Source organism: Ralstonia mannitolilytica (genome assembly GCF_905397375.1).
Classification (GTDB): Bacteria; Pseudomonadota; Gammaproteobacteria; order Burkholderiales; family Burkholderiaceae; genus Ralstonia; species Ralstonia mannitolilytica.
The window spans coordinates 1-55,319 of the sequence record NZ_CAJPVG010000014.1 but is presented as its reverse complement, the minus strand read 5'-3'; the positions used below and the strand labels follow the sequence as shown (position 1 = coordinate 55,319).

Sequence of the window (55,319 nt, the reverse complement as noted above, 5' to 3'; positions counted from 1 at the left end):
CGTCAAAGGCCGCCATGTTGCAGGAATGCACGCATTCACAGCGTCCACGTGCATGCGGGCTAACCCGCGGGTTGTTTGCGCATACAGCGCCTTCGCATCACTTTCACGTTTGGCGTTTGCGCAAATCGAAAGTGCGTAACCGTTTGCTATATCGCATCGCGCACAAAGCGCGCCCGGTGCCCGGGGAAACAAGGCGCGCCGCTTCGTCGCGTCCCCGCCCTTACCCGCGTCCCTACCCTTTGAAAATCAAGGACTTGGCTGCAATGGCACGCTCGTCGCTCTGTGGCTTCCGCCGCCATAGCGCGGCCCTGTTTAGGAACAAAAGAGCATAAGCGCCATACACCTTGGGGGGGTGCGATGTGAAAACCAGGGACGCACACATCAAGCACTGCCAGACCGGCGCGGCCACTGTGGAGTACGCGCTACTGATGGTGATGGCGGCGTTGGTGCTGGTCAGCGTCATGGCGAGCGTCGAAACCAGCGTGGGCGATTTCTGGAGCAACGCGGTATCGGTGTTGATGACACCTGGTGGGTTCGGATCATCGGGCTCGCAGGGCGGTGGTCCGGGTGGTTGATATTCCAAGGCCTGGGTAGCACGCAATCGCCGCACGGGCCAGTCGCACACAGCGCATGCCGGACGAGCAGCGCAGCGAACAGAACAGAACAGAACAGAACAGAACAGAAGACGTACGGGGAAGTTGTCAACGCGCTGGCACAAAGAGGCCAGCCGGCTGCAGGGACCGGCAACCCGCCGGGAGCGCCTGTGGCGAACACCGAAGTTGTTGCACTTTCAGGCGTGAGCCGGTCCCTGGAGGAATGGTGGACCAGCCCACGGCGCCCAGTGGGCACCTGCTGCGATTTGCGGCGATGTCCGGGCGAGCGACCACCAGCGGCCACGCCGGTGCGAGCCCTGAGAACTGGTGAAGTCGGGGGAGCCTCTTGGTGTTGTCGTGCTCCGGAACATGCTGGCCTTCGCGCCGGTGTGGCACCGGTGTGCGCACACGATCTCCGGAACCCCTGGTTTGGCCTTGGCCGGCTTGTCTGGCCAGAACCCAGCGCCCGATCTTCAGCGGTGCGCCTTTCCTTGAACCATGACGTGAGGAGATTGAAATGAAAGCCATGATCAAGCGTTTCGTGCGCGAAGAAGACGGTGCAGCCGGCGTGGAATACGCACTGCTGCTGGCCTTTGTGGCTCTGGTGATGGTGACCTACGGCACCACCGTCAAGACCGCGGTCGGCGCCATCTGGAATTCGATCGCAACCCAGCTGTCGACGGCCGCCGCCTGAGCAGTGCCAGTGCGCCCAGGTCAGGTCCGGCAGCCCCGGGCCTGATCCGGCCGAATACACGCTGGCCCGCGGCACCCGCTGCCGCGCGGACAGCCAGAACAATCGCCCGAGAGGAACCCGAGATGACCACCCTGACAAGCCTGAGCGCCCTGGCGAACCTCAGCCTGATCGTGCTCATCGTGATGGCCGCGGCGAGCGACGTGCGCTCGCGCCGCATCCCGAACTGGCTGGTGGCATCGGGCCTCGTGGCAGCGCTTCTCGCGCAATGCCTCACACAGGGCTTCACCGCTGGCGCGCTCGCCTGGCTCGGTGGCGCAGCGGTGGGCATGGGCCTGTGCATCGGCGTCTATCTGCTCGGTGGCATGGGCGCCGGCGACGTGAAGCTGATGGGCGCGATCGGTGCCTTCATGGGGCCCTTCGGCGCCTTCCACATTGCCTTCGTGAGTTTTCTGGCAGGCGGGGTGCTCGCGCTTGCCATGGTGTTGCTGCGCCGTGACGCGCAACGCTCGTTGGCAGGAGTTTCAACGCTGCTGATGTCGCTGCCGTTCGGTGGCAAGGCCGTGCCTTCGCCGGACAGCGGGGGCAAGCGCAGCGGAACGATCCAGTTGCCGTACGCGGTGGCGTTTGCCGCGGGCACGTTGCTGGTGAAGTGGGGAGTGTTGTAGCCGAGGGGGGAACCCCTGACGCGTGCCGATGCGGTGCAAGACAAGCACACGGCGTCGCCGCAGCCAGCCTGACGGAATGAACGCCACCAGGCACGCGCCAGACACACAAGGCATCAAGGACCACGCAAGAACGGTCCGGGACCGGGGAGAAGTGACATGCGTCAATCCAGTCGCACCATCGGGCAAGCCAGGACCTGCGCGGCGCCCCATCGCCACGCCTGTGGACCTCGCCCATCCTGGCACGCACCGCCCGCCTCCCCCTCTTCTTCGGCTGACCGGTGCCTTGGCCGGCCGTGCATGCCCGCTACGTGTCTTCGGACCAGGTGGCGGTGGGATTGAGAACCATCTGAGTGGGGTTGGGAAATGAAAAACCTGCGCATTCTCTCCATGTTGCTGATCGCCACGATCGCCGGCCTTGCGGCGGTGGTCTTCGCCTCGCGCTGGCTCACGCAGCAAAGCAGCAGCGGCATCACCAAGGTGGCCGTAGCCGCCGCCGACATTGACCTCGGCCAGCGCCTGTCGCCAGACTTCATCAAGGTGGTGGACTGGCCGACCGCCAGCCTGCCGCCCGGCGCCATCTCCGACGCGCAAGCGCTCAGCGGCCGCGTCGTGCGCGCCAGCCTGACGCGCGGCGAGCCGGTACTGGAATCGAAGCTCACGCCGCAGGGCACGGCAGGCGGCTTGTCGGCCGTCATTGCCGAAGGCAAGCGCGCCATCACCGTACGGGTGAATGACGTGGTGGGCGTGGCGGGCTTCGCGCTGCCGGGCAGCTACGTCGACATCATCGTCAACACGCTGCAAGACAACAAAGACGGCAAGGCAGCGGCGAGCGATCGGTCCGATCAGTCGATCTCGAAGATCGTGCTGGAAAAGATCCTGGTGCTGGCCGTCGCGCAAGAGGTCAACCGCGACGACACCAAGCCCAAGGTCGTGAACGCCGTCACGCTGGAAGTCACACCGGAACAAGCCGAGAAGCTCGACCTCGCACGCAGCGTGGGCACGCTCTCGCTGGTGCTGCGCAACCAGATCGACCCGCAACCCGCCGACACCACCGGCGCGACCAAGAGCACGCTGCTCAAGGAGCCCAAGATCACGGCGGCCGTGGCAGTGCCGGTGGTCAAGACGGTGCAGGTGGTACGCCGCGTGGCTGCTGCGCAGCGCGCGCCCGGCAACTGCATCGGCGTGATTGCCGGCGTGGATCGCGGCGCCGAGTGCTTCTGAAGCGAAGCGCATCACCCAAAAGTCACGGGCAACGATCAACAACACTACAGGAAGAACAGACCAAAGGCCCCAGGAAGAGGGCTCGGGCACGGTCTCAGGCAACACATAACCGGCCTTGTCTTGCAGAACAACCAATCTGGGGGATCACCATGAACCGACTCATCACGCAACGCGGCGAGACACGCTGCATGGGGACGTACATGAAGGCGACTGCAACCGCAGTGGCCATGTTGGCGGGGCTTTGGGCAGGTTCGGCGCACGCGCAGGTCGGTGTGGAATCCGCCATCCTGACCAACAACGCGGCGGCGCCAGCCAAGCCGATGCACATGTCGGCCAGCGGGCCGATCCAGCTGACCATCGGCAGCGCAAGCAACGCAGAAGCCAGCCGCGATTCGGCACCCAAGGGGCCGAACTGCACCGGCGCCATGCGCGAACACAGCGAGGTGACCGTCCCCATCGGCAAATCGACGATGGTGCAGCTGCCGGAAGCCGTACGCAGCCGCACCGTCGGCAACCCGCGCGTGGTGCAGGCGATGCTGGTGTCGCCGCAGACGCTGTACGTGCTGGGGCTGGAAGTCGGCTCCACGAACATGATCGTGCAGGGCCGCAGCGGATCGTGCACGGTCATTGATGTGTCGGTGGGCGCAGACCCGGCCGGCCTGCAAGCCGCGCTGCGCCGCCTGGTGCCGGGCGCGAAGAACGTTGAAGTCTCTGCCGCCGCCGACAGCATCGTGCTGGGCGGCACGGTGAGCGATTCGGTGCAGGCGCAGAAGATCGTCGACATCGCCAATGCGTTTGTCACGCGTCAGGCGCGCGGCCCCGTGCGAGAAGAAGGCGGCGGTGGTCAACAAGCCACCGGCCAGATGAATGCAGGCGGGCAGAATGGCGCGCCGCTGCGCAGCCCACGCATCATCAACATGATGGCGGTCGAAGCCCCGCAACAAGTGATGCTGGAAGTGAAGGTGGCGGAAGTCTCCAAGACCCTGATCGACCAGATGGGCTCGGCACTCAATGTGGCCGGTGCCTTCGGCAGCTGGTCGGTCGGCGCGCTCGCCAACTTCCTCTCGGGCTCCAACGACATCGTCAACTTCAGCAAGAACAACCGCCTGCCGCTGAAGTTCGCCCTGGATGCGCAGAAGGGCGACGGGCTCGTCAAGGTGCTGGCAGAGCCGAGCCTGATGGCGATCAGCGGTCAGGAAGCGAGCTTCCTTGCCGGCGGCAAGATCTTCATTCCTGTCGCGCAAGGGGCTGCGGTGGGCGGTGTCTCCACCATCGTGCTGCAGGAAGAAACGTTCGGCGTGGGCCTGCGTTTTACGCCCACGGTGATGGAAAACGGCCGCATCAACCTGAAGGTTTCACCGGAAGTTTCGGAGCTCTCTCCGACCGGTGTATCGGTGACCTCACCCAACACCAACAACACGCAGATCCTGCCGCTGATCACCACGCGGCGCGCTTCCACCACGCTGCAGGTGCATGACGGCCAGAGCTTTGCCATCGGCGGGCTGATCAAGAACAACATCACGGGCAGCCTGAAGGCCATCCCCGGTGTCGGCGAGTTGCCGGTAATCGGTGCGCTGGCGCGCAGCACAAGCTTCCAGCAGGACCAGACGGAGCTGGTGTTCGTGGTCACGCCGCGCCTGGTCAAGCCGCTGCCCGCCGATTACCCGCTGCCGACGGATACGTTCGGTCAGGTCAACACGGGCGAGATCCTGCTCAACGGCAACATGGAAGGGCACAAGGCCAAGCCGGTCAAGGCACCGGCCGCGATGGCCGCCCCGGCTTCCTCACTGCCGGCACCGAAGGCTGCCGAAGCTGCACCTGCAGCGCCCGCAGCCCAACCTGTTCAAGCGCCAGCCCCCACCGCGAGCGCTTCGGCTGCAGCCGACACCGCAGCCGAACCGCAAGCCCCCGCAGCCGCCACGGTACCTGCTGCACCGGCCCACAACGGCACACCGCCCGCGCCGGCTCCCATCGCGCCGGCACCGAAGGCACGCCGCTTCGTGTCGATGGGCGAACAGCCCTTCCACGATTGACCCGATCGCAACCTTCAAGGAGACGATCATGAACATCACCTCGAAGCTGGCGCGGGCCGGACGCTGCAGCGCAATCGCCCTCACCCTGGCTGGCTGCATGACGACCACCCCGGAGTACGACAAACACTTCGGTGAGGCCGTCCGCTCGGTGCGGGCCATGCAGACGCTCAACCCGAGTGCATCGGCCAACACCAACCCGGTCACGGGCGTGGACGGACGTGCCGCCACCGCCGCCATGGACCGCTACAACACCCAGTTCGTCAAGCCGTCGGCCGATGTCAGCGCCTTCACGGTGGGTGTGGGATCGGGCAGGAGCCTGAGTTCGGAAGACCGGTAGATCGCACCACGCAAGAACGCTGAAAGAGGAAAACGCGCCGCCACCCGCGGCGCGTCACCAGACGCTCACAGGAGCCCGGCCATGGCCAAGATCGCTCTCGTATCCGCCGACGAATCGCACCTGCAATACCTCGCGGGGCTGATCGCACAGGCCACCAGCCACGTCGTTCACCGCACGTGCGCCGCGCCCGCCCAGGCACTCGGTAAGCCAGGGCTTGCGCAGGGCGCGGATCTGCTGATCCTGGAGGCTGCCACCTTCAGCGCCGACGACATCCAGCAGCTGCGCCGCCTGACGACGGACCGCCCCGACACGCTCTGCATGCTGCTGACGGAAAACCCGTCCGCCGACCTGCTGATGCGGGCCATGCGCGCGGGTGTGCAGTGCGTGCTGCCGTGGCCGCCCGACGCGCACGAGTTTCGCGACGAGCTGCAACGCTGCACGAGCCACGCGCTGTCCGGCTCGCGCAACGAGGGCCAGGTGCTGTCGTTCCTGTCGTGCAAGGGCGGCAGCGGTACCACCTTCACCGCCGCCAACTTTGCGCATGTGCTCAGCGCACGGCACGGCAAGCATGTGCTGCTCGTCGATCTCTGCCAGCAATACGGCGACGCCGCCTTCCTGGTGACGGACCAGACCCCGCCGGCAACGCTGGCCAATGTCTGCAACCAGATCGACCGGCTCGATGCCGCCCTGCTCGATACCTGTGTCACGCATGTCGGCCCCGACTTCGACGTGCTGGCCGGCGCGGGTGACCCGATCAAGGCCGGCGAGATCAAGGCGATGCATCTGGAACGCCTGCTGACGCTCGCCGCATCGATGTACGACGTGGTCGTGTTCGACCTCGGGCAGGACATCAACCCGGCGTCGATCCTGGTGCTGGACCACAGCAGCGCGATTTACGCCGTGCTGCAACTGAATCTCGCCTACCTGCGTGCCGGCCGCCGGCTGATGGAGATCTGCCACTCGCTCGGTTATCGCGCAGAACGGCTGAAACTCATCGTCAATCAGTACGAGAAGCGCGTGCCCTTCACGCAGAACACCCTGGAAAGCGCCTTCGGGATGCCGGTCTCGCATGTGCTGCCGTATGACCCGGCCACCGTGCGCGACTCTGTCAACGAGGGCCGCCCAGTCCTGGACGTGGCCGAGAACAGCCCGATCAGCCGCGCGCTGACGGACATGGCGCGGCAGCTCTTCCCTGCCACGCAGCCGCAGCGCGACGGCCTGCTGCGCAAGCTGTTCGGCCATGCCAACCATGTACCGGCGCCGGTGCGGGCCTGACAGGCGCCCGACACGTCTCTAACCCTCGATCGCGTGGAGCCCATCATGTCACTGCGAGAACAACTCTTTCAGCAAGCCGGCGAGGCGCTACCGCAACGCGTGACGAACGCGAACGGCTCGAATGGCCACACCAGCGCGGCCTATCAGCAAGTGGCGCAGGACGTGCACCAGATCATCATCGACCGCGTGGAACTGAGCCGCCTGCAGCAGCTCACGCCCGAGCAGATCAAGCGCGAGCTGGCGCAACTGGTCGAGCGCATCGTCGATGAAGGCAAGCACCAGCTCAATGAGAGCGAACGCCGCCGCCTCGTCTCCGACGTGCAGGACGAGATGCTCGGCTACGGGCCGCTCGAACCGCTGCTGGCCGACCCGACCATCTCCGACATCCTCGTCAACACGCACAAGTATGTGTACGTCGAACGCCGCGGCAAGCTCGAGCTGACCAGCGTGACGTTCCACGACGACGCGCACCTGATGCGCGTGATTGAAAAGATGGTGTCGCGCGTTGGCCGCCGCATCGATGAATCGAGCCCGATGGTCGATGCGCGGCTGCCCGATGGCTCCCGGATCAACGCGATCATTCCGCCGTCGGCGATCGATGGGCCGCTGCTGTCGATCCGGCGCTTTTCCGTCAACCCGCTGACGATCGAGGACCTGGTCAACTTCCGCACGATGACACCGGAAATGGCGCAGCTGCTCGATGCGATGGTCAAGGCCAAGCTGAACATCCTGATCTCGGGCGGCACGGGCAGCGGCAAGACCACGCTGCTGAACATCCTGTCGGGCTACATCCCGGCAAACGAACGCATCGTCACCATTGAAGATGCGGCCGAACTGCAACTGCGCCAGAACCATGTGCTGCGCCTGGAAACGCGCCCCGCCAACATCGAAGGCCGCGGCGAGATCACGCAACGCTCGCTGGTGAAGAACGCCCTGCGGATGCGGCCCGATCGCATCATCCTCGGCGAAGTGCGCGGTGCCGAAGCGCTCGACATGCTGCATGCGATGAACACGGGCCACGAAGGGTCGCTCGCCACCATTCACGCGAACACACCGCGGGACGCACTCACGCGTCTCGAGAACATGGTCAGCATGGCGGGCCTGCAACTGCCGCCCAGGACGATGCGCCAGCAGATCACCTCGGCATTGACGGTGGTCGTTCAGGTGACGCGCCTGACCGACGGCAATCGCAAGCTGGTGAGCGTGCAGGAGATCACCGGCATGGAAGGCGAAGTCGTGAACATGCAGGAGATCTTCACCTTCCGCCGCAAGGGCATCGACGCGGACGGCCGCATCAAGGGCCACTTCTGCGCGACGGGCGTGCGGCCCAAGTTCTCGGAACGTCTGCAGGCCTTCGGCATCCATCTGCCCGAGACGCTGTACGACCCCTCGGTGCAATACGAGGTCTAAAGGAGAACCGACATGGACACCATGGTGATCGGTTTCACGCTCTCGGTTTTCGTGGCCATTGTGCTGGGCGTATCCGCTGCGTATCTGTGGTGGGACAGCCGCCACAGCCAGACCGCCAAGCGCCTGAGCCAGCGGCTGAAGATGGCGCTTCTCAGCAGCGCACGGCACGGCGCCGACGAGAGCATCCTCAAGCAGCGCGTGCTGGCGGAATCGCCCGAAGTGGCGGCACTGCTCGGCCGGCTGCCACGCGTCAATCGGCTCGACCTGCTGTTGCTGCAATCGGGGCTGGACTGGTCCGTCGCCCGGTTTCTGGCGCTGACGCTTGCGGTGCCCGTGGTGGTGTTCATCGGCATCTCGCCGCTCAATCCGCCGTGGGTCGCCTCGCTCGCATTGGCCGCTGCGGGCGCCTCGCTGCCGCTGTTCTACGTGCTGCATCGACGCACGCGCCGGCTGATGAAGCTCGAAGCGCAACTGCCGGAAGCCACCGACCTGATCAGCCGCGCGCTGCGTGCCGGCCACTCGCTGCCGAGCGCGCTGGAGATGGCGGGCGATGAACTGCCGCAGCCGATCGGCGCCGAGCTGGCGATGGTGTTCAGCCAGATCAACTACGGCGTCTCGTTGAACGACGCACTCGCCGGCCTGATCGACCGCGTGCCGGTGGACGACCTGCGCTACCTGGTGATCGCCATCCTCATCCAGCGCGAATCCGGCGGCAACCTGGCCGAGATCCTGGACAACGTGGGCTCCCTCATTCGCAAGCGCCTGCAATTGCTCGACAAGGTGCGCGTGCTGTCGGCAGAGGGCCGCCTCGGCGGCTGGATCCTGACCGCGCTGCCGCCGGGCATGGCACTGGTGGTCTACCAGTTGAACCCGGAATTGATGTCCACGCTGTGGAAAGACCCAACGGGCATTCAGATGATGTGGTCGGCCATTGTGATGACCTGCGTGGGCGTGCTGTGGATCCGCCAGATCGTACGCATCCACATCTGACACGACACGGCGCCATAGAGCACAGAACAGAATTCGGAGGCGGGGGCAACCCCGGACGGACATGCACATCGCACAGACAGTCTTGCTTGGCGGCACGTTCATCATCGTCTTTGGCGCGGTGCTGGTGGCGCTCAATGTGCTGCGGCCGAGTGCGCTGCAGCGGCGTCTCGGACAGATCGACCGTGAAGCGCCCAGCCTCGTGCCGCAGGACACTTCCAACGACTGGCTGCACAAGATCAGCCAGATCGCCAAGCCGCTGGCCAAGGCGTCGCTACCCAAGGATGGCTGGGAATCTTCCGACCTGCGCACGCGCTTCGTGCATGCCGGCTGGCGCTCGCCGGATGCACCCGCCATCTACTTCGGCATCAAGACGCTGCTGGCGATCGGGCTGCCGCTGCTGCTGTCGGTGGTGCTGCTGGGCCGCTTTGACGCCAACCATCAGAACGAATTCCTGAGCGTGCTGTTCGGTGCCGCGCTGCTGGGCTTCTACCTGCCGAACATCGTGCTGCGCGCAAAGATCCGCCGCCGCCAGCGCGACATCTTCGAAGCGTTTCCCGACAGCCTGGACCTCATCATGGTGTGCGTGGAAGCGGGCCTCGGCCTGGATGCCGCCGTGCTGCGCGTGGTGGAAGAAATGCGGACCGCGCGCCCCGCGCTGGCCGAAGAGTACGAACTGCTGACACTCGAACTGCGGGCCGGCCTCGCACGTGAAAAAGCGCTGCGCAACCTGGCCGCCCGCACCGGCGTGGAAGACGTCAGCATGCTGGTGGCCATGCTGATCCAGGCCGACCGCTTCGGCACCAGCGTGGCCGAATCGCTGCGCGTGCATTCGGACATGCTGCGCACCAAGCGCCACATGCTGGCCGAAGAACGCGCCGCCAAGATCGGCACCAAGATCCTCTTCCCGCTGATCTTCTGCATCTTCCCGTCGCTGTTTGTCGTGCTGCTGGGCCCCGCCGCCATCCAGGTGATCGGCGCACTGCGCTCGGTCGCGGCCCAACAGTAAATCGAATTGAAAGAGCCGACCGGCCATCGCTTCAAGGAGACCATCATGCGCTCCCGTGCCTCCCAACGTACCGCGCACCGCCCTGCCCGCACGCGCAAGATGCGCGGCGCGGCCGGCGTCGAGTTCGCCCTGGTCTTTCCGATCCTGCTGCTGGTGGTGTTCGGCATCGTCGAATTTGGCGCGGCGTGGTACGACAAGGCGGTCATCACCAACGCCAGCCGCGAGGCCGCGCGCGCGGGCGTGGTGTTCAGCAACCCTGTGCCCACGAGCACGAAGATCCAGAGCGTGGCGACCAACTACTGCCAGAACCGACTGGTGACGTTCGGTGCCGCAGCCAACTGCACGGTGGGCGCGGTGACGACCTGCTCGGCCTCCGGCAATCCACTCACGGTGACGGTGTCGTACACGTTCACGGGCCTCGTGCTCGGCAAGCTGGCGCCATTTACAGGATCGCTGGCGATGAGCGCCCAGACCACCATGCTCTGCGAATAGCCCGCAGCTCCTGCACTGTGCGAGGTATGCCATGACCCAGCAAGCCCTCTCTCTACGGCAACGCGGCGCGGTCGGAATGATTGCCCCGATGCTGCTGGTTGTCTTCCTGTCGATGGGTGCGATCGCCGTCGACGTGGCGCACCTGTATGTGGTGCGCAATGAGCTGCAGAACGCGGCGGACGCGGCGGCGCTGGCAGGCGCGGCGGGGCTCAACCCGATCAGCCCCACGCCGCAGTGGAGCAACGCCGTCACCAAGGGCACCAACGCCGTCACGCTCAATGCTTCCGATGGCACAAAGCTCGCCACCGGCACGGTCACGGCCGGCTACTGGAATCTGACCGGCACCCCGGCCGGCATGCAAGCGCAGAGCATCACACCGGGGAAGAACGACGTGCCAGGCGTGCAAGTGACCATTACGCGCGCATCGGGCGTCAACGGTGGCGCCGTCAAAGGCTGGTTGACGTGGGTGTTTGGCGGCGGCACGGCGGACATCCGCGCCACGGCGGTCGCTGTCATTGCCGCGCCGGGCACGGCCAACCCGGGGGCGCTGTTTCCGGTGGCACTCAACAAGTGCCTGTTCGATCTGTATTGGAACTCCACCACCAACCAGCCCATCAACGACCCGGCGACCGGCCAGCCAAAGGTCCTTCAGATCAACACCAGTTATGGATCGGGCAGTGGCACTTGCGCCAGTGGCGAGTGGACGGGTTTCAACGGCCCTACCGATGCGAACACCGAGAAGGGACTGGTTAGCAGCGGCAACCCGACAACGATCAACGTTGGCGACAGCATCAACATCTCAACCGGGGTGAAGACCAGCGTCTACAACGCAATCCCGTCGCTTCCGTACACCGTGACGATGCCCGTGGTGGCCAACGTTGTGCCCGGCTCAAGTTCGCCTGTGGTGGCGTTTGCCGGCTTCACGATCACAAAGGTCGTCACCAACGGATCGCATTCCTACATCGAGGGCAACTTCACTACCAACACGAAAGTCAGTGGCGGCGGTTCCGGCACGAACTACGGCGCCTATGTGCCGCCGCGCCTCGCAAACTAGGCTCACAGACCATTCACGGAGAAGGCGCCATGGTCCAGTCGAATCAACAGCAACACACGCAGCCGGTGGCCGATCGTCATTGGATCAACGCCGGCACCGTGCGCAAAGGCAGCAAGCTGGCGCTCGCTGTCTTCCTGCTGATCTTCACGCTGGGTGCGTGGGTGACGAACGGCTTCACGGATACGCGCATTACCGGGCCAGGGTCGGACTTCTCGGTGTTCTGGGGCGCGTCGCACATCGCCCTCCATGGTCACCCGCTCGACGCCTACGACATCGACAAGATCATGGTGGTGATCAACCAGTTCGGCACGCTGGAAGCGGGCAGCGAGCGCATCCTGCCGTGGCTCTATCCGCCGACCTTCCTGCTGGTGGTGCTGCCGTTGTCGCTGTTGCCGCTGTGGCCGAGCTATCTGCTGTTCATGCTCGCCACCAGCGGCCTGTATGTAAAGGCCACAACCCGGCTGCTTGGTGACAAGGTGGATGCGCGCCAGCACGCGTGGATGTCGGTGGTCAGCTCGCCGGCCGTGTTCGTGACGGTGCTGATGGGGCAGAACTCCATGCTCACCGCGGGGCTGGCCGCTACGGCCGTGGCATGGCTCGACAAGCGGCCCGTGCTGGCCGGCATCGCCATGGGCCTGCTCGCCATCAAGCCGCAACTGGCGCTGCTGTTTCCAGTGGTGCTGCTCGTCACCCGCGCATGGAAGACGATGGCCAGCGCGGCAGTCACCGCGGTTCTGTTCGCCGCCATCAGCGTTGCCGTCTGCGGCTGGGACACCGTGCCCGCCTTCATCCGGAGCGCGCACTGGGCCGAGACCAACCTCGTCGAACACGGCGGCACCGCGTGGTATGTCATGCCGACTTTCCTCGCGGCGGCGCGCGCAGCCGGCATCGGTATCAAGCTGGCCTATGCGATTCAAATGTCGGTGGCCGTACTGGCAGCGCTTGCCGCCGCCATCGTGTGGCGCCGCACGAGCGATACCGGGCTGCGTGTTGCTGCGCTGGCAACCGCCACGCTGCTCATCTCGCCTTATGTGCGGGCGTATGAACTCACGTGGCTCGTCGTGGCGATCGCGGGCTACGTCAGCCATGGCATTCGCTTCGGCCTGTCGGGCATGGAGCGCGGGCTGCTGGTTGCGGCATGGCTGTTGCCGGTATTCGAATTCACCAATCCGTTGTTCCAGCTACCGCAGGTCGGGCCGTTTTTCCTGGTGGCGATGATGGCGATGACCGTGCACCGAACGCTCACGCACGCACGCGTGCACACCGCCACCAGCGCCAGCTCCGGCCTGCCGGCTGCGACAGCCATGCCGGCAGCGGCGAACGCACGCACCACCGCATAAGCGTCGACAGACCCGTCATAGGTCTGCATATCGTCATCAGAGTTCTGGGGGAAGTCATGCAACCGAATCATCAAGACCCACACGACGCGCCTCTGCTTTCCCTCGTCGTACCGTTCTACAACGAAGGCGATGCGCTGCACCTCTTCTTCGCCCGCGTGGTGCCGATCCTGGAATCGATCAGCACCGTACAGTTCGAGATCGTGTGCGTGAACGACGGCAGTACCGACGATACACTCGCCAAGCTCGTCACCGTCTCGCATGCCGACCCACGCGTGCGCGTGGTCGACCTGACACGCAACTTCGGCAAGGAAGCCGCGCTCACCGCCGGGCTCGACGAAGCGCAGGGCGATGCCGTCGTTCCCATCGATGCTGACCTGCAGGATCCACCCGAGTTGATCCCGGCGCTGGTCGCACACTGGCGCAACGGCGCAGAAGTCGTGCTCGCACAGCGCGCCAATCGCGCATGCGACTCCTTCCTCAAGCGCGTGACGGCGGCCGCGTACTACCGCATCCACAACCGCCTCTCCGACCTGAAGCTGCCGGAGAACGTCGGCGACTTCCGCCTGATGGACCGCGCCGTGGTGAATGCCCTCAAGCAGTTGCCCGAGCGGCATCGCTTCATGAAAGGCCTGTTCGCCTGGGTGGGCTTCAGCACCGTGATCGTCCAGTACGAACGTGAGAAACGCAGCGCGGGGACGTCAAAGTTTTCCGGCTGGCGCCTGTGGAATTTCGCGCTTGAAGGCATCACGAGCTTCAGCACGCTGCCGCTGCGCAGCTGGACGTACCTTGGCGCACTCGTGGCCGCGCTGGCGTTCTGCTACGGCGCCTTCATCATCGTGCGCACGATGCTCTTCGGTGTGGTGGTCCCAGGTTACGCCTCGGAGCTGTCGCTGATGCTGTTCTTCGGCGGCCTGCAGATGATCGGCCTGGGCATGATCGGCGAATACGTCGGCCGCATTTACGATGAAGCGAAGGGCCGACCGATCTATCTCGTCAAACGCCGCTACCAGGAGCGCCGGCCGCGCAGCCGCGTCCCCGGCAATGGCAGCCGGCAGGTCATCCCGATTGCCAGCGCGCGCACACGCCAGCCGCAAGGCGAACGCCAACGCAGCCACGCCACGCGCCGCTGAAGCAACGGAGCCACATCATGCGACAAACCGAATCCTGCGTCATGGCCGCATTGGCTGGCAGGCTGCCGCCGCCTCTGGCGCATTGGCTGCCGGATCCGGCCATGCTGATGCGCATCTTCCGTTTTGGGGTGTCGGGCGTGGTGGCCACCGGCGTGCACGTGGCGATCGCCACCGCGCTCATCAACGGAGTGTCGGCGTCTCAGGTGACAGCCAATGGCGTGGCATTTGTGTGCGCCAATGTGTGCTCCTACCTGCTCAATGCGCTGTGGAGCTTTTCGGCCAAGCCGGGCGGCGCCAATTTCCTGCGCTTCTACGCCGTTTCGCTGCTGGGCCTCGCGTTGACGCTGGCGATCTCTTGGACGGCCCAGACGCTGGGCCAAAGCTACTGGATCGGGCTGACGGCCATCCTGGCGACAGTGCCGCCGTTGACCTTCGTGCTGCACCGGTGCTGGACGTTCCGCTGAAGGCACGCCGGTGCGTCAGTCGGCCTCGCCGTCGCTGGCACCATGCGTCCGATCAAAACGCTGCAGCGTCTCGATGCGCTCGCGCGTGAGCGGATGCGACGAGAAGAACGCCGAGGCGTCGTCATCGCGGGCCGCATCGCGCTTGTTGTTGGCATCCGCCTTGCGCGTGCCGGTGTGCTTGTCTTCGAGTGCCTGCAGCACGTCGGCAAACGCACCGACGGACAGGCCGTTCTCCTGCAGCATCCTGGCGGCGTAGCGATCGGCGTCACGCTCGTAGTCGCGGGAGTAGCGCAGGGTGAGCATCGCCGCCGGCACGCCGGCCAGAATGCTGGACACATCGCCAAACAGCAGCGCCGCCGTGGCGCCGATCGCCGATGACTGGATCAGCTGACGCAGCCCGTGGCGGTACTCCACGTGGCCCGCCTCATGCGCCAGCACACCGGTGAGACCATCGCCCTCGCCCACCAGCGTCACCAGGGCGTCGGTCAAGATGATGTCGCCGCCGGGCAGCGCGAAGGCGTTCGCGCCCAGCTTGCCCGCGTCGCGGAACACGATGTTGTAGGTGTGCGTGGCCTCGTGCGGCGTGCGCAGTGCGGCAAAGCGCGCGCGGATGCGCTGCTGCTGCGCTGCCGGCAGCTTGCTCGGCTCGAGCCAGCGCTCGTCCAGCGCCCGCAGCGTGCCGTGCCCGAGCTGCGTCTCCACACGTTGCGGCACGAGGTTCGCCACCACCTTGGCGCCCCACGGCAGGCCGTACCGGTAGCCCAGCACGAGCACCAGAATCATCGCCACGAGCGCACCCAGAGCAAGCTTCCAGCTGTTCTGCGCCAGCACCACCCAGCCTTCGTGATATCCCGTGCGATGCAGCAGCGCATTGAGCGCCGCCTGTTCGGCCGCGTCGCCGATCTCGCAGAAGGCCCCGTCGGCAAACGTGATCAGGCGCGGCGCATGCTTGACGCGCTCCGACACCCGCAGCGTGGAAAGCGGCGCACGGCGCAATGGCGTGCCCTCGGGGTCGAACAGCACCGCCTCGCCCGCCTCGACGGCGAGGCGCACTGGTTGCGCGCGCGAGGTGCGGCCGTCAAAGTAGGTGGCGAGAATCACGGGCGGGGCCTTGCGCGGTTACAGGGCGATGTCGATGTCGTACCAATCCACGGCGGCGTCGCCCAGCGCGCCGACCTTGGCGGTCTCGCCGGCGACAAAGGTATCGAGCGAACCGGCCGCCAGCATCGTCACCGAATCGAGCTTGTAGCGCAGCGTGCGTACGCGTGCAAACGGCGTGAACAGCCCGACGGTGATCACGGTCAGCACGGCGTTCGAGATGAAAATCCAGAACAGCTTCGCTGCGCCCACCTGGCTCTGGAAACGGTGCGCACCGAGCGTCGTGTGGTTCCACACCACGTTCTGCAGGCGCGACATGAAGTACGGGGTGAGAAACAGCATCGCCGCGTAGGTCAGCACGACCGTCAGCCCGATGGCGAGGATACGGCCGGCGCTGCCATGCCCCTTGCCGACCGAGACACCCAGCAGCAGCAGGACGCCAAATGCCACCACAAGTGCGAGCACCGCCAGGCCGAACGTGCGCAGGTACACGCCGTAGAAGTTGCCCGGCGTGCCGGAAAAATCAAACGGCGTGGTGCCGAAGCGCGTGTTCTTGTGCTGATAGCGCTTGAAGCGCTGATGCGCCAGCGGCGCCAGCAGATACAGCGAGAACACACTCAGGATCGGCCACACCAGGAATACCATGTAGCCCTCGGCATCCTTGCCCGCAAAGGCAAAGCGCAGGCCGCGATAGCTGGAGTTGGCCATGCGGAACCGCAGCGAGCGCACCAGCAGCCACGGGAACACCGCCGCCAGCAAGACGAGGAACACCAAGCCCAGCACCGGCGACGAATGGCTCAGCACATTGAACGCCAACGCCAGCACGAAGATGATCGCCCGGCCCTTGAGAATGGCGATCGGGCTGCCGTGGTAATCAAAGCTCGACCCTGCCAGTTGCGTGTTGCGATAGAAATACTGCAGCGTGCGTACCTTGGCCCAGGCCGAGTAGATGCCCAGCGTGACGATGGTCAGCAGCAGGTTGACGATCCAGATGCGGAAGTATTCCGAACCGCTGCCGATAAAGCGCAGGCGCAGCGGCCGCGGGACTGCCGGAGCGGGCGCGCTGCCCAGGACGGACTCGCTGGCGATGTCGTTCATCTTGTTCCCTTCCCTGAGTTGTTGTGATGTCCCGCTTGGCCACGGGTGGGCCGATTGTAGCGAACCGGCCGCCCGGCACCGTTAACAGCGCCTTAACAAAGCGCCGGCGCGCGGGCAACAAAAAACCCCGCGGGCTCGCACCCACGGGGTTCTTGTCTGGAACGACCACCGGAAGATCCAGCGGTCGGGCCGGTCTGCCGGACAGGCAAATTACATCATGCCGTCCATGCCGCCCATGCCACCCATGCCACCCGGCATTGCCGGAGCTGCATCGTCCTTCGGCAGTTCGGACACGGCGCAGTCCGTCGTCAGCATCAGCGATGCAACCGAAGCGGCGTTCTGCAGCGCGGTGCGGGTCACCTTGGTCGGGTCCAGCACGCCCATTTCGACCAGGTCGCCGTACTCGCCGGTGGCGGCGTTGTAGCCGTAGTTGCCCTTGCCTTCGATGACCTTCGCCACCACGACCGACGCTTCTTCGCCAGCGTTGGTGACGATCTGGCGCAGCGGCTCTTCCATCGCGCGCAGCACGATCTTGATGCCGGCGTTCTGGTCAGCGTTGTCGCCTTGCAGGTTCGAGATGGCAGCGCGGGCACGCAGCAGCGCAACACCGCCGCCAGCCACGATGCCTTCTTCCACGGCAGCGCGCGTAGCGTGCAGCGCGTCTTCCACGCGGGCCTTCTTTTCCTTCATTTCGACTTCGGTGGCAGCGCCAACCTTGATCACGGCAACACCGCCAGCCAGCTTGGCCACGCGCTCTTGCAGCTTCTCACGGTCGTAGTCCGAGGTCGCCTCTTCGATCTGGGCACGCACTTGCTTGACGCGCGCTTCGATGTTCTTGGCATCGCCGGCACCGTCGATGATCGTGGTGTTTTCCTTGCCGATTTCGACGCGCTTGGCTTGGCCCAGGTCGTTCAGGGTTGCCTTTTCCAGCGTCAGGCCGACTTCTTCAGCGATGACCTGGCCGCCCGTCAGGATGGCGATGTCTTCCAGCATGGCCTTGCGGCGGTCGCCGAAGCCCGGAGCCTTGACGGCAGCGGTCTTCAGGATGCCACGGATGTTGTTCACCACCAGCGTTGCCAGGGCTTCGCCTTCGACGTCTTCAGCGATGATCAGCAGCGGACGGCCGGCCTTGGCCACTTGCTCGAGCACCGGCAGCAGGTCGCGGATGTTGCTGATCTTCTTGTCGAACAGCAGCACGAACGGGTTGTCCAGCTGGACAACCTGCTTTTCCGGGTTGTTGATGAAGTACGGCGACAGGTAGCCGCGGTCGAACTGCATGCCTTCCACGACGTCCAGCTCGTCGGCCAGCGACTTGCCGTCTTCCACGGTGATCACGCCTTCCTTGCCGACCTTGTCCATGGCTTCAGCGATGCGCTGGCCGATGGATTCGTCGCTGTTAGCCGAGATGGCACCAACCTGGGCGATTTCCTTGCTGGTCGTCGTCGGCTTGCTGATCTTCTTCAGCTCTTCGACGGCGGCTGCCACGGCCTTGTCGATGCCGCGCTTCAGGTCCATCGGGTTCATGCCGGCGGCAACGTACTTCATGCCTTCGCGCACGATCGACTGGGCCAGCACCGTTGCGGTGGTGGTGCCGTCACCGGCGTTGTCGCTGGTCTTGGAAGCGACTTCCTTGACCATTTGCGCGCCCATGTTCTGCAGCTTGTCCTTCAGCTCGATTTCCTTGGCGACCGACACACCGTCCTTGGTCACGGTCGGGCCACCGAAGCTGCGCTCCAGCACCACGTTGCGGCCCTTCGGGCCCAGGGTCACCTTCACGGCGTTGGCGAGAATGTTCACGCCTTCGACCATCTTGGCACGTGCGGCATCGCCGAACACTACGTCTTTAGCTGCCATCTTGAGAATCTCCGAAATCTTGGGTGTTGCCCGCACCGTTGTGCGAGCAAGGAAAACCGTTTACTGGTAAGCCGTTGCGACCGAGCGCACGCTTACTTTGCCACCACGGCCATGATGTCTTCTTCACGCATGACCAGCACTTCCTGGCCATCCACCTTGACGGTCTGGCCGGCGTACTTGCCGAACAGCACGCGGTCGCCGACCTTCACATCCAGCGCGATCGCATTGCCCTTGTCGTCTTTCTTGCCCGGGCCGACGGCCAGCACTTCGCCTTGATCCGGCTTTTCTGCGGCGGCGTCGGGGATGACGATGCCGGAAGCGGTCTTCGTCTCGTTGTCCAGGCGCTTCACGATCACGCGATCATGCAAAGGACGCAGGTTCATACAAACTCCTCAATGCAAAGTGAGTGTTTATTCACAAAAACGCGCCGCACAAGCGCGGCGCATCGGGAAAGCATCGGGGGCCGGAGCCCGTTGTTAGCACTCCTGCCCGGCGAGTGCTAATTATAGGGATGGGGTATGACGATTTCAAGAACGGGGATTGCCCGGGGTGTTTGTCGAGATTCACTCAACCTTGAACTCTCCCCCGTCCGCGCCCCCTTCCCTCGAAGACCGGCTGCCGCTTCCGACCCATTGCGGACAGCCACATAAACGGCCTGTACGTCTGATAGGCCGCCAAGGAGATACGCCTGTGCCGCGATGGCGCCGTTCAGGTCGGTGCGGTTCTTGGTGAGCCTGCCTGTGTCGGATGACGTGGGCGCGGGGGCTGGGTGGTGATGCCGGGGGAGACGGGTACGACACGGGGCGGTGCGCGCTTTTGACAGATGGCATGTCGGCCTCTCCAAGTTGGATCGGAGGCTGGCTCCCCATCTGGTTGCTACACGGGGTGGCGGGCCTGGCGGCGCGGGTAGCAAACCGGCCCTTAGAGAACGACCGGCGGACCCGAAGGTCTCCCCGCCCGGCCCGCCATGAAGACCACAAGCGAACGAAATCGGACCGTCGCTTGCGCGACAGTCTCTCTAAGGATTGCTGTGCAGGTTGCTACGCCCGGCTGCCGTTGGTGCGGCAGCGCCGACGTGGGCGTCTTTCACGGTGCGATTCGCGTAGCGAAACGGACTGGACCGTGGCTCCACGTCGTCTTCCCATCATGGCTTTCGCACGGGCTCACCGCGCATGTCGGCCGAGCCGCCCGATCCGGCTGCAGCGCCGGTACCCGGCAGGCCGTCGCTTCCACCGGAGCCGCGCGAGCCTGCAGAGGTGCCGGCGCCATCCGTTGAGGAAGGCGCTGCCGCAGTGGGCAGCCGAGCGTCCTTTGGATGCGTGCGCGGCCCGCGCTTGCCATGCGTGGCCTGTGCGTCCGACGCAGCAAGGGGCGCGGTGGCGGCCCCCGGCGCCGGCGGTACCTGCGCGAATGCTGCGTCCACGCCGCACAAGAGCGCGAGCCACAAGGCGGCTGCCTTCCGTGTTGGCTGCATCGTGCGCATGTCGGCCTCCATGTCGTGCCGGCACACAAGCAGTGCGCGTGCCCGGCGTGCCGCTCGCGCGCGGCGTTGTCACGCTTCTTGCTGCAACGCTGCGCGGCCCCGCGCGTGCGGGAAGCAAAGACCCCGCAACACGGAGCGCAGACATGGACGACGACTTCAAACCGGTTCGACGCCGCTTGCTGAAGGCCCTGGGCATCACGCTTCCGGTCTCGACGGCGGTGTTTGCCGACGCGCAGCATCCGCCCACAACCAGGCCATCGCCTGGGCAGTCCGCCGCATCCACGCCAGGCTCCGATGCGGCGGAACACGTGAGTCTCTTCTTCAACGTCGACGAGCGTGCGGCAGTCGATGCCATCGTCGCGCGGCTGATTCCGGCGGATGAACTCGGCCCCGGCGCCAAGGAAGCCGGCGTGACGACGTTTCTCGACCGGCAACTGGCGGGCACGTTCGGGCAGGGCGCCAATTTCTATCGACACGGTCCCTTCCAGCAAGGCACGCCGGAACAGGGCTACCAGCTGGCGCTCACGCCGGCCGAATGCTATCGCCTCGGGCTTGCCGGGCTGGACCGGGTGTGTGCAAGCCGCTATGGCGGCCGGCGCTTCGCGCAGCTCGATGTCGCCACGCAGGACGCCATGCTGCGCGAGGCCGAAGCCGGCAAGCTCGACCTGGGCGCCGTGCCGAGCGCGGTGTTCTTCCAGGCGTTGCTTGACGGCGCCATCGAAGGTTTCTTCTCGGACCCCGTCTACGGCGGCAACCGCAACATGGTCGGCTGGAAGCTCGTCGGCTTTCCGGGTGCGATGGCCAGCTTTGCCAACGACATCGAGCGCCACAACGTGCCCTACACGCGGCCGCCCGTGCCGATCGCCACGGCGCATGGGCATGCCATGCCGCCACCGCAGTCCCAGGTGCAGGCGCAGCCCGTGGCCTTCGTTGCGCTCGCCGGCAACGCGGTATGCCGCAGCCAGCCGGCCGCCAACGGGGGTGGCGAATGAGCAAGACGCTGCCAGCAGTGGATGCCGTCATCATCGGTGGCGGGTGGACGGGCGCCATCATCGGCAAGGAGATGGCCGCCCGCGCCTCGCGCGTGGTTGTGCTCGAACGCGGGCAGCCGCGCTGGCCGTCGCCGGACTTCCAGGCACCGGCCATCCATGACGAACTGAAGTACACGCGCCGGCATGCGCTGCACCAGGACACGGCCACCGAAACCTTCACCTTCCGCAACCGCACCGACCAGGTGGCGCTGCCGATGCGCCGCTGGCAGTTTGCATATCCGGCCACGCATCTGGGCGGCGCGGGCAACCACTGGTCCGGCGCGTACTACCGGTTCGACCCGACCGATCTCAAACTGCGCAGCCACTACCGCCAGCGTTACGGCGAGCACATCTTCGACGCCGACCTCACCGCCCAGGACTGGCCTCTCACCTACGACGAGCTCGAACCGTACTACGACCGTTTCGATTACCTGATCGGCGCCTCCGGATTTGCCGGCAACCTGAAGGGCCAGCTGCAGCCCGGCGGCAACCCGTTCGAGCCGTGGCGCTCGCGGCCCTATCCGAACCCCCCAATGAAGGTGCCGTATGCGTCGGCGCTGTTCGGCACGGCCGCGGCGGCGCTGGGCTATCACCCGTATATCCAGCCGTCTGCGCTGTGCACGCGCGCGTATGTCAACACCGAAGGCCTGGCGATGAACCCGTGTGTGTATTGCGGCTTCTGCTCGAACTTCGGGTGCGAGCATTTTGCGAAGGCGTCGCCGCAGGTCTGCGTGCTGCCGGCGGCGCTCAAACTCAACACGTTCGAATTGCGCACCAATGCGCATGTGCTGAGGGTGGAGCTCGACCAGGCCCGCCGGCACGCGCGGGGCGTGACGTATGTCGATGCCGCCGGGCAGGAGGTCTTCCAGCCCGCGGAGATGGTCGTGCTGTGCGCATTCAGCATCAACAACGTGCGGCTGCTGTTGCTGTCGGGCATCGGCAGGCCGTACGACCCTGCCACCGGCCAAGGCGTGGTGGGCCGCAACTACACGCACCAGACCACCTCGGGCGTGAACCTGTTCTTTGACGAGAAGACCTGGCTCAACCCGTTCATGGGTGCCGGCGCGGCGGCCGTGACGATGGACGACTTCAGCGCCGACAACTTCGACCACGGGCCGCACGGCTTCGTCGGTGGCGGCTACATCCAGATCCAGGTCGTCAGCGGCGCGCCCATCGGCTACCACCCGACGCCGCACGGCACACCGCAATGGGGCAGCGCATGGAAGCGGGCCGTCAAGCGCTATTACAACCACTCCGCATCGATCACCATCACCGGCTCGGCCATGCCCACGCGCGGCGGCTACCTCGACCTCGACCCGACGTACCGCGACGCCTGGGGCCAGCCGCTGCTGCGCATCACCTACGATTTTCCCGACAACGACATCCGCATGTCGGCCTTCCTGACCGAGCGCGGCAATGCCATCGGCAAGACCATGCACGGCGTGGTCGCCACCGAGCCCGGCCCGCGCAAGCGCCCGTACACGGCAACGAGCTATCAGTCCACGCACCTTACCGGCGGCGCGGCCATCGGCGACGATCCGGCCACCAGCGTCGTGAATCGCTTCGGGCAATGCTGGGACGTGCCGAACGTGTTCGTCACCGGGGCGAGCCTCTTCCCGCAGAACTCCAACTACAACCCGACCGGCACCGTCGGCGCCATGGCCTACTGGATTGCGGAGGCCATCAACACGCGCTATCTGAAGTCGCCAGGAAAGGGGCTGGTATGAGCGCCGGCCGGCCCCCATCGCGCCGATTGCCCACCGCGCTGTGGCTGCTGCCTTCGCTCGGCATTGCGCTGCCGCTTTGCGTGGCCGTTTATGCCGTGCTGTCAGACCGCGGCATGCCGTTGCCGCGCAAACCGCAGGCCCCGCAAGAGAGGGGCCAACCACCGGCGCCGGTCGTGCGCCGCGCCACGGATTTCGTACCGAAACCCGCAGCGTGGTCCGCGCTGCTGGCCGGCGCGCCGCGCGATGACGCCGCACGAGGGCGGCTGCTGGTCACGCAGGGCAACGGTGCCGTGCCGCCAGCGTGCGCGAGCTGCCATGGGTCGAACTCGCCTGCCCCGCAGCCGTTTCCCACGCTGGAAGGCCTGCCGGCCGAGTACATCGTCAAGCAATTGCTCGACTACCGCAGCGGCGCGCGGCAGTCTTCCATCATGCAGCCCGTGGCAAACGAACTTGCCGACAGCGATATCGCGGCCGTCGCACGGTACTACGCGGCGTTGCCGCGGCCCGCCGGGGCGACGCTGCCAACATCCGGCCCGGCCGCAACGCTGCATTGGGCCGGCGAGAACGCGCGCGCGTTGCCCGCATGCGCCGACTGCCATGGCGCATCCGGCGGTGGCGGCGGTCCGGTCCTACCGCCGCTCACGGGGCATCCGAAGGGCATGGTGGCCGCGCAGCTCAATGCGTTCCGCGCGGGCACACGGGCCAATGATGACGGCGCGATCATGCGCGCCCTCGCGCATCGGCTGACGGATGCGGAGATCAACGCGCTCGATGGTTTCTACACCGGTGCGGCGGCGCCCGCTGCGAAGGGGCAGAACGTACAAGGCACGCACGACGCGCGGTAAGACCACAGGGGCGTGCGGTATTCGGCGGCGCAAAAAAAAACGGCACCGCGGCAAACAGCCTGCGATGCCGAAGTGCAGTTGCACCGGCCGGCGAGCCGACCGGTGGATGGCAGCACAACTGCTCAGGTCAGTAGTCGAGCTCCGGTGCCGGCGCAGCCGCGGGCTTCTCTTCCTTCGGCGCTTCGGCAATGGTCGCGTCGGTGGTGAGGATCAGGCCGGCAACCGATGCCGCGTTCTGCAGCGCCGTGCGCGTGACCTTGGTCGGATCGACCACGCCCGCTTCCACGAGGTCGCCATATTCGCCGGTGGCGGCGTTGTAGCCGAAGTTGCCCTTGCCTTCGAGCACCTTGGCGATCACCACGGACGGCTCTTCACCCGCGTTGGAGACAATCGCGCGCAGCGGTGCTTCCAGGGCCTGCCGCACGATGCGGATACCGGCGTCCTGGTCGCTGTTGGCGCCCTTGAGGTTTTCCACCGCCGAGCGTGCACGCAGCAGCGCCACGCCGCCGCCCGGAACGATGCCCTCTTCCACCGCCGCGCGGGTGGCGTGCAGCGCATCGTCCACGCGGTCCTTTTTCTCCTTCATTTCCACTTCGGTCGCTGCGCCAACCTTGATCACTGCCACGCCGCCGGCCAGCTTGGCCAGGCGCTCCTGCAGCTTCTCGCGGTCGTAGTCGCTCGTGGCTTCGTCGATCTGCACGCGGATGGACTTCACGCGTGCATCGATGCGTGCCTGGTCGCCCGCCCCGTCGATGATGATCGTGTCGTCCTTGCGCACCTCCACGCGCTTGGCGCGACCCAGGTCTTCGAGCGTGGCCTTCTGCAGCTGCTTGCCGGTTTCCTCCGAGATGACCGTGGCGCCGGTGAGGATGGCGATGTCTTCGAGCATGGCCTTGCGGCGATCGCCAAAGCCGGGCGCCTTGACCGCCGCCACCTTGAGGATGCCGCGCATCGCGTTGACCACCAGCGTGGCCAGCGCTTCGCTTTCCACGTCTTCAGCAACGATCAGCAGCGGCTTGCCAGCCTTCGATGCCGCTTCCAGGATGGGCAGCAGGTCGCGGATGTTGGAGATCTTCTTGTCGTGCAGCAGGATCAGCGCGTCGTCCAGATACGCCGCCTGCTTCTCGGGATCGTTGATGAAGTACGGGCTCACGTAGCCGCGGTCGAACTGCATGCCCTCGACCACGTCCAGCTCGTTCTCGAGCGACTTGCCGTCCTCCACCGTGATCACGCCTTCCTTGCCGACCTTCTCCATGGCGTCGGCGATGATCTTGCCGATGGCTTCATCCGAGTTGGCCGAGATGGCACCGACCTGCGCGATCTCGCGGTTGGTCGAAATCGGCTTGGACAGGTTGCGCAGCTCGTCGAGCACGGCACTCACCGCCTTGTCGATGCCGCGCTTGAGATCCATCGGGTTCATGCCGGCGGCCACATGCTTCATGCCTTCCTGCACGATGGCCTGGGCGAGCACGGTGGCGGTCGTGGTGCCGTCACCGGCAATGTCGGCGGTCTTGGAGGCGACCTGCTTGACCATCTGCGCGCCCATGTTCTCGAAGCGATCCTTCAGTTCGATTTCCTTGGCGACGGACACGCCGTCCTTGGTGATGGTCGGGGCGCCGAAGCTGCGCTCGATGACGACGTTGCGGCCCTTGGGCCCGAGCGTCACCTTCACGGCATCGGCAAGCACGTTCACGCCCTTGACGATGCGGGCGCGCGCGCTGTCGTGGAATTTGACGTCTTTTGCACTCATGTTCGTTGCTCCGGGGTAAGTCGTTGACTCAACGCGTCGCGGAACGGCGGGTCAGTGTGCGGGATCCGCGACCGGTAAGCGGCTTCAGGCAGCCTTGCGCGCTGCCTCGGCGTCGGCTTCCACCACGCCCATGACGTCTTCTTCGCGCATGACGAGCAGCTCCTCGCCGTCAACCTTGACGGTCTGGCCGGCGTACTTGCCGAAGATGACTTGATCGCCGACCTTCAGCTGCAGTGCACGCTGCATGCCGTCCTGCAGCAGGCGGCCGGTACCGACCGCGATGACTTCACCCTGCTCGGGCTTCTCGGCGGCCGAGTCCGGGATCACGATGCCCGAGGCCGTCGTCCGCTGCTGCTCGATTCGCTTGACGATAACCCGGTCGTAAAGGGGACGAATCTTCATTTCCATCTCCTGAGCGATAACAGATCACCAAAAAGGAATCCGGCTCCGCACCGCTGCCGGACCGGGATGGCCGAGGGGCGCGCAAGCCGTGCCAGAACTTGGCGGATTGCGAAATAGAGGCGCTCCGCGCCGCCTTCAAGGGGCGGCAAATTCGCGAATTTGTAACAATATGTTTCAAAGAAGCAGGATGCGCCGCACCTCGCCCAGGCGGTAGACCTTGCGGCCGCGGCCCCCGCGCGGCTCGGGGATGACGGGACACGGCGGGCGCCGTCCGCCATCGGACTCCAGCGTGTCGTCGGGCTCGTCCAGCGCGCGCCACAGGCCGCCCTTGACGGGACGGAACAGCCAGCGCACGTAGCCGGCGTCTGCGGCCATCTGCATCAGCTCGCCGCGGTCGGGCGCGCCGTCGACAAGCGCTTCATCCGGTGCGCTGTCGGGGTAATCGCCGAACGCCTGCCGGCACGCGAGCGCTTCGCGGGCGGAGGCGCCGACCACGTTGCAGCCGCGCTGCTCCACGCGCTCCAGATCCCACGCGCCGAGTTGCCACGCCGCGTCGAGCAGCGCCTCATCCACAGCTTCAAAGCGATGCCACGGCTGTCCCAGCTGGAGGGCCGAGCCGGGCACTGGGCGCGGTGGAATGTCGACCCCCGGCAACACGAGCGGACTGGCGCGCCGGAACCCGTGCCAATGCAGGATCGCCACGAGCGGCGTGTTCACCCGCCGCACCGCCGTCACCGTCACCGCCACGAGCGGCAGACCGACCGCTTCCATCTGTTCGTGCACTGCGTCGAAAAGCTCCATGAAGCCTCCCAATGACGTGTCCAACGGCCTCTTGAAAACCGGGCTTGCCGCCCTATTTTAGGTGTTGCTCAGGCAGTCGCGGTTCACGCGCTGCGTGTTTCGATTTGTTTGTCAGTGGGCCTGCTCGCGGACGGACGAACTGGAGCGCGTAGTCCGGTTCAGCTTCCGTGCGGCCCGTAAGGAGCCCATCATGAGCGACATGTTTTTCGGCACCGACCTGCTGGGCGAAATCGATCGCCTGCAACGTCAGATGGCCACCCTTTTCGCGGGGTTCCCCGCGAGCCTGCGCGCCACGCGCATCGGCGCGTTTCCTCCCATCAACATCGGCAGCACCGACGAGTCGGTCGAGATCGTCGCGTTCGCGCCGGGGCTCGACCCCGCACAGATCGACGTGTCGATCGACAAGGGGCTGCTCACCATCAGCGGCGAGCGCAAGCGCCCCGACATGGATTCGTCGGATGAGACGCGCGTCTACGCCGACGAGCGCTTCGCCGGCGCCTTCCGCCGCGTGATCGAGCTGCCACAGGACGTGGACCCGGACAAGGTCAGCGCGCGCTACGTCAACGGATGCCTGACCATCAGCGTCGGCAAATCGGAGGCGTCGAAGCCGCGTTCGATCACCGTGCAATGAACACCGGCATGTTGGAGGACATCATGAGCGATACCACCCAATTGGCCACGCACGCGCAAGCCGGCAACAGCGCCGTGGCCCGGCACGATCACGATCGTGAACCGCCTGCAGCGCGGCAGACGCACATGGCGCCGCCTGTCGACATCTTCGAGAACCGCCACGGCATCACGCTGTACGCCGACCTGCCTGGCGTGGCACGCGACAAGCTGGACGTGCGGGTGCAGGACGGCACACTGACCATCGAAGCCGATCTCGTCGTGCCCACACCAGCCGGCCTGCGGCTGCACCACGGCGAAGTCCGGCACCCGCACTTCGCGCGCACGTTCGTGCTGAGCCCCGACTTCGATGCATCGCGCATCGACGCGCAACTGCGCGATGGCGTGCTCAAGCTGACGATCCCGCGCCGCGACGAAGCCAAGCCGCGGCGGATCGAGGTGAGCGCCGGCTGACCGCGCAGCAGCTGCTGCACCGTTTCGCGTTCACACGCGCATTGGCACCGTGCCCCCTGGTTACGGTTGGATTGTTGCTAGGAGACAGAGATGCTGAGTCCACACGAATTCGCCACCTTGATGCTCGTCAGCCAGTCGCCCGAGCAGGTCGACATGAACCGCGCGGAGCTCGATACGCTGCTCGAGCGGCAGCTGGTCATGCTCGAGAAGTCCGCAGAGGGCCATCGCCGCGCGCAGCTGACGGACAGGGGGCAATCGTTCCTGGAAGCGCTGAACCCGGACGAGCGACGCAGGCGCAGGATCCTGCGCGAGACGCCCAGCCCCGAGCGCATCAACTGAGCGCCGCGCCGGCCGTGCCACCCCCGCGCGGCCGGCGTCACTCGCCCTGCGCTCGCACGAAGATGTCCCAGCTGGCCATGAACAGCGCGGCCACGAGCGGGCCGATGACGAAACCGGTGATGCCGAACAGTTCCATCCCGCCGAGCGTCGAGATCAACACGACCCAGTCGGGCATCTTGGTGTCCTTGCCTACCAGCAGCGGCCGCAGCAGGTTGTCGACCAGGCCGATCACCCCGCCGCAGAACGCGATCAGCACCACGCCCTTCCAGACCGCGCCGGTCATCAGAAAATAGACCGCGACCGGCACCCAGACGATGCTCGCCCCGATGGCGGGCAGCAATGACAGGAAGGCCATCAGCGCGCCCCACAGCACGACCCCCTCGATGCCGAGCACCGCGAAGATGAAGCCGCCCAGCAGGCCCTGCACCAGCGCCACCACGATGTTGCCCTTGACCGTGGCGCGCACGACCGTCGTGAACTTGGTCAGCAGCAGGCGCTTGTGCTCTTCGTCCATCGGCAGCGCGCGGCGCACGTGGCGGCCGATCGCCGGGCCGTCGCGCACCAGGAAGAACACCATGTAAAGCATCACGCCAAAGCCGATGACGAACTGGAACGTGTTCTGCCCGATGCTGAGCGCCTGTGCCGCGGCAAACTGGCTGATCTGCGCCGCGCCATCGGCAAGTTTCTTCTGGATGCCCGGGATGTTGGTCAGGCCCGCCTTGGCGAGCAGGTTCTGAAGCCCCGTCGGCAGCGCCTGGATGAACTGCTGCAGGTACCGCGAGTAATTGGGCTGCGCGGTCTGCAACTGCTGATACCCGACCGTGATCTCCTGCACGATGGTGGCCGCCACGAAGATGACGGGCAGGATCACCATGAGGATGATGAGTACCAGCGTAGCCAGCGCGGCGAGGTTGTGGCGCTTGTCAAGACGCAGCACCAGCCAGCGCTGCACCGGCTGGAACAGGATCGCGAGGATCACGCCCCAGAACACCGCGCCGAAGAACGGCGAAAGAATCCAGCACAGGCCGGCAGTGACGGCAAACAGCAGCAGGTAGAAGAATTTCTGTCGGTCGTGTCCGCTATCCATGATCGTTCGACGTGGGTGTATCGGGGCAAGGCCGCGCTCGGCGGAGGTTCAGGACCGAGTATGCCCGCTCAGGCACCGTTGTCATAGCTGCCGCGGCAGTACTGGACCCGGCAGACACGCGCACGCGCCAGAAAAGGCCGCGCATGCAGTCAACCCACCTGCCGTGGGGGCGCTTACATTTCCGCCACAGTCGATTTTCATTTGTTTGCACTCTGGGGGCCCGGGCGCGTTTCAATGCGCCCATCACGATGCCTGCGTCTTGCCGGTCGCGCGGAGTGTGGCCTGTGCGGCACCGCCTTCCGAAGTGCCCGTCCGGACGCCCATGCTTTCGGTCATGTCTTCTGAAATGTCGATGGACAGGCGCTTTGGCACGGCGGTCGCCATCGTCCTCGTTCCAGTGCTGTCGTTGTCATGCTGGCTGCTGGGCTATGCGTGGCTCGCCTACGGTCGCGCGGACGCCGCCGCGCACAGCCTTGAGGCGCTGCGCGTGGTGCTGCTGACCATGGAGAAGATCTCGGCCGAGCGGGGCCCGACCAACGGCGTGCTCGGCGAAGACCTGCCGATACCGGCCGAGCGCCAGGCCGCCCTGCTGCGTGCCCGCGCCACGAGCGATGCGCATCTGGCGCAATTGCTCGACGTGCTGCGCCCCGAACACTGCCGCCTGTGCGACGCCGACACCGACGCCGCGCGAGGCGCCCGCGCCAGCCTCGCGGCAGCACGCGCCAACGTCGACCGCCTGATCGCCCTGCCGTTGCGGGCCCGCGAAAGCAGCGCGCTGACCGATGCCGTTGACCGCATGATCGCCGTCATCCCCGAGCTGTTTCCGGTGGTGAACCTGCGGACGGCCACCGTCGGGCGTGGCGACCCGGACGCGCTCAACTGCCTGCTGCTGGCGCGGCTTGCCGCCGACCTGCGCGAATACGCCGGCCAGCTCGGCTCCCGCTTTACCGGCGCGCTGGCCCTGCGGCGCGCGCTGACGCCGGAGGAGCAGTTCGCCATCGAACGGACGCGCGGGCGCATCGAGCAATTGCGCCACCTCATCGACACGCGCACCAACGGCCGGCTCGCCCTGACGCAGCACGTCACGACCCCCCTGAATGCGCAGTACTTCGTCGAGGGCCTGCGTTATGTCGATGCGGTACGCCAACAGGCCAGCCGGCCCGGCGGCGCGGACATCTCCACGGCGGAGTTCGCCGAGCATTACGTGCCGACCATGCGCGCCATCACGGATTTCCGCGACAGCGTGCTGCGCGTGGCCGAAGAGGAGATCCGCAAGCACCGGCGCGCCATGCTGCTCGTGCTGATCGGCTCGGCAGCGGCGGTACTCTCGGCGCTGGGGGCGCTGGCGTGGATGACAGTGTCGTTCCGCCGCGATGTGGTGGCGCCGTTCGTACGGGCCACGCAGTTGATCGACGCCATCGCGCGCGGCAACCTCGGGGTGCACATCCCGACCGGCTACGCACGGCGCGAGATCCGCGCGATGTTCGAGGCGATTCGCATACTGCGCGTCTACAGCATCGAGCGCCGCCGCCTGGAGATCGAGCGTGCGCACCTCATGGAGGAACTGGCGCGCATGGCCGAAACCGACCCGCTCACCAAACTGCTGAACCGTCGCGCCTTCGAAGACCGCGCCCAGGCGATGTGCACATCGCCGCAACCGAAGGGAAGGCTGGTGGCGCTCATCATGTTCGATGTCGATCACTTCAAGCAGATCAACGACACCTACGGCCACGGCGTGGGCGACGAGGCCCTGCGTACCGTTGCCGGGCTGTGCCGCACCGATGGGCCTTCGGCCGACGTGGTGGCGCGCATCGGCGGCGAGGAGTTCGCGGTGATGGTGTGGGCAGACAGCGTGGCGCAGGCGCGCGACGTGGCCGAACGCCTGCGCCGCCGCATTGCCGACGTCAGGGTGCCGACGGGCGCGCAGCCGCCTTGCCGGATGACGGCCAGCTTTGGCGTGGCAGTGGTGCCTACCGCCGACCGGCCCTCGCCCGAGTTGCTGCTGCGGCGCGCCGACCGCTTGCTCTATGCCGCCAAGCTGGCCGGGCGCAATTGCGTGATGACCGACGCGCCGCCTGCTTCACCGGACCTGTCGACCGCTGCGCAATAGCCTGCAAAGCACAAGGCCGGGCGCCCGCATCAGCAGCGGGCCCGGCCTCGTCAACCGTTGCGACTGTGCGGCACTCAGTGCGAAAGCCGGAACATCCCCACCGCCTCGTTCAGGTTGCGGGCCTGCTCCTCCAGCGATTCCGCGGCGGCGGCGGCCTGCTCCACGAGTGCGGCGTTCTGCTGCGTCACCTGGTCCATCTGGTTGACGGCCTGGTTGACCTGCTCGATGCCGCTGCTCTGCTCTTCCGACGCGGCGGAAATCTCACCCATGATGTCGGTCACGCGCTTCACCGCATCGACGATCTCCGCCATCGTCACGCCGGCCTGGTCCACCAGCGCCGTGCCGTTGGCGACGCGGTCCACCGAGTCGTGGATCAGCGCCTTGATTTCCTTTGCGGCACCGGCCGAGCGCTGCGCGAGGCTGCGCACTTCGCTGGCCACGACGGCAAAGCCGCGGCCCTGCTCGCCGGCACGTGCCGCTTCCACCGCGGCGTTCAACGCCAGGATGTTGGTCTGGAAGGCGATGCTTTCGATCACGCCGATGATGTCGGCGATCTTCTTGCTGCTCTCGTTGATGCCGCCCATGGTCTGCACGACCTGGCCGACCACCTCGCCGCCGCGCGTAGCAACGTCCGACGCCGTCACGGCAAGCTGGCTGGCCTGACGCGCGTTGTCGGCGTTCTGCTTCACGATGCTCGTCAGCTCTTCCATGCTCGATGCGGTTTCTTCCAGCGAGCTGGCTTGCTCTTCCGTGCGCTGCGAGAGGTCTGCGTTGCCGGCGGCAATCTCCTGCGCGGCCGAGCGCACCGAATCGCTGCCCAGGCGGATCTGCTGCATCACCGCGGTGAGCTTGTCTGCGAAGGTATTGAACGAACGCGCGATCTGGGCGACTTCGTCTTCGCCGTCGGACGGCAGGCGCTTGGTGAGGTCGCCGCTGCCCGAGCCGATGTCGTCCATGGCATCGCGGATCATCGACAGGCGGCGGAACGCACGTGCCGTCATCGCACCCACGATGAGTGCCGCAACGATGGCCACGCCCACCAGCGCGCCAATCGACGTCATCACCAGCGAACGCAGGCCGGCAGTGGCATCGGACTCGTCTAGCGCAACGATGAGACTCCAGTCGGTGCCCTTCACGCCCTGGCGCCAGAGCAGCTTGGGAACGCCGTCAATCGTGACTTCCGTGAGCTTGTCGACCTGCCCCAATGCGGCCAGCGCGCTCTCAGTGAGCGCCGCGGACAACTCGGTCGCCGGCTTGAGGGTGAGCTTGTCGTTGGAATGCGCGACGATCTTGCCTGCGGCATTGACGAGGAAGCCAAAGCTGGCAGGGGTCGGCCGGATGGACTTCACGTTCGCGATCACGCTGTCCATGGCCACATCACCGCCGATCACGCCCTTGAGCGCGCCACCCTGCAGGATAGGCACCGCAAAGGTTACAACGAGCTGCCCCGTGCTCGCGCTCACGTACGGCGGCGTCACCACCGGCTTACCTGCTTCCACCGCCTGCTTGTACCAAGGCCGCGCGGTCGGGTCGTAGGTGGGCGGAATGCCCTCAGGGTTCGAGAACTTGTACGACTTGTCGGGGTACCCGACATAGATGTTGATGAAGCCGCCAGCCTGATGCACGGCCTTGAACAGCGGAACTGGATCGGCGCTGAGCGCGACGTCCTGCAGCGACGCAACCATCTGCGTCTTGGTGGCGACCCACTCGTCAATGGCGGAAGTCCGGCCGCGCACGTTCGCCTGCAGGCTCAGCCGGGCCGATTCTTCGTTGTACGAACGGGTGACGAGATAGTTGAGACCGCCAGCGAAGGTCAATGCGCCGACCACGATGGCAACGCAGGTGAGCAAAATGCGAGTACGGATGGATGCAAGCACGGTATGGTTTCCTACGAGGCCCATGGCGGGGGTTCCGCCATGTAAGGCATGCGGCACGCGGCCCTGTCGGCCTGCCGTCGCACAAGAAACGGCCGTCGTAAGAAAATCTGAAGTCTGATGTGCCGAACATGACGTTGCTGGCACGTTGCCGCGGCAGACATCGTCCTACAATCGCACTCACTACGCTGCCCGGGTCGGGCTGGCTCCACTTCAGAAAAGGAATGCGCATGAAAACGAAAGCCGCCATCGCCTGGAAAGCCGGTGCTCCGCTCACCGTGGAAGAAGTCGACCTGCAAGGCCCGCGTGCCGGCGAGGTGCTCGTCGAGATCAAGGCGACCGGCATCTGCCATACCGATTACTACACGCTCTCGGGTGCCGACCCGGAAGGCATCTTCCCGGCGATCCTCGGCCATGAAGGCGCGGGCGTGGTGCTGGAGGTGGGCGCGGGCGTGACGTCATTGAAAGCGGGCGACCACGTGATTCCGCTTTACACACCGGAATGCCGCCAGTGCAAGTTCTGCCTGTCGCGCAAGACGAACCTGTGCCAGGCGATTCGCGCCACGCAGGGCAAGGGCCTGATGCCGGACGGCACGTCGCGCTTCTCGCTCGATGGCAAGCCGCTGTTCCACTACATGGGCACGTCAACGTTTGCGAATCACATCGTGGTGCCGGAAATTGCGCTGGCGAAGATCCGCCCCGACGCACCGTTTGACAAGGTCTGCTACATCGGCTGCGGCGTGACGACGGGCGTGGGCGCGGTGGTCTACACCGCCAAGGTGGAAGCCGGTGCCAACGTGGTCGTGTTCGGTCTGGGTGGCATCGGGCTGAACGTGATCCAGGGCGCCAAGATGGTCGGCGCCGACAAGATCATCGGCGTGGACCTGAACCCCGCGCGCGAGGCGATGGCACGCAAGTTCGGCATGACGCATTTCATCAACCCCAACGATGTGGAAAACGTGGTGGACCACATCATCCAGCTCACCGACGGCGGCGCGGATTACTCGTTCGAATGCATCGGCAACACGAAGGTCATGCGCCAGGCGCTGGAGTGCACGCACAAGGGCTGGGGCCAGTCGATCATCATCGGCGTGGCCGAGGCCGGCGCGGAGATCAGTACACGCCCGTTCCAGCTCGTGACGGGCCGGCAGTGGAAAGGCTCGGCCTTTGGGGGCGCGCGAGGCCGCACCGACGTGCCGAAGATCGTCGACTGGTACATGGAAGGCAAGCTCAACATCGACGACCTCATCACGCACACGCTGCCGCTGGATCGCATCAACGAGGGCTTTGACCTGATGAAGCGCGGCGAGTCGATCCGCTCCGTCGTGCTGTACTGAGGCGCCACGCGATGACGAGTCCGACACCCGCGCTTGAACTGATTTCGGAGCACGCCTGCTTTGGCGGCGTGCAGCGGTTTTATCGGCATGACTCAGCGGTGATTGGGCTGCCGATGCGCTTCTCGGCCTACCTGCCGCCGCAGGCGCTGGCCGGCACGCGGTGCCCTGCGCTGTTCTATCTGGCCGGGCTGACGTCTACGGAAGAGACGTTCGCCATCAAAGCCGGCGCGCAACGCGTGGCCGCACGCGAGGGGCTCATCCTGATCGGGCCCGACACCAGCCCGCGCGGCGCAAACGTCCCCGGCGAAGCCGACCACTGGGATTTCGGCATCGCCGCCGGTTTTTATCTGGACGCGACGCAGGCCCCGTGGCGCGAGCACTACCGCATGGAAAGCTACGTCGCGGACGAGCTGCATCACATTGCGCGCGTGGCGTTTCCCGTGGCACCCGGACGCATCGGAATCTTCGGGCATTCGATGGGCGGCCACGGCGCGTTGACGCTGGCCCTGCGCCATCGGGAGCGCTTTGCTTCGGTGTCGGCGTTTGCACCCATCGCGCACCCGTCGGTGTGCCCGTGGGGCATCAAGGCCTTCACCGGGTATCTCGGGGAGGACCGCACCGCCTGGGCGGCGCACGACGCTACGCAATTGATGCGGCTGGCTTCATGCCCGTTTCCGGGCGGCATCCTGATCGATCAGGGCGAGGCCGACAAATTCCTCGCCGAGCAGTTGTATCCGGAAGACTTTGCCGCCGCGTGCGCCGCAGCCGGGCAGCCGCTGCAACTGCGCCGCCACCACGGCTACGACCACGGCTACTACTTCATCGAGACCTTCATCGAAGATCACCTGCTGCATCACGCAGCGCAACTGCGTTAGCAGCAGGTTAGCGGGCGGTTAGCGGGCGGTTAGCGGGCGGTTAGCGGGCGGTTAGCGGCCGCTCCCACCGCCGCCGCCGCCCGCGGCGCCGCCGGCGCCCCCGCTGCCTGCTCCGCCACCGACGCCGCCACCGACACCGCCCGAGCCGGCAGCACCGCCGCCATTGCCCCCGCCCGGCGCGCCCATCGAGCCGCCGGTACCCGGGGCGCCGACCCCGACCCCGCCCGAACCGCCGCCGGTCGTGCTGCCGGTCGAATCGTTCGCGCTGCCGCCATAGCCGCCGCTGGAACCGGAGCGCGACGATGTATTGCCGGAGCGCCCTTGCTTGCCGGTGGCATTGCGATTACGGGTGGCGTCCCGGCCGCTGCCCGTCGAGCCGCCATTGACGGCGGTGCCCCCCGTGCCCGTGGCCGTTGCGTCGGTGCTGGTACCGCCGGCCGGCGACATGGTGCTGCCCCCCGCCGTGCTGTTCGATTGGGCCGCCCCCGTCTGGGCATACGCCGCCGCGGTACCGCCTGCCAGCGCCAGCGCGACTACAAGAGAAGATGCACGGAGATACGTCATGAATGGCTCCTTTGAGGTTGAGGATGTGCCCCTCCAACTCAGCAAGGGCCGTTCCGCCATCACCCGGTGCCCATCGTCGAACGCGCTGATTGGCGGGATATTTGCTTGTGACCGTGCGTCAAAATGCGGAAGCCGGCACTCAGCTATACATTCAACCCTGTATGTATAATCGCCTGCCCGACTGTCGGTGCGCCGTCCCGCGTGAATTCAACGCTGCCGCTGCGCCTTCAGCCCGACGATGGAGCTGTTAACCGTGAAATTCCCCTTCCCGCTGCCGCGATCATGGCGCGCAGCGGGCGATGCCCTCGACGCCAAGGCCGCCCCGGTCGCGCAACCGCTGCCGGGCGATCCGGATGCCTGGATCGCCTGCGAGCATTGCGACACCCTGCATCGCCACGAAGTCATTGCGCTCGATGAAGAGGCGCACTGCACGCGCTGCGGCGTGAAGCTGTACCGCAACCAGAGCGAGCGCCTGTCGGTGCTGCTGCCGCTGGTGGTGACGGGCCTCATCGTCTACATCGTCGCGAACATCTTTCCGATTGCCGAGATGAACGGCGGCGGCAACCGGCACGCCACCACGCTCTGGGGTGCCATCGTGGCGCTGTATGACTACGACATGCTGTTCACTGCCGTGCTGGTGGCGCTCACCACGGTGTTTTTTCCGCTGATGTACATGTCGGTGCTGGCGCCGCTGCTCATCGCGCGATGGCGCGGGCGGCAGCATCCGGCCGCCGCGCTGGTGCTGCGCGCGGCAGCGTTGATTCGCCCGTGGGCGATGGTCGAGATCTTCATGCTGGGCGTGGTGGTGGCCCTCATCAAAGTGGCACGCATGGTGTCGCTGGAAGCCGATGCAGGCTTGTGGGCGTTTGCCGCGCTGACCGTGTTCCTGACGGTGGCGTTGTCGATCGACCTGCGGCCGTTCTGGCGCGAGATCGGCCTGACGCTGCCGCCGGGCTCGCAAGTGGACGCGCCCACGGGCGTAGATGCCGCCGCCCGGCCTGGGGAGAAGCGCTCATGAGCAGCGCCACCACGCCTGCCTCCGCACAGCCGGCGCAACAAGCCCGCCCGCTGCGCGCCGCCGCGCATGGCCTGGTGACATGCGAGCGCTGCGGCCTGCTGGCGCGCATGCCCGAATCAGAGGCCGCCACGCGAGCGGTGCTGACCCACGAAGACGCGCCCGACGAAACCGCCCCAGCGCCAGTCTGCCCGCGCTGCATGTCGCCCCTGCACGTGCGCAAGCCCGACAGCCTGGCGCGCTGCTGGGCGCTGCTGATTGCGGCAGCCGCCATGTACCTGCCGGCCAACCTGCTGCCGGTGATGATTACCGACACCCTCCTCGGCACGCAGCAGGACACCATCATGAGCGGGATCGTCTACCTCTGGACGTCGGGCTCGTGGCACCTGGCCATCATCGTGTTCATCGCAAGCTTCCTGGTGCCGCTGGCCAAGCTCGGCATCCTCGCGGTGCTGTGCCTTTCGGTGCAGCAACGCTGGCACTGGAACCCGCGCCTGCGCACGCGCCTGTATGCGCTGGTCGAGATCATCGGCCGGTGGTCGATGCTCGATGTGTTTGTGGTGACGCTGCTCGCAGGTCTTGTGCACCTCTCGACGCTGGCCATCATCAAGCCCGGCCCTGGTGTCGGCCCGTTTGCCGCCGTGGTGGTGCTGACCATGTTCGCCGCCCGCTGTTTTGATCCCCGCCTGATCTGGGACGTCATCGACGAGCCCGATCCCGAAGAGACCGATGTATGACCGACCCCGTCGATAACGAAAACATTCCGGCGCCGCGCCGCACGAAGCGCAAGCGCTGGCTGCCCTCGCTGATCTGGCTGGTGCCGATCGTGGCGCTCGTGGTGGGCGCCACACTCATGGCGCGGGTGATCCTGGCGCGCGGCGCGCAGGTCACCGTCACGTTCAGCTCGGCCGAGGGCATCGAGGCCGGCAAGACGCGCGTCAAATACAAGAGCGTCGATATCGGCGTGGTCAAGGCGGTCGGGCTGACCGACGACCGCTCCGGCGCCGTCGTGCTGATCGAACTGACGCATGACGGCAAGGCGTTCGCCGCATCGGACACGCGCTTCTGGGTGGTGCGCCCGCGCGTGGCGGCCGGCAGCATTTCGGGGCTCGGCACGTTGCTCTCCGGCGCCTATATCGGCGTGGACGGCGGCCGCTCGCAAGAGAAGAAATCCGTCTTCAGGGGCCTCGACACACCGCCGGCCATTTCGGCCGACGCGCCCGGCAAACAATTCACGCTGCACGCACCCGACCTGGGCTCGCTCGACATCGGTGCGCCGGTGTATTTCCGTCGCGTGCGCGTGGGCCAGGTGACGGCTTACGACATCGACGCCGACGGCAAGGGCGTGACGTTGCACATCTTCGTCAACGCGCCGTTCGACAAGTTTGTGGCACGCGGCACGCGGTTCTGGAACGCCAGCGGCATCGACCTCAAGCTCGACGCCAATGGGCTGAAGGTCGATACGCAATCGCTGCTGACCGTGGCGCTCGGCGGCATCGCGTTCCAGACGCCCGAGGAAGCCGATCACGAACCGGCTGCGTCCGACGCGCAGTTCCAGCTCGTGCGCAACGAAACTGCAGCGCTAAAGGACCCGGAACACCTGTCGCAGACCGTGGTGATGTACTTCCACCGCTCGCTGCGCGGCCTCAACGTGGGGGCGCCGGTGGAGTTCAAGGGCATCAATGTGGGCGAGATCAAATCGATCGGCATCCACTACAGCAAGAAGCGCCACGAGTTCGTGCTGCCCGTGACGGCTACCCTGTACCCGACCCGCTTCGGCATGGACATCCGCGACGACAATCCGCAGCACGCCGCCGAAGACGTCCGCACGCAGTTCGATGTGCTGGTGAAGAACGGCATGCGCGCGCAGCTGAAGAGCGCGAGCCTGCTGACGGGCCAGCAGTTCGTGAACCTCGACTTCATCGACGCAGCGGACCGCGACAAGACTCCGCCGCGCTTCGGCATGCGCGATCGTGACGGTGCGTACGTCTTCCCGACTGCCGACAACCCGACCGACGACCTCGAGGCGCAGATTGCCGGCATCGCCAAGAAGCTCAACAAGGTGCCGTTCGAGCAGATCGGACAGGACGTCCACCGCACGCTGACCACGCTCGACGCCACGCTCAAGCAGACCGAGCAGTTGGCCAAGACCGTCAACAGCGACCTCGCTCCGCAGATGAAGGAGACGCTGGCCGAGGCCCGCCGCACGCTGGATTCTGCGCGCCAGGTCTTCTCTGACGATGCCCCGCTGCAACGCAATGCGCGCGATACGCTGGAACAGGTGGCCAAGGCCGCCGCGTCCGTGCGCGTGCTGACCGACTATCTGGACCGCCACCCGGAAGCGCTGATCCGCGGCAAGGCAAAGGACGCGCAATGATGCCGATGCAAACGACGATGCTGTCTTCTTCTGTGCGCCTGGCCTGCGCGGCTGGCGCGGCTGCAATGGTAGCGGCGTGCGCCTCGCCCGAGCCGACGCTGCACACGCTGTCGGCGCGCCCGGCCGCCGCCGACACGGTGCGCTTCGAGCGGGCCTTCCGCCTCTCGGGCGTGCGGGTGCCCGACCGCCTCGACAAGCCGCAGATCGTGCTGCGCACATCGGACAGCGAAGTGCAGGCGCTCGAGCAACAGCGTTGGGCCGCACCGTTCGGCGCGGAGTTGCGGGATGCGTTGTCCGTCAATCTGGCGGCGGCGCTGGCCGCGGTGGACGTCGGCGGCGGCGCGGCGCCCGCCGGCGTGCCGCTCTACCGCATCACTGCCGACATGCGCAGCTACGATGCGCGCCCCGGCCAGCGCGTCGCGGCGCTGCTGACCTGGCGGGTCGCGCGCGACGTCGCCAAGCCGGATATGGCGCAGCCCGCAGCCGCCGCACTCACGTGCCAGACCGCGCTGACCGAGCCGGTGGCCGGCGACCAGAACGCAGGCGTCGATGCCGTGGTGTCCGCCACGCAGCGCCTGGTGCAGCAGTGGTCGGCGCAGATTGCGCAGAGCGTGCAGGGGCTCGAATCGCCGTCCTCCGTGCCGGCGTGGTGCCGGTAAGGCGATGCGTCAGCGCTCGGCGAGTTGCTGCGTGAGCCGGCCGAGCGTGGTGAGCGCCGCTTCCAGGTCAGCCGAAGGCGGCAGCCCGAAGCACAGCCGGAAGTAATGATCGAACCGGTTCAGGTTCGAGAACATCGTCCCCGGCGCAATGCGGATGCCCTGCGCCAGCGCCGCATCGAACAGCGCCACCGACGACACATTGGCCGGTAGTTCCACCCACATCGCCAGACCGCCGGCCGGCACCGACAGCCGCGTGCCGGCCGGAAAGCATCCCGCGATCGACTCCGCCATCCGCTCGCGCTGCTCGCGCAAGGTCTGCCGAAGCGTGCGCAGATGCCGGTCGTACGCGCCCGATGCGATGAAGCGCCCGGCCATCACCTGCGACCACGACTCGTTCGGTCGCGACTGTGCAAACTTCAGCATCTGCACGCGCTCGTGCCAGCGGCCCGCCGCCATCCACCCGAGGCGCAGGCCGGGCGCCAGCACCTTGCTCAGTGACGCGCAATAGATGACGTTGCCTGTGCGGTCCCATGCCTTGATTGCCTTCAGCGGCGTGGGGCTGTCGGCCAGTGCGCTGTAGGTGTCGTCTTCGATCAGCGCGATGCGATGCGCATCGCAAAACGCCGCCATCCGCCGCTTGGCCGCGTCGGGCATGATGCTGCCCAGCGGGTTCTGCAGGTTCGGCACGACCACCACCGCCCGGATGTTGCCGTAGGCCTGCACCGCCATCTCCAGCGCCTCGATCGACATGCCCGTGCGCGGGCTGGTGGGAATCTCGACCGCGCGCATGCCAAGGCTTTCCAGCACCTGCAGCAGCCCGTAATACGTGGGCGATTCCACGGCCACCGTGTCGCCGGGCTGGGCGACGGCGCGCAATGCCAGATTCACTGCCTCGATGCAGCCGTGCGTGACCACCACGTCGTCCGGCGCAATCTGCACGCCCATGTCCAGCGCCCGGCGCGCCACGGCGGTCTGCAACTCGGGATGCCCGTTCGGTCGCACAGCCTGCGTGAGCAGGAGCGGATGCCGGCGCAGCATCTGCGAGGCAATCCGGTTGAGCGCTGCCGATGGATACAAGGTGGCGGCCCCGCTTGCACCCGACAGGTCGACGCGCAGAGTAGCCTGCTGCCCGCGCGCCACGATGGCCGACACGCGCGCATGCACGCCCACGTAGGCAGCGGGGTCGGGCGTTGCCAGCTCCGGCTCCTTGACGGGGGCCAGCAACGCGCGGCGCGGCTGGCGCACGAAGTAGCCGGAGCGCTCCCGCGCCTCGAGCCAGCCTTCTGTCTCGAGATGCCGGCATACCTGCAGGGCGGTCGACAGGCTCACACCGTGCGTGCGCATCAACGTGCGCACTGACGGCATGCGCTCGCCGGGCGCGAGGACGCCGCTGCGGATGGCGCCGAGGTAGTGATCGGCCAACGTGCGATACAGCGGCTGTGCGGGCGGCGGAGTCAACTCGGCGACGGACATGGCGGGCGATAACACGGTGAGGTGCACGGCACATCATGCCGGGCACGGCCACACCGCAACAGATACAGAGAGCACAAAACTGTACCGCAACAGATGTACGCCGGTGCGCCGCTGTTGCGTCCCACACGGCCGGCTCTGTGCCTGTTGCGGCACGGCGCACCACCCTACGCTGCCTTCATGTTCAGGAGATCGACATGATGGCAACGACGACACCCTCTCTCGAAGCGCTGCGCCTCGGTGCCGCACAGAACGGCCTGCACTGGTTCGCGGCCGGGACCACGCTGATCGTGCTCGAAGGTCGCGCGCAACTCGAACCTCCATCGCGTACGCAAGCCCCCGTGCGGCACACGGTCGACGCCGGGCGCGCGCATATGCTGGAGACCTCGGGCTGGTGGCGCCTGCATAGCGCAGGCCGCAGCGGCGTCCACCTGCGCGTGGTACCGCCTGCTCACCCTGCGCTGCAGCGCACTTGGCTGCAGATGTGGCAGTGGCTGGCAAGATCGACTCAGCCACGCAGGGTCTCGCGTGGCTGAGTGGTCAATGGCAGGACGCCGCGCTAGCGACGCTCGCCTGGAGGCGCATGCGGCGCCTGGGGCCGCTTGCCGTCATCCTTGCGAATCGACGCGTTCTCGAAGTCGCCCGGGTCTTCTTCGCCCACGCCGCTTTCGCTCGGGATCGCCGGGGCCGCGGGCCGGGCGGTCGGCTCGTCCGCGGACGGCTCCGGGTGCGCCTGCTCGCCGTGGCCGGGCCGGTTCTCGGTGCTCATGGCTGCTTGCGGCTGTTCTGATGCTGCCCCAGGCGCTGCTGGTTCTGCGGCATCTGGCCCGCTTGCGCGGCGGCGCGGCCGTCTTCGGTGGGCGTTTGCGCGGCGCGCTTGATGGACTGGTCGGTGCTGTGCTGCCGTGGCGAGCGCAGCGCGCGGTCCGCCTCTGAACTGTCCTTCGTGCCGCCGTGCGCCTGGCTGTGCTCGGTGTGGCGGTTCCCCTGGTGCATGCCCTTCTGGTCAGCCGGCTCGGCAGTGGGCTTGTGCTGTTGCTGTGCATGTTGCTTCATCGTCGGACTCCTTGTCGGTTGCGGGCCGCTCAGGCGACGTGCCCGCAGCGCACACCTCACGCAACCCGCGTGCCGCCGTCACAGCGCAGAGCAGTCCTCCCGGTTGGCGCGCGCGGGTATCCGCCTTGCTGGAACTGCGGTGTCGCGCCCTGGCGCACTCGCATGCATGGAGATCCCACATGGCAACCAGCAACCTGTATCGCACTGGCGAAGCACCTGCTCAGACCGGCAAGGGCCACGGCACCGAAGCCCTCGGCCCATCCGACAGTTCGGACACGGGCAGCGACGTGGTCGGCGGCCCCGGCCTCGGCAGTGATGTTGAAGACCGCTTCGACGACGACCCCGCCGTCCACCCGCATGGCAACGCGGCCAACCGCACGGCCGGCGCAGACCTGGGCGACGTCGAGCTCGACAGCGACACCGACTCCACAGGCACCGGCGAGCGCCGCGCCGCGGGCCACGATTTCGTCACCCGCGAGGGCGGCGACCTGATGCCGGACACGGTGCGCGACGTGCGCGACCCGGGCGTGGAAACGCTGCTCGACGACGAAGCCTTCGAGCACGCCACCGGCCTGGCCGGTGAAAACGACGACGCCGACGCCCCCGACGCGGTCGACCTGGACGAAGCGCCCATCGAGCCGCAGCCCGGCACGCGCGATGTGCCGGTGCAGTCGCCATCCGGCGGCACCGATTGGTCCGACGACATGCGCCGGAACCGCCCGACTTACAAAGGCAAGCGTGTGCCGGGTCAGCACCGCAGCTAGCGAAGGGCATGGGTCTGCACGCGGCAGCCATCGCGTCTAGACTGGTGGCGGCCGCCGCAACCGGGCAGCGGCCCGCCGCGCCCGCGCCGGGCGTACATCCTGGCCCCTCCCGATGATCCGTCTTCCCCTCATCCTTCGTACGGCCGCGCTGGCAGCGGCGTTGGCCGCCGCCTTCCCGATGGCGGCCTCCGCGCAGAATGCGCAGGCCCCGGCCCGCGTGCGTGCCACCATCGACGCTGTCCACGGCAACGCCCTCGACGTCACGGACACCGCCGGCAACCAGGCCACGGTGGCGCTGCCGGCGGACCTCAGCGTGACCGAAGTCGCGCCGACCGAGCCGTCAGCCATCCGCCCCGGCAGCTACATCGGCACGGCCGCCGTCAAGCAGCCGGACGGCACGTTGCGCGCGCTGGAAGTGCATGTGTTTCCCGAAGCCATGCGCGGCACCGGCGACGGCCACCGCCCATACGACCTCGGCCCCGACAGCACCATGACCAACGGCACGGTCGAGCAGGCCGGCGCGGTGACGGCGGCCCAGGGCCGCACGCTGTCGGTGAAGTACAAGGATGGAGAGCAGCGCATCGTGGTGCCGGCCGACGTGCCCATCGTCACGTTCGCGCCGGGCCGGCGTGATGCGTTGAAGGCCGGCGCGCACGTCGTCATGTTCGTACGCGCCGACGCGCACGGCACGCTGACGGCGCAGCGCGTGCTGGTGGGCAAGGACGGGATGGTCCCGCCGATGTAAGGACCGCGCGGGCCAGCCTCGCGCGCCGGCCCGCCTTGTTAGAACGGCTTGCTGACCGAGAGCAGGAACGTGCGGCGCGGCGCGAACTGCGGCGCACCCACGCCGATACCCGTGCCATCGCGCAGCTGGTAGCTGCGGTCGAAGACGTTCAACACCGTCAGGCGCGTCTTGATCTTGCCGAGCATCGGCAGGTTGAAGTCGCGCGCGGCACCCACGTTCATCTGCCAGTAGGCCGGCAGGCGGTCGGTATTGGCAAAGCCGTTGCGCAGGCCGCTGCCGAACAGCACATCGGTCATGTACGTCGTGCCGGCATACCGATACGACACGCCGGCCGACGCGGTCAGGCGCTGGTCGTGATCGAGGTTCACCCAGTGGTTGTTGATGTAGGCCAGCTCCTCGGCGTCGAAGTTGAACTGGCCGGTCTCGATGCCCTTGCCCTGCGCGCGCGACACGGCCACATTGAGGTACGCACCGAAGTTGCCGTTGCGGTAGTTCGCGCTGCCTTCCAGGCCATAGATGCGGCCGCGCTCGAAGTTGAACGCCGAATACAGCAGCGCGTTGCCGAACTGGCCTTCGTCCTGCAGATGGCGCACGTCGCGGTAATACGCATCGAGCCCGAGCGTGAGGTGCGGCGTGACCTGGTGCGAGACGCCGATATCGAAGTAGTTCGAGCGCTCCGACCTGACCGCCGTGTTGGCATCCGACGGCAGCGCGTTCGTCGTGCCGGCAAAGGCCTGCACCGAGGTGGTATCGAACTTCTCGGTGGGTGGCGGCGTGAAGTACCGCGCATAGCCGGCATGCACGCGCGTGCGCGGCGTCAGGTCATACGTCACGCCCAGGCGCGGACTCAGTTGCTGCTCGCTGACGATGGTATTGACGTGATCGTAGCGTGCGCCGTAGTTGACGGTCAGCTTGTCGGTGGGCTTCCACTCGTCCTGCAGGTAGACGCCCAGGGTCGTGCCGCTGCCGCTGTGGTTGTCGACGATCGTGAACGGCGTGGTGCTGGTCTGCGCGCCGGTGTCATCGGCGGGGAAGACGCTGGAGGTGTTGTCGGCCACGTAGCGCTCGCGCTGCGCGAAGACGCCGAAGCGTAGCGTGTGCTTGTCACCGAGCTTGTAGCTCGCATCGCCCTGCACGCCGTACGCCTCGTTGCGGCGCGTGATGTCGGCAGCCACGCCGTTGTAGACGAGGTCGCCAATCGGATCGGGCATGTAGTCGATGCGGCTCGCCCGGCGGAACACCGACACCTGGTAGTCCAGCCTGGACGACACCTTCTGCTGGTACGTCAGGATCTGGAAGTCGGTCTTCTCGCGCTGGTTCGCATTGAGCGCCTCCGATGCCGGCGGTACCGCGCCATCGAGCGTGAACTGCGGCGCAAGCCCGGGGCGCGTGGGAATCTGGAAGCGCCCGTTGGACGTGCCGAACATGAAGCTCACGCGGCTGTCGTTGTCGAGCAGGTACGAAAGCATGCCGAACGACTTGTTCTGCGTGGTGTGGTCGTGCGTGGCGTTGCGGTTGCCCGTGGGGTTTTCGATGCCGAGGTTGTTCTCCAGGAACACGCCCGACAGGTAATAGCTGAAACGGTCCTTCGTGCCCTGGATCTGGGCGTTGACCTCGTGCGTGGCGTTGCTGCCGAGCACCGTGCCGATCTCGCCGCCGAAGGCCTTGGGCTCGCCGTCCTCGTCGGAGGCAGCGCCCTTGGTGGTGATGTCGACAATGCCGGCGGTGCGATAGCCGTACTGCGCCGGCAGCGCGCCGGTCAGCACGTTGATCTGGTTGGCGAAGCGCGTGTCGAGCATCTGGCCGAAGCCGCTGATCGGCTCGGGAATGATCACGCCGTTGATGCGGTACTGCAGGTTGGAGTGGTCGCCGCGCACGTGCAGCTGGCCGTAGGAATCCTGCACCACGCCCGGAGCCTGCAGCAGCACCTGGTTGAGCGGGGTCGCATCGCCCAGGGGCAGGCGGGCGATGTCGTCGGTGTCGAACTTGTAGACGGAGCTGCCGGTGTCGGGCGAGAGCGCGTTGCGCGCGGCATCGAGCCGCTTAGCGCTCACGCGGGTTTCGCTGAGGTCGCGGACACTGCCGGCCGGCGTGGCGGCGTTGCCGGCGTTGGCGGCAGGCGGGGCGGCTTCCTGCGCGAAGGCGGGAGCGGCCGCAAAAGGTGGCAGGACGGCGGCAAGCGCCATCACCAGCTTGGCGGGCTGGAACGGAATCATGGACAGACCTTTGAATCGAGCGGATGCGTCAGACAGCGGCTCGCGCGCGCATCACCACACGGAGCCGACGGGCAAGGCAGGAATCAAAGGGGGAACGGAGGATCGCGCGAACACACGGCCACCGGAAAGACCGGCGCGCCTGCACGGAAACCGATGCGCGGAAAGTGCCAGCGCCGGGTATGGGCCAGGCCCATCGCCGCCAGCATCGGCAAGGCGGCCGCAAGCGCTGCAAACGCTGCGCATTGCAGGCAGACGGCATGTTCCTGCGCGGGGCTGCGCTCGGTGCCGCCGGGCGTGGCCGCAGCGGTACTGACAATGCGGGGGCCGCCGCTGGCTTCCTCACCCCAATGCGACAGCGCATGCCGCAGCGCGCCCTGCTGCCCAAACAGCAGGAACGCGGTCAGCAGGCAGGCCAGCCAACGCAATTGGAGGAAGGAGGAGCGGAACGAACGCACGGTCAGGGACGCAGATGCCGGCGCCCGACGCGATAGGGCATCGCGCGCCAACATGCAACTAAGTTGCGAATTCTGACACCGGCCGCCTGATTCAGCAATCCGTCAGGCGGGGGGCAGGACAACCCGCAACCGTAGCGCCTTTGTGTTACAGCCGCGTGTGCGCAAACCCCGCAGCCAGACCGGTCGGCAAACCGAGGCCCGGCACGGACACGCGCTTCCAGCTGGCCCGCGTCTTGCGGGCTGCCCCGGCGCGTTGCGCGGGTGCGCCCACTTCGGCGGCGTCGCGCAGCCCCGCCAGCCATGCGCCGTAGTCGAACCAGCCGTCACGCACGAGCTGCTCGCCCACGCAGTTGGCGAAGCGGTCGGACTTGGGCAGGAAGCACAGTTCGAAGCCTTCCGTCTCGCGGCGGCCATGCATCCAGCGATGCGGCACCTGGTGGCTCGCCAGCGCCTCGGACAGGCGCGTGCCATAGCGCTGCTGCGCCTGGCGGCGGGCACCGATGACGTGGAAGCTGTCGAGCAGCCGGCGCAGCCCGAGCGCCGAGCGCACGTGGCGCACCTCGGCGTCGACGAGCAGTTCGCGGTTCTGCGTGCGCGCCTGCAAGACCAGCGCAGCAAAATGGTGCGCGCCCCACTCGTTCATGTAGAACAGTTCGCCGCCGGCAAAGTCGTAGGCACGGAACACGTTGACCTGATCTGCGTAGCGGAACACGTGGCGCCGGTTGGCAGCAAAGTCGGCGTCGGTGCTGTGTGGAATGCGGCGGCAATGCTGATGCGCGAACACCAGCATGCTCGGGAACGAATGCACCGAGCACGGCGACTGCGCCAGCCCCGTCACGGCGCGGATATCGACCTTGCAATGCTCGCGGCGCATGCCCACAAGCTGGCTTAGATGGTGGTGCAGTTCATCGACCCAATCAGCGTGCGGCAGATGCTTCGGAAACAGCTGATGCGCCGGCTCGGCGAGGCCGCCCTCAAGCAGGAACGGCACGCTCTTGTGCCAGATATCGAGTTTCCAGTGCGACAGCGCATCGCTTGGCGTGCGATGGTGCGCAACCGATTGCGTGATGCTGAAAGCGCGCGACTGCAACACCCAATGCGACGCCGCGTGCAGCAGATTGGAAACGTTCATGTCACCCCCCGGAAGACTGAATCGTTCGTTTGCGGATGGCCGACCACGCTCTGGCTCTGCGGCGCAGGTTCGGCAACGTCAGGAACAACGACTCAAACGTACCCCACTTTAGAGGGGTGTGCCATGAAGTTTGTTGAAGTCCGTGTTAATAAAAATACACATACGGCGTGGGGGCTTGCCAGGCGCGCGGCGTGCTGGAAGACGGGGCATCCCCACCCGCAGGAGAGCGCGATGCCCACCCAGCCAGGCCGCACCCAAACCGACACGACGCAGCCGCCGGCCCCGTCCAAACCCAGCGCCGCGCCCGAGCAGCGTCCGCGCCAGCCCGGCGACAAGCTCGTTCCGCCCGACACGCGGCCCGATAACCCCGACCGCAAGGAACCGCCCGTGGAAGACGTCTGAGCCGCGCGCTCAGACCAGGCACATGTCGGAGACTTCCTCGTCGGACAAACCCCACGTGGTGGCGTCTTCCACGCTGACGATGGCGTCGTCCGACTTGCTGAGGCTGATGCGCTCGGGGCGCACGCGCGTCTTGGTGTTGCCCGAGTAGAACACGACCACGTCCGGCTTGAGCGCGGAGGCCTCGTTCTGGTTGACGACCACGCCGAGCCGGTTGGTGCGCAGCTTGACCAGCGTGCCCACCGGGTAGATGCCCACGCTGCGCGTGAAGGCCTGGAAGATGGTGCGGTCAAACTGCGTGTCGGTGCGCGCCATCATGTACTTGAGCGCCTGCGCCGGCGACCACGCATGGTGATACGGGCTGCTCGAGGTGAGCGTGTCGTACACATCGCAGATGGCGCCCATCTTGGCCCACAGGCTGATGCCGTCGGCCTTCTGGGCGTCGGGGTAGCCGCTGCCGTCGATGCGCTCGTGGTGGTGCAGGCAGATCTCGCGCGCGATCTCGCTGAACTGCCCGGTGCCCACCAGCAGGTGGTGGCCGCCCACGGCGTGCGTCTGCAGCAGCGCGAGTTCGTCCTTGGTGAGCGCCGTGCTCTTGTCGAGCAGCGTGCGCGGCATGGCCGACTTGCCAATGTCATGCACCAGCCCGCCCAGCCCGCATTCGCGGATCTCGTCTTCAGGCAGGCCCAGCGTCTTGGCCAGCGCGACCATCAGCGCGCAGACCGCAAACGAGTGCAGGTACGTGTAGTCGTCCTTCGTCTTCAGGCGCGCCAGGGCGATGAGCGCATACGAGTTGCGTGCCAGCGAATTCGACACGTCGTCCACCAGCAGCAGCGCCTTCTCGGTTTCGAGCGCCCGGCCCATGCGGGCCTCGGCGAACATGTGGCCGAGCGTGGCCTTGCCGTTCTGCACCAGCTGCTGAGCGTGCTTCCACTCTTCCTTGAGCGACGTGGGTGTAATCGGCGGCCGGGCGGCAAGGGTCTCGCGCGTCAGTGGTTCAGGCTCGGGTACCGCTGGCGCAGAGGTCGGCATCAGGTTAGCAGGCAGTACGTCTTCGCCGCGTTCCGGATCGATCCAGACCTCGGTGATGCCCGCCTTGCGGATGTCCTCGATCTGTCCCTGGTTCGACAGCTGGAACTGCGTGCGCCAGAACGGATGCTTGAGCCATGACCCACCCAGCTTCATGACAAACATGCCGACACGCAATTGGCTCGCATCGATTTGCTTCATACCCTGCCTACCTCGGCTCGAAGTCCGGTTTTCTGATTGAAATAAGGGGCGGCATGCCTGCCGGCGCTGGCGCCGTCCTCGCCTTGACGTGGGTGCTCTGGGCCACAGCGAGTCGAGCCGCGCTTGGCTTATCGGCACGAGCCGGCAAAACTTGAGGGCGAATGTGGCGCGGACCGCATGCCCCAGGGCCAAGGGGAGGCTCGCGGCGTGGCTGTTCGATTCAAACGGGTAAAGCGTCAAGACCCTCCCGTGTCGGGCTGGCAGACGGCGCCAAGCGGCGTACACTAAGCCCAGGGTGGGTGCACACCGGCCATGTATGCGGCTCCAGTGTGATCAGGCCCTCATGGATGCATGCACGATATGACCCCAGATCCCGCGTCCCAACGCAAGCAGCCCGGCCCCGACGACTTCGCGCTCAACCGCGAGGCGATCCGCTGGCTGGCGTCCCTGCCCGACGAAGTGCGGCCGATCGAGCTGGGCCGCAGGTTCCCGCGCATCATCAACACGATCGCCGCCAAGTGGGTGGACTTCATCGGCTGCCGGCGCTACCTGAACAGCCTGCAGATGGATGACCGCGGCGGCCGGCAGGGCTTTCCGTTCGAGATCGTCCAGGAAATCTGCACGCTGCGCGAATACTTCGATTCGCTCTACCCGCCCGAGAAGGATCCGTGGCAGAAGGCCATGGACGCCGACAAGCGCTGATCCGCCCTGGCAAACCGGACACGGCCCGCATGCGGGCCGTTCGTCATTCAGGCGCGGCGGCCGGCCCCGCGGCGAGCTTGTTGAGCAGCGCGAGCAGTGTCCGCCGTTCGTCGCCCGACAGATGTGCCGTCACACGGGCGTCGTGCTCGGTGACGGCACGTGTGATGTCCTCCAGCGTCGTCGCGCCCCGGGCCGTCAGCACGAGCCGGAAGGCGCGCTTGTCCTTCGGGGACGGCTGGCGCTCGACCATGCCCATCTCTTCGAGCGTGTCGACCAGCAGCACCGCGCCCGAGCGCGCCACGCCCAGGATGTTCGCCAGTTCCGTCAGCTTGAGGTTCGGGTTGTGCGCGATGACGGTCATGGCCGAAAAGCGCGGCGGCGTGATGTTCCACGCCTGCAGCGAGCGCACGAAATCTTCGTAGATGTGCAGCTGCGCGCGCCGCACCGCATAGCCGACCAGCCCGTCGAGGGCGCCATATTCCACATCGGCGAGGTGCGGGTTGAAGTGGCCGGATGCGGCCACGGCGGGGTAGAGATCGTCGGCTTTGGGCGTGCGCGGCATGGCGTTGGCGGTGGTGGCGGAGTCTCGGGATGATCGTCGGCGGCGTGCCGCTTGACCATGCGCGCACGCGCGCTTCAGTTCAGCAGTTTCCACTTGCCGTGCTCGATGGTCAGCAGCACACGGCCGCGCGCATCAAAGCCGAAGTGGTCGGCGGCCGTGTAGTTCAGCACCCCATGCGAGACGACGATGTCGCGCTCCGACTCCAGCGCCGTCTTCAGCGCCTGACGAAACTCGGGCGTGCCCGGCCGGGCCTGCTTGAGCGCCACCGGCACGATACGCTTGAGCACCTGCAGCGCGTCCCACGTGTGGGCGCCGAACTGGGTGCGCGTGTCCGGGCCGTTGGCCTTTTCGTAGCGGGTGACGTACTCGAGCGCCGTCTTCTTGCTGGGATGGCTGTCGGGCAGCTGCTCGGCCACGATCACGGGGCCCGCCGGCAGGATGGCGCCATCGACCGTCTTGCCGCCGATGCGGATCAGGTCCTTCGTCGCCGCGCCGTGCGTCTGGTAGATCGGGCCCGCATAGCCGCGATCGCGCAGCGACGTATGCGGCAGCGCAGCGCCCGTACCGGCGCCGGCCACCAGGATCGCATCGGGCTTGATGCTGACGAGCTTGGCCACCTGCCCGGTCACGCTGGTATCGGCGCGCGCATAGCGTTCCACATCGACGATCTTGATGCCGCGCGGCGTGGCGGCGGCGGTGAAATCCTTGAGCCAGCTCTCGCCGTACGCATCGGCAAAGCCGATGAAGCCGACGGTCTTGACGCCGGACGCCGCCATGCGCGCGGCAATCGCCTCGGCCATCAGCGAGATCGGCTGCGCGAGGCGATACGTCCAGTCGCCCTTGCCCGGCTTCAGCTCGACCGGCGCGAGCGACAACTGCGGCGTGTGCGATTCGGTCGCGACCTCGGCGATCGCAATCGACGGCGCCACCGCCGACGAGCCGACGATGATGTCGACGTGGTCTTCCGTCACGAGCTTGCGTGCCATGCGCGTGCCGGTGGTTGGGTCCGACGCGTCGTCCACCACCACGAGGCGCAGCTTTTCGCCGCCGATGCTGTCCGGGTAGAACGCCAGCGAATTCTTCTGCGTGATGCCCAGCGACGCCGACGGCCCGGTGGTCGACAGGCTCACGCCCACGACCACGTCGGCATGGGCAGTGGTCGCAAGCAGCAGCGCGACAGCGGCGCAGATGGTGCGGCGAATGGTCATGGTCCCCTCTTCTTTTCTGGTGGTGTTGTCGTCAGGCCGGCGCGCCGCCGCGGGCGGGCATGGGCGGCTGATCGCGCAGCGACTGCGGATCGAAACCGGCGAGTTTCTTGTAGCGTATCGCAATCCCTTCCAGCTCGGCGCGCGGGATCACGTCATCGATACGGGCAAAGCCCTGCGGCGCGCGTTCGTGCGCAAGCTGCATGACCTGTTCCGGCCCGTTCAGACGATTGCGCAGCACGATGCCGGCCGTGCGCGGCAGGCGATCGGCCTCGTACTCGCGCAGGGCGATGCCGATCTCGCGTGTGCTCAGCAGGCAATCGATCAGCGCGCGCGCGTCGAGAATCGCCTGCGCGCTGCCGTTCGAGCCGATCGGGTACATCGGGTGCGCCGCGTCGCCCAGCAGCGTGACGCGGCCGAACGTCCAGCGCGGCAGCGGATCCTTGTCGACGAGCGGGAATTCGTACACGGCCTGCGCGCCGTCGATGAGCGCGGGGATGTCGATCCAATCCCATTTCCAGTCGGCAAAGGCGCTGCGAAAGATGGCACGGTCGACTTCGCGGTTCCAGTCGCTGCGCGGCGGCGCCTCGTCGGGCACGCGCAGCTCGGCGATCCAGTTGATGCGCGAGCGGCCCTGCTGGCGCAGCGGCTCGGAGATGGGGTAGGCGACGAACTTCTGGTCCTGGTGGCCGGCCATGAACATCGTGCGGCCATCGAGATACGGTTGCCCTTCGGTGACGGCCCGCCACAGCATGCGGCCGGCAAAGCGCGGCGCGTCGCCCGTGGGGTAGAACTGACGGCGCACGGCGGAGTGGATGCCGTCGGCACCGATCAGCACGTCGGCCGACGATTCGACGATGGCGTCATTGGCGCGGTCGCGCAGCGTGAAGCGCACGGGGCCGCCGCCCTCGCCAGTCGACCGGACCGCCTCGAAGCTGTGGCCGAGATGCACGGCGTCGCGCCCGAGCCGCTCCATCACGGCATCGGCCAGCGCCATCTGGAATTCGCCGCGGTGGATGGAGAACTGCGGCCAGTCATATCCCGCCGCCAGCCCGCGCGGCTCGTGCCAGATCGGCTGGCCGAAGCGGTTGTAGTACGCCAGCGCCGACGTGCGGATCGCCAGCGCGCCGAGCGTGTCTTCGAGCCCGAGTTCGCACAGCTGGCGCGCCGCGTGCGGCAGCAGGTTGATGCCCACGCCCAGCGGCCGCAGCGTCTGCACCGCCTCCCATACCTCGACCTCAAAGCCCTGCCGCTGCGCCATCAACGCAAGCGTGAGCCCGCCGATGCCCGCCCCGATGATGGCGATCTTCATGGCTGTCTCCGTCCAAATTTTTGTTGCAGTCTATAACAATTTTTCCGGATGGCCAGACCGCGTGCATCAGGGCAATCCCTAGCCCGGAGCGATGGCGCGATCGCTTGACGCTCTGTGAGATATCACAATACCATCACTCGACTTTTACAGATTCGAGGTTCTGCGATGTCGCGCCCGATCAAGCTGGTTTCTCCCGGCGCCGCCAACCCTGCCCCGTTTGCAGTGGAACCGGCCGCGCACGCCCCCAAGGGCGCGGCCATGCGCGAGCTCGCCTATGCCGAGATCAAGCGCCGCATCATGGCGTGCGAGTTCCGCCCCGGCGAGCCGCTCAACGAGGCGCAGCTCGGCGCGCTGCTCGGACTCGGCCGCACGCCGATTCACCAGGCGCTGCATCGGCTCGAAGTCGAAGGGCTGGTGCAGATCCTGCCGCGCAAGGGCGTGCTGGTGACGCCGCTCTCGCTCAACGACGTGCTCGACATGATCGAAGTGCGCGCGACCAACGAGGTGCTGTGCGTGACGCTCGCCGCCGAGCGCGCCCACCCCGCCGACCTGGAAGCCATGCGCGCCATCGTCGATGCGTCGCCGGCCCTGATCGAGCAGCGCGACATTGCCGCGCTCGCGGCGCTCGACCTCAAGTTCCACCTCGCCATTTCGGCTGCCTCGCGCAACCGCGTGCTGGCCGAACTGCTACGCGGGCTGCATGAAAAGCAGGCGCGCTTCTGGTTCCTCTCGCTTTCCGAGCCGCAACACCTGCAGAACGTGTACGACGAACACCTTGCCGTGCTCGATGCGCTGGAGCGCCGCGACGTGCCCGCCGCGCGCGAGGCCATCCGCGAGCACATCGACGAGTTCCGCCGCACGATCATCCGCACGCTCTGATTTCGATTCCCCCTTGGCTTGTTTTCCCGCTTCTTCCGGATTCCGCATGACCACGCTGCACCTGAACCTCATGGGCCACGGCCCCATCGACGTGACTGTCGACCACCTCGTCATTGCCGGCTGGACCGGCCGCGACGCCGAGGCCGTCGAACACCACATCGCCGAACTCGAAGCGATCGGCGTGGCGCGCCCAGCCCGCGTGCCGTGCTTCTATCGCGTGTCGGCGTCGCTCTTGACCACCGATGCGCGCGTCGAGATTCCCGGCGCCGATTCGTCCGGTGAAGCGGAATTCGTGCTGTATTCCACGCCGATGGGCCTGTTGGTCGGCATCGGGTCGGACCATACCGACCGCAAGGTCGAAGCCTATGGCGTGACGGTCTCCAAGCAGATGTGCGCCAAGCCCGTGAGCCGCGACGTGTGGCGCTTCGACGCGCTGGCCGACCACTGGGACAGCCTCCAGATGAAGACTTGGCGCACACGCGACGGCCAGACCGCGCTGTACCAGGAAGGCAGCGTCACGCGCATGCTCGACCCGCGCGACCTCATCCGCCGCTACACCGGCGCCGACACGCTGCCGGTGGGGACCGCCATGTTCTGCGGCACGCAGCCGATCATCGGCGAACTCGGTTTTGGCGAGGCGTTCGACATGGCGCTGATCGACCCGGTGTCGGGCAGCGAGCTGCGCCATCGCTATGCTGTCCACACCCTGCCTGTTGAAGGCTGAAGCGCCCACCGGAGATTGCCGCATGACGACGCCCCGCCCCAACACCATCCGCGCACTCGCCGCCGACCTGGCTGCCGGCCGCACCACCAGCGTTGCCTTGACTGAAGCCGCGCTCGAGCGTGCCGAATCGCACCGCGCCTCCGGTGGTGCCGCGTACGTGAGCCTCGATGCGCAAGCCGCGCTCGCCATGGCGCGTGCCGCCGATGCCGCACGCGCGGCAGGCAATGTGCCCTCGCTGCTGGCCGGGCTGCCGGTGTCGATCAAGGACCTGTTCGACGTGGCCGGCCAGGTGACGGCCGCCGGCTCCCGCGCACTGGCCGACCGGCCGCCCGCCACCGCCGACGCCGCCGCCGTGGCG

Annotated in this window: 56 protein-coding genes; 36 read left to right on the top strand and 20 right to left on the bottom strand. The window is 66.6% G+C overall.

The window, feature by feature from the left end:
• Positions 1–359: 359 nt before the first annotated feature.
• From KHN96_RS20320 to KHN96_RS20250, 15 genes are all read left to right on the top strand, one after another.
• Positions 360–575 carry a hypothetical protein gene (locus tag KHN96_RS20320; RefSeq protein WP_062739526.1) on the top strand — a complete coding sequence of 72 codons (216 nt, stop codon included), beginning with the start codon at positions 360–362 and terminating at the stop codon, positions 573–575.
• Between the two features lie 535 nt (positions 576–1,110).
• Complete coding sequence (locus KHN96_RS20315; RefSeq protein ID WP_027678035.1) at positions 1,111–1,287, top strand: Flp family type IVb pilin; 177 nt, start codon at positions 1,111–1,113, stop codon at positions 1,285–1,287.
• Between the two features lie 122 nt (positions 1,288–1,409).
• On the top strand, positions 1,410–1,952 hold the full coding sequence (locus KHN96_RS20310; RefSeq protein WP_045786128.1) for an A24 family peptidase: 543 nt from the start codon (positions 1,410–1,412) through the stop codon (positions 1,950–1,952).
• Positions 1,953–2,315: 363 nt separating this feature from the next.
• Positions 2,316–3,173 (top strand): Flp pilus assembly protein CpaB, encoded by an 858-nt coding sequence (gene cpaB / locus KHN96_RS20305; RefSeq protein WP_045786127.1) that lies wholly within the window; start codon positions 2,316–2,318, stop codon positions 3,171–3,173.
• A gap of 149 nt (positions 3,174–3,322) precedes the next feature.
• Positions 3,323–5,206 carry a type II and III secretion system protein family protein gene (locus KHN96_RS20300; protein ID WP_062739524.1) on the top strand — a complete coding sequence of 628 codons (1,884 nt, stop codon included), beginning with the start codon at positions 3,323–3,325 and terminating at the stop codon, positions 5,204–5,206.
• Between the two features lie 28 nt (positions 5,207–5,234).
• On the top strand, positions 5,235–5,543 hold the full coding sequence (locus KHN96_RS20295) for a hypothetical protein (protein ID WP_045786125.1): 309 nt from the start codon (positions 5,235–5,237) through the stop codon (positions 5,541–5,543).
• 81 nt (positions 5,544–5,624) lie between these two features.
• On the top strand, positions 5,625–6,818 hold the full coding sequence (locus tag KHN96_RS20290; protein ID WP_045786124.1) for a CpaE/TadZ family protein: 1,194 nt from the start codon (positions 5,625–5,627) through the stop codon (positions 6,816–6,818).
• 45 nt (positions 6,819–6,863) lie between these two features.
• Positions 6,864–8,228 (top strand): TadA family conjugal transfer-associated ATPase, encoded by a 1,365-nt coding sequence (locus tag KHN96_RS20285; RefSeq protein ID WP_062739523.1) that lies wholly within the window; start codon positions 6,864–6,866, stop codon positions 8,226–8,228.
• 12 nt (positions 8,229–8,240) lie between these two features.
• Positions 8,241–9,218: a type II secretion system F family protein gene (locus KHN96_RS20280; RefSeq protein WP_062739522.1), complete on the top strand. Its 978-nt coding sequence runs from the start codon at positions 8,241–8,243 to the stop codon at positions 9,216–9,218.
• Between the two features lie 61 nt (positions 9,219–9,279).
• Positions 9,280–10,224 carry a type II secretion system F family protein gene (locus KHN96_RS20275; RefSeq protein WP_062739521.1) on the top strand — a complete coding sequence of 315 codons (945 nt, stop codon included), beginning with the start codon at positions 9,280–9,282 and terminating at the stop codon, positions 10,222–10,224.
• 45 nt (positions 10,225–10,269) lie between these two features.
• Complete coding sequence (locus KHN96_RS20270) at positions 10,270–10,716, top strand: TadE/TadG family type IV pilus assembly protein (RefSeq protein WP_045786120.1); 447 nt, start codon at positions 10,270–10,272, stop codon at positions 10,714–10,716.
• A 31-nt stretch (positions 10,717–10,747) separates the two neighbouring features.
• A complete protein-coding gene (locus tag KHN96_RS20265; RefSeq protein WP_062739520.1) occupies positions 10,748–11,770 on the top strand; it encodes a pilus assembly protein TadG-related protein in 1,023 nt (340 codons plus the stop codon).
• Between the two features lie 29 nt (positions 11,771–11,799).
• The gene (locus KHN96_RS20260; RefSeq protein WP_115043849.1) at positions 11,800–13,110 is read left to right on the top strand and encodes a glycosyltransferase family 87 protein; all 1,311 of its coding nucleotides are present in this window, start codon (positions 11,800–11,802) and stop codon (positions 13,108–13,110) included.
• 56 nt (positions 13,111–13,166) lie between these two features.
• Positions 13,167–14,240 (top strand): glycosyltransferase family 2 protein, encoded by a 1,074-nt coding sequence (locus KHN96_RS20255; RefSeq protein WP_045786117.1) that lies wholly within the window; start codon positions 13,167–13,169, stop codon positions 14,238–14,240.
• 17 nt (positions 14,241–14,257) lie between these two features.
• On the top strand, positions 14,258–14,704 hold the full coding sequence (locus KHN96_RS20250; protein WP_062739518.1) for a GtrA family protein: 447 nt from the start codon (positions 14,258–14,260) through the stop codon (positions 14,702–14,704).
• A 15-nt stretch (positions 14,705–14,719) separates the two neighbouring features.
• Here KHN96_RS20250 and KHN96_RS20245 read toward each other — a convergent pair whose 3' ends face one another.
• The 4 genes from KHN96_RS20245 to groES all read right to left on the bottom strand — a co-directional run bounded on the left by KHN96_RS20245 (position 14,720) and on the right by groES (position 19,137).
• The gene (locus tag KHN96_RS20245; protein WP_115043847.1) at positions 14,720–15,805 is read right to left on the bottom strand and encodes a M48 family metallopeptidase; all 1,086 of its coding nucleotides are present in this window, start codon (positions 15,803–15,805) and stop codon (positions 14,720–14,722) included.
• A gap of 18 nt (positions 15,806–15,823) precedes the next feature.
• On the bottom strand, positions 15,824–16,900 hold the full coding sequence (locus tag KHN96_RS20240; RefSeq protein WP_045786114.1) for a YjgN family protein: 1,077 nt from the start codon (positions 16,898–16,900) through the stop codon (positions 15,824–15,826).
• A gap of 210 nt (positions 16,901–17,110) precedes the next feature.
• On the bottom strand, positions 17,111–18,754 hold the full coding sequence (gene groL / locus KHN96_RS20235; protein WP_045786113.1) for a chaperonin GroEL: 1,644 nt from the start codon (positions 18,752–18,754) through the stop codon (positions 17,111–17,113).
• 92 nt (positions 18,755–18,846) lie between these two features.
• On the bottom strand, positions 18,847–19,137 hold the full coding sequence (groES, locus tag KHN96_RS20230; RefSeq protein WP_045786112.1) for a co-chaperone GroES: 291 nt from the start codon (positions 19,135–19,137) through the stop codon (positions 18,847–18,849).
• Between the two features lie 1,243 nt (positions 19,138–20,380).
• On the opposite strand from groES, the gene KHN96_RS20225 reads away from it, so the two are divergent.
• From KHN96_RS20225 to KHN96_RS20215, 3 genes are read left to right on the top strand one after another with little or no spacing between them, the layout of a single operon-like run.
• Positions 20,381–21,229: a gluconate 2-dehydrogenase subunit 3 family protein gene (locus tag KHN96_RS20225; protein WP_082063015.1), complete on the top strand. Its 849-nt coding sequence runs from the start codon at positions 20,381–20,383 to the stop codon at positions 21,227–21,229.
• Entirely contained in the window at positions 21,226–22,995 is a 1,770-nt protein-coding gene (locus tag KHN96_RS20220; RefSeq protein WP_062739516.1) for a GMC family oxidoreductase, read from the top strand. Before KHN96_RS20225 ends, KHN96_RS20220 begins: the two co-directional genes overlap by 4 nt.
• A complete protein-coding gene (locus KHN96_RS20215) occupies positions 22,992–23,840 on the top strand; it encodes a c-type cytochrome (RefSeq protein ID WP_147282526.1) in 849 nt (282 codons plus the stop codon). Before KHN96_RS20220 ends, KHN96_RS20215 begins: the two co-directional genes overlap by 4 nt.
• A 127-nt stretch (positions 23,841–23,967) precedes the next feature.
• Here the strand turns inward: KHN96_RS20215 and groL (KHN96_RS20210) are convergent, their stop codons facing one another.
• The 3 genes from groL (KHN96_RS20210) to KHN96_RS20200 all read right to left on the bottom strand — a co-directional run bounded on the left by groL (KHN96_RS20210) (position 23,968) and on the right by KHN96_RS20200 (position 26,793).
• Positions 23,968–25,590: a chaperonin GroEL gene (groL, locus tag KHN96_RS20210; RefSeq protein WP_045786109.1), complete on the bottom strand. Its 1,623-nt coding sequence runs from the start codon at positions 25,588–25,590 to the stop codon at positions 23,968–23,970.
• Between the two features lie 84 nt (positions 25,591–25,674).
• Positions 25,675–25,992: a co-chaperone GroES gene (locus tag KHN96_RS20205; protein WP_062739514.1), complete on the bottom strand. Its 318-nt coding sequence runs from the start codon at positions 25,990–25,992 to the stop codon at positions 25,675–25,677.
• 174 nt (positions 25,993–26,166) lie between these two features.
• The gene (locus KHN96_RS20200; RefSeq protein WP_062739513.1) at positions 26,167–26,793 is read right to left on the bottom strand and encodes a hypothetical protein; all 627 of its coding nucleotides are present in this window, start codon (positions 26,791–26,793) and stop codon (positions 26,167–26,169) included.
• A 190-nt stretch (positions 26,794–26,983) separates the two neighbouring features.
• Between KHN96_RS20200 and KHN96_RS20195 the strand changes: the two genes are divergently transcribed.
• The 3 genes from KHN96_RS20195 (at position 26,984) to KHN96_RS20185 (ending at position 28,212) form a co-directional block, all read left to right on the top strand.
• Positions 26,984–27,424: an Hsp20/alpha crystallin family protein gene (locus KHN96_RS20195; RefSeq protein WP_045786106.1), complete on the top strand. Its 441-nt coding sequence runs from the start codon at positions 26,984–26,986 to the stop codon at positions 27,422–27,424.
• Positions 27,425–27,447: 23 nt separating this feature from the next.
• Positions 27,448–27,873 carry an Hsp20/alpha crystallin family protein gene (locus KHN96_RS20190; protein WP_045787791.1) on the top strand — a complete coding sequence of 142 codons (426 nt, stop codon included), beginning with the start codon at positions 27,448–27,450 and terminating at the stop codon, positions 27,871–27,873.
• Between the two features lie 90 nt (positions 27,874–27,963).
• Complete coding sequence (locus KHN96_RS20185; RefSeq protein WP_062739512.1) at positions 27,964–28,212, top strand: hypothetical protein; 249 nt, start codon at positions 27,964–27,966, stop codon at positions 28,210–28,212.
• Positions 28,213–28,249: 37 nt separating this feature from the next.
• Here KHN96_RS20185 and KHN96_RS20180 read toward each other — a convergent pair whose 3' ends face one another.
• Positions 28,250–29,299: an AI-2E family transporter gene (locus KHN96_RS20180; protein WP_062739511.1), complete on the bottom strand. Its 1,050-nt coding sequence runs from the start codon at positions 29,297–29,299 to the stop codon at positions 28,250–28,252.
• 334 nt (positions 29,300–29,633) lie between these two features.
• Here KHN96_RS20180 and KHN96_RS20175 point away from each other — a divergent pair, with 334 nt between their 5' ends.
• Entirely contained in the window at positions 29,634–31,409 is a 1,776-nt protein-coding gene (locus KHN96_RS20175; protein ID WP_233902528.1) for a GGDEF domain-containing protein, read from the top strand.
• Between the two features lie 74 nt (positions 31,410–31,483).
• On the opposite strand, the gene KHN96_RS20170 is transcribed toward KHN96_RS20175, so the two are convergent.
• Complete coding sequence (locus KHN96_RS20170) at positions 31,484–33,286, bottom strand: methyl-accepting chemotaxis protein (protein WP_082063016.1); 1,803 nt, start codon at positions 33,284–33,286, stop codon at positions 31,484–31,486.
• 227 nt (positions 33,287–33,513) lie between these two features.
• On the opposite strand from KHN96_RS20170, the gene KHN96_RS20165 reads away from it, so the two are divergent.
• Together KHN96_RS20165 and fghA are read left to right on the top strand one after the other, a co-directional pair.
• The gene (locus KHN96_RS20165) at positions 33,514–34,620 is read left to right on the top strand and encodes an S-(hydroxymethyl)glutathione dehydrogenase/class III alcohol dehydrogenase (RefSeq protein ID WP_045786101.1); all 1,107 of its coding nucleotides are present in this window, start codon (positions 33,514–33,516) and stop codon (positions 34,618–34,620) included.
• A gap of 11 nt (positions 34,621–34,631) precedes the next feature.
• Positions 34,632–35,495 carry an S-formylglutathione hydrolase gene (gene fghA, locus KHN96_RS20160; RefSeq protein WP_062739509.1) on the top strand — a complete coding sequence of 288 codons (864 nt, stop codon included), beginning with the start codon at positions 34,632–34,634 and terminating at the stop codon, positions 35,493–35,495.
• A gap of 51 nt (positions 35,496–35,546) precedes the next feature.
• Here fghA and KHN96_RS20155 read toward each other — a convergent pair whose 3' ends face one another.
• Positions 35,547–36,059 (bottom strand): hypothetical protein, encoded by a 513-nt coding sequence (locus KHN96_RS20155; protein ID WP_062739508.1) that lies wholly within the window; start codon positions 36,057–36,059, stop codon positions 35,547–35,549.
• Positions 36,060–36,297: 238 nt separating this feature from the next.
• On the opposite strand from KHN96_RS20155, the gene KHN96_RS20150 reads away from it, so the two are divergent.
• The 4 genes from KHN96_RS20150 to KHN96_RS20135 are packed head-to-tail and all read left to right on the top strand — an operon-like array spanning position 36,298 to position 40,110.
• Positions 36,298–37,077, top strand: a complete 780-nt coding sequence (locus tag KHN96_RS20150) for a paraquat-inducible protein A (protein ID WP_062739507.1) — start codon at positions 36,298–36,300, stop codon at positions 37,075–37,077.
• Positions 37,074–37,811, top strand: a complete 738-nt coding sequence (locus KHN96_RS20145) for a paraquat-inducible protein A (RefSeq protein WP_027678083.1) — start codon at positions 37,074–37,076, stop codon at positions 37,809–37,811. Before KHN96_RS20150 ends, KHN96_RS20145 begins: the two co-directional genes overlap by 4 nt.
• A complete protein-coding gene (locus KHN96_RS20140) occupies positions 37,808–39,451 on the top strand; it encodes a PqiB family protein (protein ID WP_045786096.1) in 1,644 nt (547 codons plus the stop codon). Before KHN96_RS20145 ends, KHN96_RS20140 begins: the two co-directional genes overlap by 4 nt.
• The gene (locus tag KHN96_RS20135; protein WP_062739506.1) at positions 39,448–40,110 is read left to right on the top strand and encodes a PqiC family protein; all 663 of its coding nucleotides are present in this window, start codon (positions 39,448–39,450) and stop codon (positions 40,108–40,110) included. Before KHN96_RS20140 ends, KHN96_RS20135 begins: the two co-directional genes overlap by 4 nt.
• A gap of 9 nt (positions 40,111–40,119) precedes the next feature.
• Here the strand turns inward: KHN96_RS20135 and KHN96_RS20130 are convergent, their stop codons facing one another.
• On the bottom strand, positions 40,120–41,583 hold the full coding sequence (locus KHN96_RS20130) for an aminotransferase-like domain-containing protein (RefSeq protein WP_062739505.1): 1,464 nt from the start codon (positions 41,581–41,583) through the stop codon (positions 40,120–40,122).
• A gap of 194 nt (positions 41,584–41,777) precedes the next feature.
• Here KHN96_RS20130 and KHN96_RS20125 point away from each other — a divergent pair, with 194 nt between their 5' ends.
• Positions 41,778–42,116, top strand: a complete 339-nt coding sequence (locus tag KHN96_RS20125) for a hypothetical protein (protein WP_238587599.1) — start codon at positions 41,778–41,780, stop codon at positions 42,114–42,116.
• Positions 42,117–42,139: 23 nt separating this feature from the next.
• On the opposite strand, the gene KHN96_RS20120 is transcribed toward KHN96_RS20125, so the two are convergent.
• Entirely contained in the window at positions 42,140–42,349 is a 210-nt protein-coding gene (locus tag KHN96_RS20120) for a lysozyme family protein (protein ID WP_045786092.1), read from the bottom strand.
• Complete coding sequence (locus tag KHN96_RS20115) at positions 42,346–42,636, bottom strand: hypothetical protein (RefSeq protein WP_062739504.1); 291 nt, start codon at positions 42,634–42,636, stop codon at positions 42,346–42,348. The genes KHN96_RS20120 and KHN96_RS20115 overlap by 4 nt, the downstream gene beginning before the upstream one ends.
• A 179-nt stretch (positions 42,637–42,815) precedes the next feature.
• Between KHN96_RS20115 and KHN96_RS20110 the strand changes: the two genes are divergently transcribed.
• Entirely contained in the window at positions 42,816–43,400 is a 585-nt protein-coding gene (locus tag KHN96_RS20110; protein WP_045786090.1) for a hypothetical protein, read from the top strand.
• A gap of 112 nt (positions 43,401–43,512) precedes the next feature.
• The gene (locus KHN96_RS20105) at positions 43,513–44,145 is read left to right on the top strand and encodes a hypothetical protein (RefSeq protein ID WP_045786089.1); all 633 of its coding nucleotides are present in this window, start codon (positions 43,513–43,515) and stop codon (positions 44,143–44,145) included.
• Positions 44,146–44,183: 38 nt separating this feature from the next.
• Here KHN96_RS20105 and KHN96_RS20100 read toward each other — a convergent pair whose 3' ends face one another.
• The 3 genes from KHN96_RS20100 to KHN96_RS20090 all read right to left on the bottom strand — a co-directional run bounded on the left by KHN96_RS20100 (position 44,184) and on the right by KHN96_RS20090 (position 47,948).
• Entirely contained in the window at positions 44,184–46,361 is a 2,178-nt protein-coding gene (locus tag KHN96_RS20100) for a TonB-dependent receptor (RefSeq protein WP_062739503.1), read from the bottom strand.
• 83 nt (positions 46,362–46,444) lie between these two features.
• Positions 46,445–46,816: a hypothetical protein gene (locus KHN96_RS20095; protein WP_045787790.1), complete on the bottom strand. Its 372-nt coding sequence runs from the start codon at positions 46,814–46,816 to the stop codon at positions 46,445–46,447.
• A gap of 145 nt (positions 46,817–46,961) precedes the next feature.
• A complete protein-coding gene (locus tag KHN96_RS20090) occupies positions 46,962–47,948 on the bottom strand; it encodes a DUF6685 family protein (RefSeq protein WP_062739502.1) in 987 nt (328 codons plus the stop codon).
• Between the two features lie 231 nt (positions 47,949–48,179).
• Here KHN96_RS20090 and KHN96_RS20085 point away from each other — a divergent pair, with 231 nt between their 5' ends.
• The gene (locus KHN96_RS20085; RefSeq protein ID WP_181817391.1) at positions 48,180–48,350 is read left to right on the top strand and encodes a hypothetical protein; all 171 of its coding nucleotides are present in this window, start codon (positions 48,180–48,182) and stop codon (positions 48,348–48,350) included.
• 9 nt (positions 48,351–48,359) lie between these two features.
• Here KHN96_RS20085 and KHN96_RS20080 read toward each other — a convergent pair whose 3' ends face one another.
• The gene (locus tag KHN96_RS20080) at positions 48,360–49,577 is read right to left on the bottom strand and encodes a cyclic di-GMP phosphodiesterase (protein ID WP_045786086.1); all 1,218 of its coding nucleotides are present in this window, start codon (positions 49,575–49,577) and stop codon (positions 48,360–48,362) included.
• Between the two features lie 351 nt (positions 49,578–49,928).
• Between KHN96_RS20080 and KHN96_RS20075 the strand changes: the two genes are divergently transcribed.
• Positions 49,929–50,279, top strand: a complete 351-nt coding sequence (locus tag KHN96_RS20075; protein ID WP_045786085.1) for a hypothetical protein — start codon at positions 49,929–49,931, stop codon at positions 50,277–50,279.
• A gap of 43 nt (positions 50,280–50,322) precedes the next feature.
• On the opposite strand, the gene KHN96_RS20070 is transcribed toward KHN96_RS20075, so the two are convergent.
• From KHN96_RS20070 to KHN96_RS20060, 3 genes are all read right to left on the bottom strand, one after another.
• On the bottom strand, positions 50,323–50,841 hold the full coding sequence (locus tag KHN96_RS20070) for a MarR family winged helix-turn-helix transcriptional regulator (protein WP_045786084.1): 519 nt from the start codon (positions 50,839–50,841) through the stop codon (positions 50,323–50,325).
• Positions 50,842–50,915: 74 nt separating this feature from the next.
• Positions 50,916–52,049 carry an ABC transporter substrate-binding protein gene (locus tag KHN96_RS20065; RefSeq protein WP_062739501.1) on the bottom strand — a complete coding sequence of 378 codons (1,134 nt, stop codon included), beginning with the start codon at positions 52,047–52,049 and terminating at the stop codon, positions 50,916–50,918.
• A 31-nt stretch (positions 52,050–52,080) separates the two neighbouring features.
• Positions 52,081–53,358 carry a flavin-dependent oxidoreductase gene (locus KHN96_RS20060; RefSeq protein WP_062739500.1) on the bottom strand — a complete coding sequence of 426 codons (1,278 nt, stop codon included), beginning with the start codon at positions 53,356–53,358 and terminating at the stop codon, positions 52,081–52,083.
• 165 nt (positions 53,359–53,523) lie between these two features.
• Here KHN96_RS20060 and KHN96_RS20055 point away from each other — a divergent pair, with 165 nt between their 5' ends.
• From KHN96_RS20055 to KHN96_RS20045, 3 genes are all read left to right on the top strand, one after another.
• Positions 53,524–54,237 carry a GntR family transcriptional regulator gene (locus tag KHN96_RS20055; RefSeq protein WP_045786081.1) on the top strand — a complete coding sequence of 238 codons (714 nt, stop codon included), beginning with the start codon at positions 53,524–53,526 and terminating at the stop codon, positions 54,235–54,237.
• Positions 54,238–54,283: 46 nt separating this feature from the next.
• Positions 54,284–54,961: a DUF2848 domain-containing protein gene (locus KHN96_RS20050; RefSeq protein WP_062739499.1), complete on the top strand. Its 678-nt coding sequence runs from the start codon at positions 54,284–54,286 to the stop codon at positions 54,959–54,961.
• A 22-nt stretch (positions 54,962–54,983) separates the two neighbouring features.
• Positions 54,984–55,319 (top strand): amidase family protein (locus KHN96_RS20045; RefSeq protein WP_244855914.1); only part of this gene is annotated, 336 nt, incomplete at its 3' end.

Bases quoted from the DNA above. Each gene is read 5' to 3' on its own strand.
- KHN96_RS20165 (WP_045786101.1), top strand. From the start codon at position 33,514: ATGAAAACGAAAGCCGCCATCGCCTGGAAAGCCGGTGCTCCGCTCACC.
- KHN96_RS20315 (WP_027678035.1), top strand. From the start codon at position 1,111: ATGAAAGCCATGATCAAGCGTTTCGTGCGCGAAGAAGACGGTGCAGCC.
- KHN96_RS20255 (WP_045786117.1), top strand. From the start codon at position 13,167: ATGCAACCGAATCATCAAGACCCACACGACGCGCCTCTGCTTTCCCTC.
- KHN96_RS20295 (WP_045786125.1), top strand. From the start codon at position 5,235: ATGAACATCACCTCGAAGCTGGCGCGGGCCGGACGCTGCAGCGCAATC.
- KHN96_RS20300 (WP_062739524.1), top strand. From the start codon at position 3,323: ATGAACCGACTCATCACGCAACGCGGCGAGACACGCTGCATGGGGACG.
- KHN96_RS20220 (WP_062739516.1), top strand. From the start codon at position 21,226: ATGAGCAAGACGCTGCCAGCAGTGGATGCCGTCATCATCGGTGGCGGG.
- KHN96_RS20260 (WP_115043849.1), top strand. From the start codon at position 11,800: ATGGTCCAGTCGAATCAACAGCAACACACGCAGCCGGTGGCCGATCGT.
- KHN96_RS20060 (WP_062739500.1), bottom strand. From the start codon at position 53,358: ATGAAGATCGCCATCATCGGGGCGGGCATCGGCGGGCTCACGCTTGCG.
- KHN96_RS20185 (WP_062739512.1), top strand. From the start codon at position 27,964: ATGCTGAGTCCACACGAATTCGCCACCTTGATGCTCGTCAGCCAGTCG.
- KHN96_RS20215 (WP_147282526.1), top strand. From the start codon at position 22,992: ATGAGCGCCGGCCGGCCCCCATCGCGCCGATTGCCCACCGCGCTGTGG.
- KHN96_RS20250 (WP_062739518.1), top strand. From the start codon at position 14,258: ATGCGACAAACCGAATCCTGCGTCATGGCCGCATTGGCTGGCAGGCTG.
- KHN96_RS20290 (WP_045786124.1), top strand. From the start codon at position 5,625: ATGGCCAAGATCGCTCTCGTATCCGCCGACGAATCGCACCTGCAATAC.
- KHN96_RS20120 (WP_045786092.1), bottom strand. From the start codon at position 42,349: ATGAGCACCGAGAACCGGCCCGGCCACGGCGAGCAGGCGCACCCGGAG.
- KHN96_RS20080 (WP_045786086.1), bottom strand. From the start codon at position 49,577: ATGAAGCAAATCGATGCGAGCCAATTGCGTGTCGGCATGTTTGTCATG.
- KHN96_RS20240 (WP_045786114.1), bottom strand. From the start codon at position 16,900: ATGAACGACATCGCCAGCGAGTCCGTCCTGGGCAGCGCGCCCGCTCCG.
- KHN96_RS20150 (WP_062739507.1), top strand. From the start codon at position 36,298: ATGGAGCTGTTAACCGTGAAATTCCCCTTCCCGCTGCCGCGATCATGG.
- KHN96_RS20205 (WP_062739514.1), bottom strand. From the start codon at position 25,992: ATGAAGATTCGTCCCCTTTACGACCGGGTTATCGTCAAGCGAATCGAG.
- KHN96_RS20085 (WP_181817391.1), top strand. From the start codon at position 48,180: ATGCCCACCCAGCCAGGCCGCACCCAAACCGACACGACGCAGCCGCCG.
- KHN96_RS20070 (WP_045786084.1), bottom strand. From the start codon at position 50,841: ATGCCGCGCACGCCCAAAGCCGACGATCTCTACCCCGCCGTGGCCGCA.
- groES (WP_045786112.1), bottom strand. From the start codon at position 19,137: ATGAACCTGCGTCCTTTGCATGATCGCGTGATCGTGAAGCGCCTGGAC.
- KHN96_RS20225 (WP_082063015.1), top strand. From the start codon at position 20,381: ATGGACGACGACTTCAAACCGGTTCGACGCCGCTTGCTGAAGGCCCTG.
- KHN96_RS20135 (WP_062739506.1), top strand. From the start codon at position 39,448: ATGATGCCGATGCAAACGACGATGCTGTCTTCTTCTGTGCGCCTGGCC.
- KHN96_RS20075 (WP_045786085.1), top strand. From the start codon at position 49,929: ATGCACGATATGACCCCAGATCCCGCGTCCCAACGCAAGCAGCCCGGC.
- KHN96_RS20115 (WP_062739504.1), bottom strand. From the start codon at position 42,636: ATGAAGCAACATGCACAGCAACAGCACAAGCCCACTGCCGAGCCGGCT.
- KHN96_RS20125 (WP_238587599.1), top strand. From the start codon at position 41,778: ATGATGGCAACGACGACACCCTCTCTCGAAGCGCTGCGCCTCGGTGCC.
- KHN96_RS20140 (WP_045786096.1), top strand. From the start codon at position 37,808: ATGACCGACCCCGTCGATAACGAAAACATTCCGGCGCCGCGCCGCACG.
- KHN96_RS20055 (WP_045786081.1), top strand. From the start codon at position 53,524: ATGTCGCGCCCGATCAAGCTGGTTTCTCCCGGCGCCGCCAACCCTGCC.
- KHN96_RS20100 (WP_062739503.1), bottom strand. From the start codon at position 46,361: ATGATTCCGTTCCAGCCCGCCAAGCTGGTGATGGCGCTTGCCGCCGTC.
- KHN96_RS20050 (WP_062739499.1), top strand. From the start codon at position 54,284: ATGACCACGCTGCACCTGAACCTCATGGGCCACGGCCCCATCGACGTG.
- cpaB (WP_045786127.1), top strand. From the start codon at position 2,316: ATGAAAAACCTGCGCATTCTCTCCATGTTGCTGATCGCCACGATCGCC.
- KHN96_RS20190 (WP_045787791.1), top strand. From the start codon at position 27,448: ATGAGCGATACCACCCAATTGGCCACGCACGCGCAAGCCGGCAACAGC.
- KHN96_RS20130 (WP_062739505.1), bottom strand. From the start codon at position 41,583: ATGTCCGTCGCCGAGTTGACTCCGCCGCCCGCACAGCCGCTGTATCGC.
- KHN96_RS20200 (WP_062739513.1), bottom strand. From the start codon at position 26,793: ATGGAGCTTTTCGACGCAGTGCACGAACAGATGGAAGCGGTCGGTCTG.
- groL (WP_045786109.1), bottom strand. From the start codon at position 25,590: ATGAGTGCAAAAGACGTCAAATTCCACGACAGCGCGCGCGCCCGCATC.
- groL (WP_045786113.1), bottom strand. From the start codon at position 18,754: ATGGCAGCTAAAGACGTAGTGTTCGGCGATGCCGCACGTGCCAAGATG.
- fghA (WP_062739509.1), top strand. From the start codon at position 34,632: ATGACGAGTCCGACACCCGCGCTTGAACTGATTTCGGAGCACGCCTGC.
- KHN96_RS20265 (WP_062739520.1), top strand. From the start codon at position 10,748: ATGACCCAGCAAGCCCTCTCTCTACGGCAACGCGGCGCGGTCGGAATG.
- KHN96_RS20175 (WP_233902528.1), top strand. From the start codon at position 29,634: ATGTCTTCTGAAATGTCGATGGACAGGCGCTTTGGCACGGCGGTCGCC.
- KHN96_RS20180 (WP_062739511.1), bottom strand. From the start codon at position 29,299: ATGGATAGCGGACACGACCGACAGAAATTCTTCTACCTGCTGCTGTTT.
- KHN96_RS20065 (WP_062739501.1), bottom strand. From the start codon at position 52,049: ATGACCATTCGCCGCACCATCTGCGCCGCTGTCGCGCTGCTGCTTGCG.
- KHN96_RS20105 (WP_045786089.1), top strand. From the start codon at position 43,513: ATGATCCGTCTTCCCCTCATCCTTCGTACGGCCGCGCTGGCAGCGGCG.
- KHN96_RS20275 (WP_062739521.1), top strand. From the start codon at position 9,280: ATGCACATCGCACAGACAGTCTTGCTTGGCGGCACGTTCATCATCGTC.
- KHN96_RS20110 (WP_045786090.1), top strand. From the start codon at position 42,816: ATGGCAACCAGCAACCTGTATCGCACTGGCGAAGCACCTGCTCAGACC.
- KHN96_RS20280 (WP_062739522.1), top strand. From the start codon at position 8,241: ATGGACACCATGGTGATCGGTTTCACGCTCTCGGTTTTCGTGGCCATT.
- KHN96_RS20195 (WP_045786106.1), top strand. From the start codon at position 26,984: ATGAGCGACATGTTTTTCGGCACCGACCTGCTGGGCGAAATCGATCGC.
- KHN96_RS20310 (WP_045786128.1), top strand. From the start codon at position 1,410: ATGACCACCCTGACAAGCCTGAGCGCCCTGGCGAACCTCAGCCTGATC.
- KHN96_RS20285 (WP_062739523.1), top strand. From the start codon at position 6,864: ATGTCACTGCGAGAACAACTCTTTCAGCAAGCCGGCGAGGCGCTACCG.
- KHN96_RS20155 (WP_062739508.1), bottom strand. From the start codon at position 36,059: ATGACGTATCTCCGTGCATCTTCTCTTGTAGTCGCGCTGGCGCTGGCA.
- KHN96_RS20145 (WP_027678083.1), top strand. From the start codon at position 37,074: ATGAGCAGCGCCACCACGCCTGCCTCCGCACAGCCGGCGCAACAAGCC.
- KHN96_RS20090 (WP_062739502.1), bottom strand. From the start codon at position 47,948: ATGAACGTTTCCAATCTGCTGCACGCGGCGTCGCATTGGGTGTTGCAG.
- KHN96_RS20270 (WP_045786120.1), top strand. From the start codon at position 10,270: ATGCGCTCCCGTGCCTCCCAACGTACCGCGCACCGCCCTGCCCGCACG.